65 protein-coding genes and 1 riboswitch (2 of these 66 only partly in view) are annotated in these 57,671 nt (G+C 36.2%); of the genes, 59 read left to right on the forward strand and 6 right to left on the reverse strand.

All coding sequences use genetic code 11. From position 1 onward, the window contains the following. From FCI53_RS06090 to FCI53_RS06150, 13 genes are all read left to right on the forward strand, one after another. Positions 1–971, forward strand: the 3' portion of a protein-coding gene (locus FCI53_RS06090; protein ID WP_342774174.1) for a D-alanyl-D-alanine carboxypeptidase family protein. It extends 133 nt beyond the left edge of the window; only the last 971 of its 1,104 coding nucleotides appear in the window; its start codon lies beyond the left edge, outside the window; it ends in the stop codon at positions 969–971. 1 nt (position 972) lies between these two features. Next, a complete protein-coding gene (locus tag FCI53_RS06095; protein WP_138416870.1) occupies positions 973–1,563 on the forward strand; it encodes a nucleoside recognition domain-containing protein in 591 nt (196 codons plus the stop codon). Next, entirely contained in the window at positions 1,560–2,090 is a 531-nt protein-coding gene (locus FCI53_RS06100) for a spore maturation protein (RefSeq protein ID WP_138416872.1), read from the forward strand. Before FCI53_RS06095 ends, FCI53_RS06100 begins: the two co-directional genes overlap by 4 nt. A gap of 100 nt (positions 2,091–2,190) precedes the next feature. Next, complete coding sequence (locus tag FCI53_RS06105) at positions 2,191–2,919, forward strand: pseudouridine synthase (protein WP_138416874.1); 729 nt, start codon at positions 2,191–2,193, stop codon at positions 2,917–2,919. Between the two features lie 53 nt (positions 2,920–2,972). After that, positions 2,973–3,554, forward strand: coding sequence for a thiol-disulfide oxidoreductase ResA (resA, locus tag FCI53_RS06110; protein WP_138416876.1), 582 nt, complete (start codon positions 2,973–2,975; stop codon positions 3,552–3,554). A gap of 24 nt (positions 3,555–3,578) precedes the next feature. Continuing rightward, complete coding sequence (resB, locus tag FCI53_RS06115; RefSeq protein ID WP_138416878.1) at positions 3,579–5,210, forward strand: cytochrome c biogenesis protein ResB; 1,632 nt, start codon at positions 3,579–3,581, stop codon at positions 5,208–5,210. A 34-nt stretch (positions 5,211–5,244) separates the two neighbouring features. Further along, positions 5,245–6,435, forward strand: coding sequence for a c-type cytochrome biogenesis protein CcsB (gene ccsB / locus FCI53_RS06120; RefSeq protein WP_138416880.1), 1,191 nt, complete (start codon positions 5,245–5,247; stop codon positions 6,433–6,435). 172 nt (positions 6,436–6,607) lie between these two features. Continuing rightward, complete coding sequence (locus FCI53_RS06125; RefSeq protein ID WP_138416882.1) at positions 6,608–7,324, forward strand: response regulator transcription factor; 717 nt, start codon at positions 6,608–6,610, stop codon at positions 7,322–7,324. Continuing rightward, positions 7,324–9,087: an ATP-binding protein gene (locus FCI53_RS06130; RefSeq protein ID WP_138416884.1), complete on the forward strand. Its 1,764-nt coding sequence runs from the start codon at positions 7,324–7,326 to the stop codon at positions 9,085–9,087. Before FCI53_RS06125 ends, FCI53_RS06130 begins: the two co-directional genes overlap by 1 nt. 198 nt (positions 9,088–9,285) lie before the next feature. Beyond that, positions 9,286–9,461: riboswitch (cobalamin riboswitch) on the forward strand. A gap of 178 nt (positions 9,462–9,639) precedes the next feature. Further along, the gene (locus tag FCI53_RS06135; RefSeq protein ID WP_138416886.1) at positions 9,640–10,056 is read left to right on the forward strand and encodes a DUF4430 domain-containing protein; all 417 of its coding nucleotides are present in this window, start codon (positions 9,640–9,642) and stop codon (positions 10,054–10,056) included. Positions 10,057–10,063: 7 nt separating this feature from the next. Beyond that, positions 10,064–10,561, forward strand: coding sequence for an ECF transporter S component (locus FCI53_RS06140; protein WP_138416888.1), 498 nt, complete (start codon positions 10,064–10,066; stop codon positions 10,559–10,561). Positions 10,562–10,656: 95 nt separating this feature from the next. Continuing rightward, positions 10,657–11,199, forward strand: coding sequence for an RNA polymerase sigma factor SigX (locus FCI53_RS06145; protein WP_138416890.1), 543 nt, complete (start codon positions 10,657–10,659; stop codon positions 11,197–11,199). Further along, a complete protein-coding gene (locus FCI53_RS06150; protein ID WP_138416892.1) occupies positions 11,189–12,409 on the forward strand; it encodes a hypothetical protein in 1,221 nt (406 codons plus the stop codon). The genes FCI53_RS06145 and FCI53_RS06150 overlap by 11 nt, the downstream gene beginning before the upstream one ends. Positions 12,410–12,486: 77 nt before the next feature. Here FCI53_RS06150 and FCI53_RS06155 read toward each other — a convergent pair whose 3' ends face one another. Both FCI53_RS06155 and FCI53_RS06160 read right to left on the reverse strand, forming a co-directional pair. Continuing rightward, complete coding sequence (locus FCI53_RS06155; protein WP_425457155.1) at positions 12,487–12,975, reverse strand: inorganic diphosphatase; 489 nt, start codon at positions 12,973–12,975, stop codon at positions 12,487–12,489. 784 nt (positions 12,976–13,759) lie between these two features. Next, positions 13,760–14,002, reverse strand: coding sequence for a ferredoxin (locus FCI53_RS06160; RefSeq protein ID WP_138416895.1), 243 nt, complete (start codon positions 14,000–14,002; stop codon positions 13,760–13,762). Between the two features lie 142 nt (positions 14,003–14,144). Between FCI53_RS06160 and FCI53_RS06165 the strand changes: the two genes are divergently transcribed. The 4 genes from FCI53_RS06165 to FCI53_RS06180 are packed head-to-tail and all read left to right on the forward strand — an operon-like array spanning position 14,145 to position 17,685. Continuing rightward, the gene (locus tag FCI53_RS06165) at positions 14,145–15,215 is read left to right on the forward strand and encodes a YpbB family protein (RefSeq protein ID WP_138416897.1); all 1,071 of its coding nucleotides are present in this window, start codon (positions 14,145–14,147) and stop codon (positions 15,213–15,215) included. After that, on the forward strand, positions 15,212–16,729 hold the full coding sequence (locus FCI53_RS06170) for a RecQ family ATP-dependent DNA helicase (protein ID WP_246050031.1): 1,518 nt from the start codon (positions 15,212–15,214) through the stop codon (positions 16,727–16,729). The genes FCI53_RS06165 and FCI53_RS06170 overlap by 4 nt, the downstream gene beginning before the upstream one ends. A gap of 1 nt (position 16,730) precedes the next feature. Then, the gene (locus FCI53_RS06175) at positions 16,731–17,330 is read left to right on the forward strand and encodes a CPBP family intramembrane glutamic endopeptidase (protein ID WP_138416901.1); all 600 of its coding nucleotides are present in this window, start codon (positions 16,731–16,733) and stop codon (positions 17,328–17,330) included. Further along, positions 17,317–17,685 carry a hypothetical protein gene (locus FCI53_RS06180; protein ID WP_138416903.1) on the forward strand — a complete coding sequence of 123 codons (369 nt, stop codon included), beginning with the start codon at positions 17,317–17,319 and terminating at the stop codon, positions 17,683–17,685. Before FCI53_RS06175 ends, FCI53_RS06180 begins: the two co-directional genes overlap by 14 nt. Before the next feature lie 107 nt (positions 17,686–17,792). Here the strand turns inward: FCI53_RS06180 and FCI53_RS06185 are convergent, their stop codons facing one another. Genes FCI53_RS06185 through FCI53_RS06195 form a run of 3 tightly spaced genes read right to left on the reverse strand, consistent with a single transcriptional unit; the run spans position 17,793 to position 18,863 of the window. Then, positions 17,793–18,362: a manganese catalase family protein gene (locus FCI53_RS06185; RefSeq protein ID WP_138416905.1), complete on the reverse strand. Its 570-nt coding sequence runs from the start codon at positions 18,360–18,362 to the stop codon at positions 17,793–17,795. 16 nt (positions 18,363–18,378) lie between these two features. Further along, positions 18,379–18,648 carry a spore coat protein CotJB gene (locus FCI53_RS06190; RefSeq protein WP_246050032.1) on the reverse strand — a complete coding sequence of 90 codons (270 nt, stop codon included), beginning with the start codon at positions 18,646–18,648 and terminating at the stop codon, positions 18,379–18,381. Next, on the reverse strand, positions 18,645–18,863 hold the full coding sequence (locus tag FCI53_RS06195) for a spore coat associated protein CotJA (RefSeq protein ID WP_138416907.1): 219 nt from the start codon (positions 18,861–18,863) through the stop codon (positions 18,645–18,647). Before FCI53_RS06195 ends, FCI53_RS06190 begins: the two co-directional genes overlap by 4 nt. Positions 18,864–19,030: 167 nt before the next feature. On the opposite strand from FCI53_RS06195, the gene FCI53_RS06200 reads away from it, so the two are divergent. The 5 genes from FCI53_RS06200 to FCI53_RS06220 all read left to right on the forward strand — a co-directional run bounded on the left by FCI53_RS06200 (position 19,031) and on the right by FCI53_RS06220 (position 24,423). After that, positions 19,031–19,669: a CBS domain-containing protein gene (locus FCI53_RS06200; protein ID WP_138416909.1), complete on the forward strand. Its 639-nt coding sequence runs from the start codon at positions 19,031–19,033 to the stop codon at positions 19,667–19,669. 306 nt (positions 19,670–19,975) lie between these two features. Next, complete coding sequence (locus FCI53_RS06205; protein ID WP_138416911.1) at positions 19,976–20,731, forward strand: metallophosphoesterase; 756 nt, start codon at positions 19,976–19,978, stop codon at positions 20,729–20,731. 86 nt (positions 20,732–20,817) lie between these two features. Next, entirely contained in the window at positions 20,818–21,396 is a 579-nt protein-coding gene (locus tag FCI53_RS06210) for a genetic competence negative regulator (protein ID WP_138416913.1), read from the forward strand. A gap of 532 nt (positions 21,397–21,928) precedes the next feature. After that, complete coding sequence (locus FCI53_RS06215) at positions 21,929–23,209, forward strand: Glu/Leu/Phe/Val family dehydrogenase (RefSeq protein WP_138416915.1); 1,281 nt, start codon at positions 21,929–21,931, stop codon at positions 23,207–23,209. A gap of 239 nt (positions 23,210–23,448) precedes the next feature. Then, a complete protein-coding gene (locus FCI53_RS06220) occupies positions 23,449–24,423 on the forward strand; it encodes a YpdA family putative bacillithiol disulfide reductase (protein ID WP_138416917.1) in 975 nt (324 codons plus the stop codon). A 253-nt stretch (positions 24,424–24,676) separates the two neighbouring features. On the opposite strand, the gene FCI53_RS06225 is transcribed toward FCI53_RS06220, so the two are convergent. Then, positions 24,677–25,648: an asparaginase gene (locus FCI53_RS06225; RefSeq protein WP_138417230.1), complete on the reverse strand. Its 972-nt coding sequence runs from the start codon at positions 25,646–25,648 to the stop codon at positions 24,677–24,679. An 86-nt stretch (positions 25,649–25,734) separates the two neighbouring features. Between FCI53_RS06225 and prsW the strand changes: the two genes are divergently transcribed. The 37 genes from prsW to FCI53_RS06410 form a co-directional block, all read left to right on the forward strand. Then, positions 25,735–26,424: a glutamic-type intramembrane protease PrsW gene (gene prsW, locus FCI53_RS06230; protein WP_138417232.1), complete on the forward strand. Its 690-nt coding sequence runs from the start codon at positions 25,735–25,737 to the stop codon at positions 26,422–26,424. A 365-nt stretch (positions 26,425–26,789) separates the two neighbouring features. Continuing rightward, a complete protein-coding gene (gene sleB / locus FCI53_RS06235; protein WP_138416919.1) occupies positions 26,790–27,731 on the forward strand; it encodes a spore cortex-lytic enzyme in 942 nt (313 codons plus the stop codon). Between the two features lie 16 nt (positions 27,732–27,747). Then, positions 27,748–29,079 (forward strand): germination protein YpeB, encoded by a 1,332-nt coding sequence (gene ypeB, locus FCI53_RS06240; RefSeq protein WP_138416921.1) that lies wholly within the window; start codon positions 27,748–27,750, stop codon positions 29,077–29,079. A gap of 312 nt (positions 29,080–29,391) precedes the next feature. Beyond that, a complete protein-coding gene (locus tag FCI53_RS06245) occupies positions 29,392–30,054 on the forward strand; it encodes a flagellar brake protein (RefSeq protein WP_138416922.1) in 663 nt (220 codons plus the stop codon). A 51-nt stretch (positions 30,055–30,105) separates the two neighbouring features. Beyond that, complete coding sequence (locus FCI53_RS06250) at positions 30,106–30,309, forward strand: DUF5359 family protein (protein WP_138416924.1); 204 nt, start codon at positions 30,106–30,108, stop codon at positions 30,307–30,309. A 42-nt stretch (positions 30,310–30,351) separates the two neighbouring features. Then, positions 30,352–31,029, forward strand: a complete 678-nt coding sequence (cmk, locus tag FCI53_RS06255) for a (d)CMP kinase (RefSeq protein ID WP_138416926.1) — start codon at positions 30,352–30,354, stop codon at positions 31,027–31,029. Positions 31,030–31,042: 13 nt separating this feature from the next. Continuing rightward, positions 31,043–31,624, forward strand: a complete 582-nt coding sequence (locus FCI53_RS06260; protein ID WP_138416928.1) for a lysophospholipid acyltransferase family protein — start codon at positions 31,043–31,045, stop codon at positions 31,622–31,624. 95 nt (positions 31,625–31,719) lie between these two features. Further along, positions 31,720–32,859 carry a 30S ribosomal protein S1 gene (gene rpsA, locus FCI53_RS06265; RefSeq protein ID WP_138416930.1) on the forward strand — a complete coding sequence of 380 codons (1,140 nt, stop codon included), beginning with the start codon at positions 31,720–31,722 and terminating at the stop codon, positions 32,857–32,859. A 183-nt stretch (positions 32,860–33,042) separates the two neighbouring features. Then, positions 33,043–33,630: a YphA family membrane protein gene (locus FCI53_RS06270; RefSeq protein WP_138416932.1), complete on the forward strand. Its 588-nt coding sequence runs from the start codon at positions 33,043–33,045 to the stop codon at positions 33,628–33,630. Between the two features lie 9 nt (positions 33,631–33,639). Further along, a complete protein-coding gene (locus FCI53_RS06275; RefSeq protein WP_138416934.1) occupies positions 33,640–34,530 on the forward strand; it encodes a YIEGIA family protein in 891 nt (296 codons plus the stop codon). Between the two features lie 2 nt (positions 34,531–34,532). Next, the gene (locus tag FCI53_RS06280) at positions 34,533–34,718 is read left to right on the forward strand and encodes a capping complex subunit for YIEGIA (RefSeq protein WP_138416936.1); all 186 of its coding nucleotides are present in this window, start codon (positions 34,533–34,535) and stop codon (positions 34,716–34,718) included. Positions 34,719–34,857: 139 nt separating this feature from the next. Then, the gene (der, locus tag FCI53_RS06285) at positions 34,858–36,168 is read left to right on the forward strand and encodes a ribosome biogenesis GTPase Der (protein WP_138416938.1); all 1,311 of its coding nucleotides are present in this window, start codon (positions 34,858–34,860) and stop codon (positions 36,166–36,168) included. Between the two features lie 14 nt (positions 36,169–36,182). After that, a complete protein-coding gene (locus tag FCI53_RS06290; RefSeq protein ID WP_138416940.1) occupies positions 36,183–37,223 on the forward strand; it encodes an NAD(P)H-dependent glycerol-3-phosphate dehydrogenase in 1,041 nt (346 codons plus the stop codon). 33 nt (positions 37,224–37,256) lie between these two features. Next, positions 37,257–37,538: a stage VI sporulation protein F gene (locus tag FCI53_RS06295; RefSeq protein ID WP_138416942.1), complete on the forward strand. Its 282-nt coding sequence runs from the start codon at positions 37,257–37,259 to the stop codon at positions 37,536–37,538. Positions 37,539–37,925: 387 nt separating this feature from the next. Next, positions 37,926–38,102 (forward strand): DUF2768 domain-containing protein, encoded by a 177-nt coding sequence (locus FCI53_RS06300; RefSeq protein ID WP_342774179.1) that lies wholly within the window; start codon positions 37,926–37,928, stop codon positions 38,100–38,102. Between the two features lie 15 nt (positions 38,103–38,117). Then, positions 38,118–38,834, forward strand: a complete 717-nt coding sequence (locus tag FCI53_RS06305) for a hypothetical protein (RefSeq protein ID WP_342774175.1) — start codon at positions 38,118–38,120, stop codon at positions 38,832–38,834. A gap of 243 nt (positions 38,835–39,077) precedes the next feature. Further along, a complete protein-coding gene (gene spoIVA, locus FCI53_RS06310; protein WP_138416957.1) occupies positions 39,078–40,556 on the forward strand; it encodes a stage IV sporulation protein A in 1,479 nt (492 codons plus the stop codon). Between the two features lie 459 nt (positions 40,557–41,015). Then, positions 41,016–41,288: an HU family DNA-binding protein gene (locus tag FCI53_RS06315; RefSeq protein ID WP_138416959.1), complete on the forward strand. Its 273-nt coding sequence runs from the start codon at positions 41,016–41,018 to the stop codon at positions 41,286–41,288. 289 nt (positions 41,289–41,577) lie between these two features. After that, positions 41,578–41,808: a trp RNA-binding attenuation protein MtrB gene (gene mtrB, locus FCI53_RS06320; protein WP_138416961.1), complete on the forward strand. Its 231-nt coding sequence runs from the start codon at positions 41,578–41,580 to the stop codon at positions 41,806–41,808. A 51-nt stretch (positions 41,809–41,859) separates the two neighbouring features. Beyond that, the gene (locus FCI53_RS06325) at positions 41,860–42,702 is read left to right on the forward strand and encodes a heptaprenyl diphosphate synthase component 1 (protein ID WP_138416962.1); all 843 of its coding nucleotides are present in this window, start codon (positions 41,860–41,862) and stop codon (positions 42,700–42,702) included. A 5-nt stretch (positions 42,703–42,707) separates the two neighbouring features. Continuing rightward, on the forward strand, positions 42,708–43,418 hold the full coding sequence (menG, locus tag FCI53_RS06330; RefSeq protein ID WP_138416964.1) for a demethylmenaquinone methyltransferase: 711 nt from the start codon (positions 42,708–42,710) through the stop codon (positions 43,416–43,418). A 24-nt stretch (positions 43,419–43,442) separates the two neighbouring features. After that, positions 43,443–44,414, forward strand: a complete 972-nt coding sequence (gene hepT / locus FCI53_RS06335; RefSeq protein WP_138416966.1) for a heptaprenyl diphosphate synthase component II — start codon at positions 43,443–43,445, stop codon at positions 44,412–44,414. A 154-nt stretch (positions 44,415–44,568) separates the two neighbouring features. Next, positions 44,569–45,021: a nucleoside-diphosphate kinase gene (gene ndk / locus FCI53_RS06340; protein WP_171038084.1), complete on the forward strand. Its 453-nt coding sequence runs from the start codon at positions 44,569–44,571 to the stop codon at positions 45,019–45,021. Between the two features lie 342 nt (positions 45,022–45,363). Continuing rightward, on the forward strand, positions 45,364–46,134 hold the full coding sequence (locus FCI53_RS06345; RefSeq protein ID WP_138416970.1) for a CheR family methyltransferase: 771 nt from the start codon (positions 45,364–45,366) through the stop codon (positions 46,132–46,134). A 186-nt stretch (positions 46,135–46,320) separates the two neighbouring features. Further along, positions 46,321–47,487: a chorismate synthase gene (gene aroC, locus FCI53_RS06350; protein ID WP_138416972.1), complete on the forward strand. Its 1,167-nt coding sequence runs from the start codon at positions 46,321–46,323 to the stop codon at positions 47,485–47,487. After that, positions 47,487–48,566, forward strand: a complete 1,080-nt coding sequence (aroB, locus tag FCI53_RS06355; protein WP_138416974.1) for a 3-dehydroquinate synthase — start codon at positions 47,487–47,489, stop codon at positions 48,564–48,566. Before aroC ends, aroB begins: the two co-directional genes overlap by 1 nt. Next, a complete protein-coding gene (aroH, locus tag FCI53_RS06360; protein ID WP_138416976.1) occupies positions 48,563–48,937 on the forward strand; it encodes a chorismate mutase in 375 nt (124 codons plus the stop codon). Before aroB ends, aroH begins: the two co-directional genes overlap by 4 nt. Before the next feature lie 33 nt (positions 48,938–48,970). Further along, the gene (gene hisC, locus FCI53_RS06365; protein WP_138416977.1) at positions 48,971–50,074 is read left to right on the forward strand and encodes a histidinol-phosphate transaminase; all 1,104 of its coding nucleotides are present in this window, start codon (positions 48,971–48,973) and stop codon (positions 50,072–50,074) included. Then, the gene (locus FCI53_RS06370) at positions 50,074–51,174 is read left to right on the forward strand and encodes a prephenate dehydrogenase (RefSeq protein WP_171038085.1); all 1,101 of its coding nucleotides are present in this window, start codon (positions 50,074–50,076) and stop codon (positions 51,172–51,174) included. The genes hisC and FCI53_RS06370 overlap by 1 nt, the downstream gene beginning before the upstream one ends. 11 nt (positions 51,175–51,185) lie before the next feature. Further along, entirely contained in the window at positions 51,186–52,475 is a 1,290-nt protein-coding gene (gene aroA / locus FCI53_RS06375; protein ID WP_138416981.1) for a 3-phosphoshikimate 1-carboxyvinyltransferase, read from the forward strand. 58 nt (positions 52,476–52,533) lie between these two features. Further along, the gene (locus tag FCI53_RS06380; RefSeq protein WP_138416983.1) at positions 52,534–53,403 is read left to right on the forward strand and encodes a hypothetical protein; all 870 of its coding nucleotides are present in this window, start codon (positions 52,534–52,536) and stop codon (positions 53,401–53,403) included. 19 nt (positions 53,404–53,422) lie between these two features. Further along, the gene (locus tag FCI53_RS06385) at positions 53,423–54,688 is read left to right on the forward strand and encodes a tetratricopeptide repeat protein (protein WP_138416985.1); all 1,266 of its coding nucleotides are present in this window, start codon (positions 53,423–53,425) and stop codon (positions 54,686–54,688) included. A gap of 245 nt (positions 54,689–54,933) precedes the next feature. Then, positions 54,934–55,515, forward strand: coding sequence for a ReoY family proteolytic degradation factor (locus FCI53_RS06390; protein ID WP_138416987.1), 582 nt, complete (start codon positions 54,934–54,936; stop codon positions 55,513–55,515). Between the two features lie 103 nt (positions 55,516–55,618). Beyond that, positions 55,619–56,083, forward strand: a complete 465-nt coding sequence (locus FCI53_RS06395; RefSeq protein WP_138416989.1) for a DUF2487 family protein — start codon at positions 55,619–55,621, stop codon at positions 56,081–56,083. Between the two features lie 126 nt (positions 56,084–56,209). Next, positions 56,210–56,719, forward strand: coding sequence for a QcrA and Rieske domain-containing protein (locus FCI53_RS06400; protein WP_138416991.1), 510 nt, complete (start codon positions 56,210–56,212; stop codon positions 56,717–56,719). Between the two features lie 3 nt (positions 56,720–56,722). Further along, positions 56,723–57,397 carry a menaquinol-cytochrome c reductase cytochrome b subunit gene (gene qcrB / locus FCI53_RS06405; protein ID WP_138416993.1) on the forward strand — a complete coding sequence of 225 codons (675 nt, stop codon included), beginning with the start codon at positions 56,723–56,725 and terminating at the stop codon, positions 57,395–57,397. A 30-nt stretch (positions 57,398–57,427) separates the two neighbouring features. Beyond that, on the forward strand, positions 57,428–57,671 hold the start of the coding sequence (locus tag FCI53_RS06410) for a menaquinol-cytochrome c reductase cytochrome b/c subunit (RefSeq protein ID WP_138416995.1). It continues 524 nt past the right edge of the window; 244 of the gene's 768 nt are visible here — the first part of the coding sequence; it begins with the start codon at positions 57,428–57,430; its stop codon lies off the right edge, out of view.

Here is a 57,671-nt window from a genome sequence, read left to right on the forward strand (position 1 = left end):
ATGAGAAAAATGCAGATGAACAGCATTTAATTGCTAGTATAACAAAAATTATGACAGCCATCCTTGCAATAGAATCCGGTAAGTTAGACGAAGAGGTTACTGTGAGTGAACGAGCTGTCTATACGGAAGGATCATCGCTTTACCTTAAACAAGGTGAAAAAATAAAACTAGAAGATTTGGTTTATGGTCTCATGCTTCGTTCAGGGAATGACGCTGCCGTTGCAATCGCTGAGCATGTTGGAGGTAGTGTAGAAGGTTTCGCCCATTTGATGAACCAAACTGCAGCATGGATCGGAATGACAAATTCTCATTTTGATAACCCTCATGGCCTTGATTCAGAAACACATTATTCGACAGCATATGACATGGGAATGTTAATGCGATACGCCATGGAAAATGAAGTGTTTAAAGAGATTGCTAGCACTAAGTCCTATCAACAGAAAACGAAAAATGTAACATGGTTAAATAAAAATAAGTTGTTAACTCGCTATTATGAGTACTGTACAGGAGGAAAAACAGGGTTTACTCGTGCCGCAGGTAGAACATTAGTTTCAACTGCTGAGAAAGATGGAATGGAGCTTATAGCTGTAACCTTGAATGCCCCAGATGACTGGAATGATCATATAAGTTTATTTGAGTGGGCTTTTGATAACTATGATTTAAAAACAATACAAGAAAAAGGGAAACAAACCTTTCAGATTACCGGTGATGACCCATCAATACAAACTGGATATATTCAAGAAGATATAAAATATCCATTAACAAAAGAGGAACAAGCACAAGTTGAATCGAGTACCTATTTTGAATATCCAGAAATACGGGAACCTGACGAAATGATCGGTAAAAAGTTTTATAAATTAAATGATCGTGCAATTGCAGAAGCTCCTATTTATTCGGATACAAACAACGAAGAAGTTAGTTTTATAAATCAAATTACACATTGGTTTAATCGTTTATTAGGGGTTTTGTAACATGGTTAACTTAATTTGGGCAGGGATGGCTATCATTGGAATCGTTTATGCCATGATCAATGGAACGATGGATGAAGTGAATGAGGCATTGTTTGAAGGAGCGGATGAAGCGGTCACGTTATCAATAGGTTTAATAAGTGTGCTTGTATTTTGGCTCGGACTTATGCGTGTAGCTGAAAAAGCAGGATTGTTAAGTATGTTGTCTAATCTTTTCAGGCCAATTGTCACACGCCTTTTTCCTGAAATCCCGAAGGACCATCCAGCAATGGGGTATATACTCTCCAATTTCACTGCCAATCTATTTGGATTAGGTAATGCAGCGACACCAATGGGGATAAAAGCGATGGAGCAAATGAAACAACTTAGTGGTAGTGATAAAGCAAGTAGATCGATGATTACTTTTCTCGTTATAAATACATCAAGTTTAACCCTTATTCCAACAACCGTTATCGCTATTCGTATGCAATACGATTCCATCGCACCGACTGAAATAGTAGGGACAACCATTCTTGCAACAGGTTTTACATCTTTAGCTGCTATTCTAGTGGATCGACTATTTTATTATAGAAGGGTGCGTAAACAAAAGAAATGAGTATCCTTACAACGATAAGTACGTGGATCATTCCATGCATTATTTTACTTGTACTGCTTGTAGCAACATGGAAAAAGTTGCCAACATATGAAATCTTTGTGGAAGGAGGAAAAGAGGGGGTCAAAATGGCTGTCTCACTGCTTCCATTTTTATTAGGGATGATGGTATCCATCGCAATATTAAGAGGATCAGGTGCATTGGAAGCATTTATTGATTTGATATCACCTGTATTATCGGTACTTGGTATTCCTTCTGATATTGTTCCATTAGCCATTATACGACCGATCTCGGGGACAGCTGCACTAGGGATGACGACAGAGTTAATCAGTACTTTTGGTCCTGATTCTTTTATCGGACGATTAGCTTCCACTATGCAAGGGAGTACGGATACAACACTATATATTTTAACGGTTTATTTTGGCGCAGTAGGTATTAGAAGAATGGGAGATGCTTTAAAAGTTGGACTGATTGCAGATTTTATTGGTATAATAGCTTCAATCGTGATTGTTACGATTGTTTTTGGGTAGCGTTAACGAAAGGTTAACGCTTTTATTATGTTTTATTAAAAAGAGGAAAACTGTTAACGTGAACAGAGTATGAATAATAAGAAAGGAAAGTGGTAGCAGCATGGAACGTTTACAAAAAGTTATTGCACAAAGTGGAGTTACATCAAGAAGAAAGGCTGAGAAATTGATAGAAGCTGGAAAAGTTAAAGTAAATGGAAAAGTAGTAACAGAATTAGGTACGAAAGTTTCCAACGATGACGATGTGGAAGTAGAGGGCGTCCCTCTTGAAAAAGAACAACCTGTTTATTATATGTTATATAAACCTAGAGGTGTAATTTCAAGTGTAAAAGATGATAAAAAAAGAAAAGTAGTGACTGATTACTTCGAGGGGGTGGAGGAAAGAATTTTCCCTGTAGGACGATTGGATTATGATACTTCTGGGATTATCTTGTTGACGAATGACGGAGAGTTTGCCAATTTATTGATGCATCCAAAACATGAAGTCGATAAAGTTTATGTTGCAAAAATAAAAGGAATCCCAACAAGGGAAGAACTCGCAACCTTCAAGAAGGGGATCAATGTTGATGGAGAAAGGTTAAAAGCAACTTACTCAAAGATAATGTCAACAGATAAACGTAAAAATACGGCTATTGTTAAACTTGTTTTACATCAAGGAAAGAATCGACAAGTACGAAGGATGTTCGAGGCAATCAATTATCCAGTTGATAAATTAAAACGTGAACAATTCGGATTTTTAACGTTAAAAGGTCTTAATCCTGGCGAGTACCGCGAGTTGACACCAAAAGAAGTAAAACAATTATGGGCGGATGCATCCAAAATTGTTGAATAATTGTCAAAAATAAATGTGAAATTTTTGGTACAATAGTTGGGGGTGTGTCAATAATGGGAAAAATTGAAGAAGCAAACAATAAAAAACAAAAAAAGAAAAGGAAAAGGTTGCTATTCCGTTCAATACTCTTAGCTATCATGTTTGGAGCATTACTATTTGCTGTCATTTCTAGTCTTTCCGGTGATAGTAAACAAGTGGAAGTGGGAGATCAAGCACCAAATTTCCAGTTAAAGCAAGTGAATGGTGAAAATGGTGGACAAGCCGTAACTTTTGAACAGTTTAAAGGGAAGGGCATTATGCTGAACTTCTGGGCTACTTGGTGTCCACCATGTGAGGCTGAAATGCCTTATATGCAGTCATTATATCCTGAATATAAAGAAAAAGGGGTCGAGATTTTAGCGGTTAGTAGTGATGATACAGAAAAAGTCATCCATGATTTTATTGACAAGCATGATTTAACTTTTCCTGTATTACATGATAAAAAAGAGGAAGTTTTTAACCAATACGGTGTTCTTTCCTACCCGACTTCATTGTTTATTAATCCCGAAGGAGAAGTCGTTGAAATTGTGGAAGGTCCACTAACATTAGAAAGGTTGGAAGAATATTTCCAACAAATCGTACCTGAAAACGGGTAGACCATATAGTTACGGGGGATAGGGATGAAAAGAATTGTATGTGAAGCATGTGGTCATTCCAATGCAGAAGGAACAGTGCTCTGTCAATCTTGCGGAAAACCGATTGAGAAAAACCAACATATTGATGGTAATGAAAAAACAAAACTATTAAATATGCGATATGATGGAAGTGCACGTAGGTCACAAACGTACAATAAGTCGTTTGTAGATAAGATTTGGAATTTCTTCTCTTCGGTTAAAGTTGGCGTATGGTTAATTGTACTGACGTTATTAGCGTCAGCATTAGGTACTATTTTTCCGCAAGAGATGTATATTCCGCAAGATGTCCAACCGCTCGATCATTATCGTGAACAATATGGAATTGCTGGTCAGATCTATTATCAATTAGGACTTCACAACTTGTATAGTTCATGGTGGTATATGATCTTAATAGCATTAATTGGTATCTCAATTGTTGTAGCTAGTATCGATCGAGTTGTACCATTATATAAGGCGTTGAAAATGCAAAAACCTAAACGACACGAAACATTTTTAAAACGTCAACGTTTATTTAGTCAAACGAATCAACCATCACTGAATGACAAAGAAAAATTCCTTGAGCGTTTAAAAAGTAAACGGTACAAATTGACAGAAGAAGATGGTCACATATTAGCTGAAAAAGGTCGTTTCACAAGATGGGGTCCTTATGTCAATCATTTAGGTTTAATTATTTTTCTCATCGGCGCTTTGTTACGGTTTGTTCCTTTTATGTACATAGATGAATTTGTTTGGGTTCGTGAAGGAGAAACGTTACCTATCAAAGGTACAGAGCGAGAATATTACATTGAAAACAACGATTTTATTTTTGAAACTTATGACGAAGAAGAGGACAGGAAGTTTGCGGAAGCGTTACAAAATCAGTCTGCTCCTGTTGCAAGTAACTATCAAACAGATGCTGTCATCTATCGTAATCATGAAGCAGAACTTGTAGGAGCTGAGCCAGACTTAGAAAAAGTGAAAGAAGGTAGCATACGTGTAAATCACCCACTAAAAATAGATGGTTTTAGTTTATATCAATCTAGCTATCAAAGTGAATTTAGCACGATGTCATTTTATATTCACGAAACAGATGACAAAGACGAACAAGAACTAGCTAATTTCACTGTAGATCTATCAAATCCTGTTAATCATTATGAATTGGATAATGGCTTTGAAGTAGAATTGGTACGATATATGCCTGACTATTATTTGGATGATGGGGAACCAAAGTCGAAAACGGATTATCCTAATAATCCAGCGTTTGTATTTGCTGTTTATCCACCAGATGCCTCCGAACCTGAGTATAGTTTTGCAGGGATTGGTCGAAATATTGATGCAACAGGTGAAAATGACTATAAAATAGCGCTTAATGGTTTCGATGTGCAATATGTGACAGGACTAGCTGTAAAAAGAGATTATACACTTCCGATTCTAATGATCGGTGGGTTAATATTTATGATTGGTGTTGTGCAGGGGTTATATTGGCAACATCGTCGGATATGGATACACCCTAAGGGTAATGAACTCTGGGTTGCGGCACATACGAACAAAAATTGGTATGGCTTAAAACGCGAAATAGATACACTGATGGAAGATACTTCATTAATTAGAGTTGTAGATCAACAGGAACAAAAATAGAGCTGTTTCGATACTATACAGGGGGAGTGACAACATGGATGGGTTAGTTTCAATAAGTAGCAATTTTCTATACCTTGCATTTGTTTTATATTTAGCAGCTACTTTTTTCTTTGGTGGGACGATTCGATCTAAAAATTCTACTTCTTCACAAACATGGGTTAGTAGGGTAGCTATAGGATTAACCATTCTTGGATTTTTAGCATCGGTTGTTTATTTTATATTACGTTGGATTGCAAGTGGACATGCTCCAGTCAGCAATTTATTTGAATTCACAACATTTTTTGGCATGATGTTAGTACTTGCTTTCATTGTCATGTATTTTATTTATCGTTTGAATATACTTGGTTTGTTTGTATTACCTGTAGCACTTTTAATCATTGCTTACGCAAGTATGTTTCCAACGGAACTATCTCCATTGGTTCCTTCACTTAAAAGTCACTGGTTATACATACATGTAACAACCGTATCATTAGGAGAAGCAGTATTAGCTGTTAGTTTTGCTGCTGGATTGATTTATTTAATAAAGGAAGTTGATCAATCTTATCGAAGTAAGCGAACAACTTGGTTAGAAATTATTATTTACTCGCTTTATGCAACATTGGGATTTGTGGTTATATCATCTATATTCAGTGCAACAGATTATAATGCAACATTTGAAGTGACAAATGAAAGTGGTGTTTCTACTTTAGAATATCACCTTCCAGCAATAACAGGCCCTGCGGATGGCACGCTCGTTACAACAGATCGTATGGAGCCTTGGTTCGATACACCAGGTTGGATGAACGGCGCAGAAGCCCCACGTAAATTCAATACGTTATTGTGGTCATTTGCAGTAGGATTGGTATTCTACTTGATTACAAGGTTAATCTTAAGAAAGCGAATTGCTGCAGCGATTCAACCTTACTTAAGAAAAGTAAATAGTGATTTAGTGGACGAAATTTCCTACCGAGCTGTGGCAATTGGTTTTCCAATCTTTACACTTGGTGGCCTAATCTTTGCAATGATCTGGGCTCAAGAAGCTTGGAATCGATATTGGGGTTGGGACCCTAAAGAGGTTTGGGCTTTAATTACATGGTTCTTCTATGCAGCATTTCTACATTTAAGGCTATCTCAAGGTTGGCATGGAGAAAAAAGTGCATGGTTAGCTGTTGTAGGATTTGCGATCATTATGTTTAACCTTATTGCGGTGAATTTAGTTCTTGCGGGACTTCATTCATACGCATAACTGTTTATTCCGGTGCAACCGACCGTAAAGCTCCCAATTTAAAACATAAGATATTTAATTGGGAGTAAGCGGACGCTCACACACGATTGGTTTAGACTAATACAAAGTGGGGGAAGATCCTCCTCTAATTTAAAGTTTCATTTTATTTGATATGAGTTGGGAGGCACGTAAGATGGATAATAATGCAAAGATTTTAGTAGTCGATGATGAAGATAGAATTAGACGTCTGATTCGTATGTACTTAGAAAGAGAAGGTTATGAGGTGCACGAGGCCGAAGATGGAGAAAAAGGTTTGGAACTAGCACTTGAGAATTATTATGAATTAATACTATTAGATCTTATGTTACCCGGTATCGATGGTGTTGAGGTCTGTAAACAATTAAGAGAATCAAAAGAAACACCAGTGATCATGTTAACTGCAAAAGGAGAAGAGTCAAATCGTGTTGAGGGATTTGAAGTAGGGACGGATGACTATATTGTCAAACCGTTTAGCCCTAGAGAAGTGGTATTACGCGTGAAAGCACTTTTGAGAAGATCGACAACAAATAAAATGGCTAATACCGATAATTCTTCTAAAGATGTTATTGAATTCCCTCATTTGTATATTGATAATGATGCCCATAAAGTGTCAGCTGACGGAAAAGATGTTGGTCTTACACCAAAAGAGTATGAGCTTTTACACTTTTTAGCAAAGGCACCAAACAAAGTATTTGATCGTGAGCAATTGTTAAAAGAAGTTTGGAACTATGAGTTTTTTGGAGACTTAAGAACAGTTGATACACATGTGAAACGATTAAGAGAGAAATTAAGTAAGGTTTCAGAGGATGCAGCAAAAATGATTGTAACAGTTTGGGGTGTAGGCTACAAATTTGAAGTAGCGAATGACTAATGTTTTTACGTAGTGTTGTCGGAAAGTTATGGTTTACCATTTTACTTTTGGTATCTTTTGTCCTTACTATTTTAACCTTTTTATTACTAGGTTTTTTTGAAAATTTTCATGTTTCGGAAGCTGAAAAAGACTTAATGCAAACAGCTACAAAAGTCTCCGTAATGGTAGAACAATACGAAAACGATGAGCTTATGTTTGATACAGCAAAACGAGTCAAGGATCCGTCCAGTAAAGTCGTGATTTTATTTGACGATCAAGACTATTGGATTTCAGATAGTGATAATAATGATCTACCAGATGTAACGATTGATTGGCTCTTACAACAAAATGATTTACTTAGTGTGTTGGAAAGTAATAAAGAAGTAAAGAAACAAAAAAATATTCCTAATGGTTCTGATAATGTCATGATTGTTGGTACCCCTGTGGTAGATGGTGGTGCGGTGTTTGTCTATCAATCGTTAGATGTAGTGGAAGAGACAACAAGTCAGACTACTCGAATTATTTTATTAGCAGCAGGGATTGCCATTGTACTAACAACGGTATTTGCTTTCTTTTTATCTACTAGAATTACGTCGCCATTAATTAAAATGAGAGAAGCTGCATTTGAACTGGCTAGGGGCGAATTTAATACAAAGGTACCAATGTTAACTCATGACGAAATTGGCGAACTTGCCATGGCTTTTAACCGTATGGGACGTCAATTAAAATATCATATTAATGCATTAAGTCAAGAAAAGGAACAATTATATAGTATTTTAAGTTCGATGGTTGATGGTGTGATTACTTTAAATCGACAAGCTGAAGTTATTGTTTCGAATCCACCAGCTAAGAATTTCTTGGAAAATTGGTATTATGAACACAATCATCCAAGAAAAACAGATGATTCCATTCCAAATGTCCTTGAAACAATGCTTGAAGAGGTAATAGAGTTAGAACAAGAAACGTCAAAAGAAGTATTTATACAAGGTAGGACATGGGTTATTATTATGAGTCCACTTTACGATAAAACACATGTACGTGGTGCAGTTGCTGTCATAAGGGATATGACAGAAGAACGTCGCCTAGATCAACTACGTGAGGATTTTATTGCAAATGTATCGCATGAATTACGGACACCAATCTCCATGTTGCAAGGATATAGTGAAGCAATTGTTGATGATATTGCAGCAAGCAAAGAAGAAAAAAATGAATTGGCTTCCATCATCTACGAAGAATCGTTGCGAATGGGGCGGTTAGTTAACGAATTATTAGATTTAGCACGTATGAAATCTGGTCATATCCAATTGAATCAAGACCATGTGCAACTTGGTTTATATTTAGAACGGATTGTTCGTAAGTTTAAAGGTCTAGCCAAGGAAAAAAATATTGAATTAAAATTAGATGTAGATCAAAATTTAAAAATGGTTACCTTTGATCCTGATCGGATTGAACAGGTTTTAACGAATTTAATTGATAATGCAATTAACCATACAAATGAAAATGGTAATGTAACGATTAAAGTAGAGGCGGAACAAGATATCATTCAATTTTCTATTATGGATACTGGTACAGGTATTCCGCAAGAAGATTTGCCATTTGTGTTTGAAAGGTTCTATAAAGCAGATAAATCAAGAAAACGACAAAAGAAAAAAGGAACAGGCTTGGGGCTTGAGATTGCAAAAAATATAGTAGAGGCCCATCATGGGTCCATTTCTGTTCAAAGTAAGCATGGTGAAGGTACTACATTTACCTTTAAACTGCCAAAAAATGGCGAAGATGAATAGAATATGGGGAATGATCTTGTTTCTTATGAAACAAATCCTTTTATTTTGTTCATTTTTATGATTTAATTGTCAAATAACAGAAAGTTAAGGGTGATCGAGAAGTTCAAGGTTATGTAGTAAAGACCGCATAACCAAGCCAACGAAGAACTTCGCTGCATACATGTTTATTTGGTGTTTTTTAACATACTCTAATAATTAAACAAATTGTAGATTTTTGGTGTGAAATACTTAAAAGGGAATCTGGTGAAAATCCAGAACTGTCCTCGCAACTGTTAGTGTGACAAAACTAAGTGTACCACTGTATATAATACGGGAAGGGCTTAGGAGTAGGATGATACACAAGTCAGTAGACCTGCCAAGATCTGAAATTTCAAAGCTTCGGGGATTGAGTGTTTGAGATAGGCAGTTTTTAATAGGGGCAATCCTATCTAATAAATCTGCTCTGTCTTAAGCTCATTCTTTAAGAATGAGTTTATTTTATTTAATCGAAAAATTAAATAAAACCTCCAAATGCACAATACTCGAAGACATAACAAGTAGGAGGTTAGGAAAATGAAAAAAGTATATTTCATGTTACTGTCGTTAGTGATAATGATGGGGATTTTAGTAGGGTGTTCTCAAAATGAAGTAAATCCAAATTCGGATGAGATGGATCAACAACAAGAACAGGCAGATGAAACAGAAGAAGAAGTTCAATTTACCATTTCTGAAGCTAACGGAGAAACAGTTATTGAGCAAAAAGACATTACAATAGATGATGGTGCGATTTTAATGGATGTTCTTAAGCAACATTTTGAAGTTGAAGAGACAGATGGTTTTATTACCTCAATTGAAGGTCACTCTATTGATGAACAAGAAGGAATATACTGGATGTATGATGTGAATGGAGAGATGGCTTCAGTTGGCGCGACTGAATTAGAGTTAACGGATGGCGATCATATTCACTTTGATTTACAGTCTACGGATTAATTAGTAAATGAATACATATAAATTAACATTAATTGCTGTATTGGCATCATTGGCTGTTGTCGGTAGGCTTTTCTTCCAATTTGTACCCAATGTTCAACCAGTTACAAGTATTATTATTATATGTGGCTTTTATTTAGGTCCTGTTTCAGGAATCATGTTAGCTTTTTTATCCACTTATTTGTCTAATTTAATTCTGGGAATGGGAATATGGGTGGTTTGGCAGCTAGTAGGTTGGACTTTAATAGGGTGTATCAGTGGTTGGATTGGCCGATTTTCCTTTACATATCCACTTCATTTGTTGATTTTATTCGGAATATGCAGTGGATATATGTATGGATTTATTGTATCACTGGCCAATTACAGCATTGCTGGAAAATTTTGGCCCTACTATTTGGCCGGTTTACCTTATGACACTTACCATGCAATTGGGAATGGAGTGTTTATCGCGATCCTGTTTCCTGTCATAACAAAAATATTCCATCGTTATCGACAAAATACCAACTAAATTTAGTTGGTATTTTGTTATTTTTCTTATATAGTAAAGATAATGTAACCTTATCGTACATAGAAACGACAAATATATAGAACGGGGGGCAAGGAATGCGGGCCGCTTTCGAAGAGATATATGATAATTACCATCATGACTTATATCAGTTTTTAATTTATTTGGTAAAAGATCAATATTTGGCGGAGGATTTAATACAGGAAGTATATATTAAAGTCCTCAATTCCTATCAAACATTTAAAGGGGAAAGCAGCCAAAAAACGTGGATTTTTTCAATTGCAAGACATGTGGCAATAGATCATTTTCGTAAACAAAAAAGAAAAAGAAATAAAATTATGGAATTTTTTGATTGGAATGAAAAGGGTGATTTAATCAAAGATGACCATGCAATACCAGAAGAAATTGCCGTTTTAAATGATGAAATGAGAATCGTATATGATTGTTTGGACAGATGTAGTTTTGACCAAAAAAGTGTTATTATTCTTAGGTACATTCAATCTTTTTCTATCCAGGAAACAGCGGATGCATTAGGGTGGAGTGTTAGTAAAGTAAAAACAACACAACATCGAGCCATGAAAGTGTTAAAACAAAAGTTGAATGAAAGCAACCGAGAGGAGGAATCAAACATTGAGTCATAACAAATATAACGAGGATCAGATTGGACAAATATTACGGAAAATGCCCCAAGTTGAAGATCAGCAACATAAGGATCAATTGTTTGAACTAGTTTCCTCTAATTTGAATAAAAATAAACATGAATTTGTTAGAAAGAAAAGACGGGCATGGTTATTACCTTCTTTTGCTTCAATTGTCGTTGTTCTAGTTATGGCAGTTATGATTCAAAGTTTTATGTCCAATTCTAATTATGAACATACTGAATCAAATGATAGAGCCGATATAGATATGAATACATTTGAAGCGCCACAAGAGGATAGTGCTCAAATTCCACCTTCAGCTAAGGATGAAGCTGAAATTAGTTCAATGGATGAAGCGGAAACTCGAGCACAAGATAACAATTCCACTATGCTGGATTCATTAAAAAGCCATGTTGTTCAATCAGAACACCCATACAACAGGTTGATCCATGTAGCAGCATTAGATGAAAATGTGAACCATATCATTCCGATTACCTTACAAACGGACGAACAAGTTGAGTTAGAATCTTATTACAATCATTTGGATAAATATTTGGATGTTGAGCAATTAGGTTTAGTAGCATATCCGTTTGAAGGCGTGACATTTAACGTATCGTTAGAGCAAGAGAAAGTAATGCTCGAGGTTGCTGAAAGTTATAACTTCGGTGGTGGAGGCGGCGCCATTCAAGGTGCCTTTGAAGGAATGCTCTCAACCATGTTTCGCCCTTATGGAGTAAAAGAAGCCGTTGTTCAGTATGCTGGAGAAAGACGTGAATTAGGGATGTTAGGCGAGATTGACCATATTGATTTAAGCGACACACACACACAATTATATAAGATTTATCAGAATGAGGAGGATTCTTCACGTCAATATCTTACTCCTTTAAATACGGAAAGAAATATTAGATCGGCCATACAAGAGATGAGGAATAATGAGCATGAACGTAATATTCAGGCATCAATCCCGAATGATATTTATTTAACCGTAGAATCGAATGACAAGCAACTTATAATAGGATTGTCAGCGGAAGCATCGTTGGAAAATAATCAAGAAACTTTAGATATGGTGGAAGCTATTTTAATGACAGCAAAAAGTTATGGCTACCAAACAGTGACATTTGATATCGGTATTGATCGTGTTGGACCATATAATTTAAGGGAGGAGATCCCAGTTCCAACCGCCGTTAACCCTATTGAGATGGAGACAAATTAATAAAAAATAGTTCGAGTTATAAAAAAGAAGCTGTTTCACTCGATGATCTATTCATCTTGGAACAGCTTCTTTTATTTTTACTTTTTATAACGATCTAAACATTCATCAATTAGTTTGTTAGCAGCTTCTACGCCTTCCCACTCACCAATTTCTGTTTTCTTTCCTTGTAAATCCTTATATGTTTGGAAGAAGTGTGCAATTTCTTTAAGTTTATGTTGAGGAATATCCTCTAAACTATTTACTCCTTCAAACCTTGGGTCTTCAACAGGAACAGCAATCAGCTTTTGATCTTCTTCACCATCATCGATCATGTTCAAGAAACCAATCACACGGGATTCAATCACACACCCAGGAAATGTAGGGTTTGTTACTAATACAAGAATATCTAGAGGGTCTCCATCTAGGGCAAGTGTCTCATCGATATATCCGTATTCAGCTGGATAGAACTGTGAAGAGAAAAGAACACGGTCTAATTTGAATACCCCGTTTTCTTTGTCATATTCATACTTGTTTTGGCTTCCAGTTGGAATTTCGATAAATGCATCAACTACTCTGTTTTCTGCCATTATATATTTCCTCCTTGTACAAAATATGTAAATAACTCGAATATTTATTATAGCAATATTTAATTAGTAATGAAAGCTAGGAGCATGTTAAAATGTTAATAGCTTTTATTTTTTTGATAACTGCTGGTGTCACAATAACTTTAAACTCTGACATAACTTTTTTGATAGTTATCCTTTGCCTGATTTGAATTAGGTATTATACCACCGCTTCGGTAGAATACTCCGCTTTCCATGGGCACGGCCTCAGCTAACTTGGTAAATAAAAGCCCTTTACCAAGTGGATCTTCGGCTCGCGCTGTTCCCATAGGAGTCTCCGTATTCTACCTACGCTGTTAGTGATGTACTGATTAAAGTTAGATAAAACACCTTAGCTAATAGCTGAATAAGAGGATAATCTAATTCAGAAAAAGGGATTTTTTCGTATGTAAATCGAGCAAACAACTATAAAATTCCGATGCTCATAAGAGCGAAGGAAATACACCGGAGACTCCTATGGGAGGAATGGCCTAGGTGAGACCCCGCAGTGAGGAACGAACGAGGAGGCTCATCAGCCACCCATGGAAAGCGTAGGTGTATTTCCGCAGCGCTAGATTAGCACTTACTTTATAAAGGACGAGCGAGAAAATCAATTACGTCAGATTTTCTATCAACTATGACGTTTAAACAAAAAACATATTGACATGATAAGCTGGAATATGTATGTGAACGCATATGATTTCTTACATTTATCGTATATTATACGGAGAAAACCCCAAAAACAATGGGGTTTGAAATTAGTCTACCTTTAACGGATCGGGTCTCCGTTAAAAGCTTGATTGGAAATTTTTATGGAATCGGTTGGACAGCCTTCATAGGCATCTAACATATCATCCTCAAGGATATCTGGAATGGCGATGGATCCATTGTTATTATCTAATAATACATAGGCAATTCCTTCGTCATCGTAATCATATATGTCAGGTGCAGAGGCACCGCAAGCTCCACAAGCAATACATGTTTCTTTATCAACAATAGTATACTTTGCCATGCTCATACTCCCTTTCTCATCATGTTCGATCCTAAATGGAGCAGAAGAATCATTCTATCATTTTAATCTTGTTTTAAAAACATTTCAATACCAGTGAATCGAAAATAGTTATAGTACATTGGTTGTAAAAGGAGCGCCTATCATGTTTATAACGGTTTTACTAGATTGTATACGAAAAATAAATAGTGAAAGAAGTATCTCGTCTATTTATCATCTATTAACCGGAAAAAGATCTGCACAAACTCTACAGGATGCACATCTTTATCAATTAGAAAACTATTTCGGTATATATAAAACAATAACACGAGATGAGTTAGCGAGTGTTATAAAACAATTAGAAAGACAAAAGTGTATTGAATCGAATCAAAACGCAGAAACAGCTCAAATATCAGTGGTGGGAAAGGGACTGCTTGATGATGCTTCAATCTTTTTGGAGTTAACTGGTTTTAATGGAATGAAGTACGAGAATATTAGTAGCCACCTCGAACAACGATTATTATTGCTGATCCAAACAATTACGAATATAGAGGCAAGAAATAATCGGTTTGTTGCAATTGTTGAAGATGTTGGCACTCAGCAATTCGTAAAAGAAATATATAATACAATGAAAAATCGGCGTCGAGAATGGCTGCGTGGTTTGTTTAAAGAAATCCATTCCTTTTTACGTACCATCCCACAAAATCAAGCATCGATATTTGTTGATCGCTTAACAGGCTACGATCAGTTTGGATTGAGTAAAGAACAATTAGCACAAAAATATCAAGTGAGTAAACATGATATAGCTGTAACGCTTCAATTAATAATCCATAAGTTGTTAACTTTTCTATTAAATGAAACGAAAAACAGTTTGTATCTTTCTACACTTATAAAGGATTATGTAGAGCAAACATTTATTACAAACTCTGCAGCAGAAACATTGAATTTATTTCAAAGAGGATATAATCTAGAACAAATTATGTCAATTCGTAAATTAAAGGAAAGTACGATTCATGATCATCTAGTGGAGATTGCATATGCAGATGCTGATTTTAATATTGAACCATTTGTAACGAAAGACTCGTTTGTGGAAATCGCACGGGTGATTGATGAATTAGATTCTCGAAAACTAAAAGTCATTAAACAGCATTTAAACGAAAACTACAGTTATTTTCAAATAAGATTAGTGATGGCAGCTATGCAATCTCATCATAAAAGGGGATCTGAATTAAGTTGAATCAATTAGAGACTCTACTAGAAAAACATTTTAGCCTTTCGACTTTTCGAAAAGGTCAAAAAGAAATTATACAAGATTTGTTAGCAGGCAACGATGTTTTGGGTGTACTACCAACAGGCTCTGGAAAATCTTTGTGTTATCAACTCCCTGCCAAACTACTGGATGGTGTTGTGATTGTTGTTTCTCCCTTGATCTCATTAATGATTGACCAAGTGAAACAATTACGGGCAAATGGTTTTAAAGAGGTCGTAGCATTAAATAGTTTTTTAGACCGTTCGATGAAAAAGAAAGTTTTGAATAATCTACAACAATACAAATTGATCTACCTGTCACCAGAGATGCTACAAAATAAATTTTTAATAGAAAGATTGAGTAGATTACACGTCTCTCTTTTTGTTGTCGATGAAGCACACTGTATTTCTCAATGGGGACACGAGTTTAGACCAGATTATCTAAAGTTGGCGAGCACGATTGAATTATTAGGTCATCCTACTATTCTTGCTCTGAGTGCAACAGCAACACCAGATGTACAGCAAGATATTGTAAAACATTTACATGCTAAAAAAATGATCAAACATATTTATCCTATGGATCGTGATAATATTGCATTCGCTGTCGAACAGTTTGATCATATTGATGATAAACTAAATTATTTGGTTGATCTTTTAAAAAATTATCCAGTACCAACGATGATTTATTTCTCAAGTCGAGTTTGGACAGAGAAAGCTGCTGAGGTATTAACGAGTAAATTACCACATCAAAGAACAGCATTTTATCATGGCGGCATGGAGCAACAAGACCGTATTTTAATACAGCAACAATTTATGGCAGATCAATTGGACATCGTCTGTTGTACGAGTGCTTTTGGAATGGGAATTGATAAAGCAAACATAAGATTGGTTGTCCACTTTCATCTCCCAACACAACTCGAATCGTTTATTCAAGAGTTAGGAAGAGCAGGAAGAGACGGGAAATCTAGCGTGAGTCTTGTTTTGTTAGCACCTAATGATGATGTATTACCAAAGATGTTAATTGATTCAGAATTACCTGATCCATCGGTTATAAAGCCGATCATTCATCACTTACAGAATCAGGGTCAAACCGTTGATAACCAAGTAGAAGTAATCATGGAACATTTTAATGTGAATGAAACACAGTGGAGGTTTTTGCGCTATCAATTGGAAAAGCAAGGAATGATTGTAGATAACCAAGTGATTACAAATGTAGAGAAGATCGAAGAAGTAATGAAAATGATTATTGATTTAATAAGAAGAAGAAAAAACTATAAACAAGAAAAATTGGATGAATTATTAGAGTGGTCGGTTAATAAGCAATGTAGAAGAAAAGGGTTGTTTTCGAGTTTTCAAACAACGGTAGGACAGCCAAAGTATGCTTGTTGTGATGTTTGTGATTTTCGTTTTACAGATTGGGAGCCACCGATCGAAAGGAAATCGGAATTCAGTTCATTAAATTGGGAGGAACAGCTTAAACAAGTTATGATGCAAGGAGATTAACATGAGAAACAGACAAGCTGAATTAATCAAAAGTATGACCATAACACAATTAAAACAACAGTTAGTAGTATCACAACTAATTCTGTTTACTTTAAGTGTCGTATTAAGTTTCTTTCTATTTGAATCATTTTATCAGTGGGTTGACTTGATGAAATGGGAGCCATGGGTATTGCTAAAATTTGGCATCATTCCAGGTGTTATAGTAGTGTTAATCGATGTAATACTTATGCACTTCTTACCAAAACATACCTATGATGATGGTGGTATAAACGAAAAGATATTTCAGAACCTTTCTATAATAGAAATTATAATCATCTGTTTGTTTATCGCGATTGCAGAGGAAATGCTGTTTCGCGGAGTCATTCAGACGACATTTGGTTACGTTATAGCTAGTTTTTTATTTGCTATTGTGCATATTCGGTATTTGTATAAACCAATTTTATTTATCTCCGTAGTTGCCTTAAGTTTTTATTTAGGTTATATCTATATGATTACAAGTAATTTACTAGTACCAATAATCGCTCATTTCACAATTGATGTACTCCTCGGATGGATTATCCGGTATCAGAAATGGAGGGGGGAAGGAAATGGATCGTGCTAAATTCAAAGACCAAGCATATGAATTACGTAATATGATGAACGAAATCAATGACAACACAGAAGATGAAAATATCGAGGTAGAAACAAAACAGGATCATCGTGGTGACTCCCAGCAAGATGTCAATATATTGAATTTACCTCCAAGGAGTCAAGTTCACGAAGATAAAAAGACAAAAGTAAAGTGGAAAATTAGTTATCCGCTCGTTCGTTTATTACTTATCTTATTTATTTTAATCGTCATGTTACTACTTACTTATCAATTATGGGGGAAGGAGACAATTGAAGCACCGATAACGGAACAACCATTTCAGCACCATCCAGCAGGTGAAAAGGTAAAGATTAAGCCAAATTCATAATGGATTTTATTATTTGTAACTACTAGTTTGAAGTATTCATCTTTGTTAATTTCTCATCTTTGCGCAATGTAAAAAAAGGAAAGGTGAATACACCTTTCCACAACGGATTAAAAGATCGTTTTTTTGTCTCTTTCTTCCTTTAAGATTTCTACCGCTTCTCTAAACCTTTGGGAATGTACAATCTCTCTTTCTCTTAAAAATCGCAAAGAGTCATTTAATTCTGGATCATCCGATACATTGATTATCCATTGATAGGTAGCCCGTGCTTTCTCTTCTGCTGCGATATCTTCATAAATATCAGCGATTGGATCACCTTTTGCTTGGATGTATTCTGCTGTCCATGGATTACCTGCTGAGTTATGATAAAATAACGCACCATCATGGTTAACGTAATGTGGGGCAAGACCTGCTTCCTTCAATTGTTCTGGTGACGCATCTTTAGTTAATTTATAAACCATCGTAGCAATCATTTCCAAGTGAGCGAACTCTTCTGTTCCAATATCATTTAGCAGACCAATTACTTTACCAGGAATAGTATATCTTTGATTTAGATACCGTAGAGCTGCAGATAATTCCCCGTCGGCCCCACCATACTGTTCAATTAAATATTTTGCAAGACGAGGATTACACTCTCGTACTTTTACTGGATATTGTAATTTCTTCTCATAATACCACAAAATGGATGTCTCCTTTCTACACTTGCCAAGGCCATGGAGTATCGTCCCAATTCCATGGGTAATTGGAATAACTTCTTCCAAAATGCATGAGTGGGCCAAACTGTTTCTCAAATTGTTTTTTTAGTCGCTTACTTTCATAGGTACACTGATTATATTGTTGGATGGCTTGATAATCATGCGGATGGGTATCTAAGTACAAATTAAGTTCAACAATGACGAAATCGATTGCCTGAATTTGTTCGAGTTGTGCATAATATTCGGGTGGCATTGTTTTAGTGTGACTCATGTCTCGTCCCCCCGTTTATCGTATTTACTATATAATGCAGGCCATAGAGTTCCATGAAATAACGCTTGTTTCGGTGTCTCAAATTGAGCTAAATTAGGTGGTTGAAATCCCATGTAAAGTTGTGGGGGAGTTGGATAGCTTTTTACTGTTATCGGTTTACATGGATCGTAGGGACTTACATATGGATACCAGTATTTTTTATTTGTATGGCTCATCTTTTGTTCCTCCTTCCTGTCAATAACAGATTTCAATAATTCATATGATTGACACAGATTGTCCTATTCTTTACATTTCTGAGAAGGAAAGTTTATGTGGGTATCGAAATAGGTATATATAATGGATTGCAATGCAATACGATGTCGTAATTGAAGGAGAGGTAGAAATGTTTGTTAGAAGTATTATGAAACCTAGTTATAAGTGTATTGTGTCCAGTTCTAATCAACAAATCGGTGATGTCCTTAGTAAACTAGATAAATATGAAATACAAGCAACTCCCATTGTCGATGATCAAACTTTTATGGGGATGATATCACGACAAATAATTTATCGAGCATTTTTTCATAGTGAGCTAGATAAAGGAGCATTTTTGGAGCAAAAATTGTCTGATACTTTACTAACCAATCAAGACCTTTATATTGACGAAGATGAGGTTTTTGAAAAGACGTTACCAATATTTAAAGATTTTCCAATTCTTGCTGTGGCGAATAAAGATAAGAATTTTTTAGGTATTATTTCTAGATTTGATGTGTTGGAACAGTTTGAAAGTGCATTCGGAGCTAAAAAGAAGGGACTCAGAATTGCATTCACATCCGAGGAGTCAGAGGGGCGGGTGGCGCGTTTAGCAGATATTATTGATCAACTACACGCTAATATTATTTCCATTACAAGTTTTGATGAAACAGACAAATTAGCCCGTAGAATCGTTATTAAAATCAATCATGTCGATCACCCAAATATGCAAAAGATAAAAAGAAAATTTGAAAAATCCGGTTTTAGGATTCTAGATATTAAAGAGATTTAGCGCTATCGGACATCCACAACAAAAGATGTTGTAGGATGTCTTTTTATATTGATCGCTTAGGTGCTTTCGTTGCATGTGAATTTCTTTGAAGAATTCTTTTCTCAGTTACGAGGGGAACCGGTACAATAGTCTTTCTAACACAAGAATAAGTAATTGTTACGCAACAAGGCGATTCCTATTCATAAATTGGACATTCTTCCTGGACCTTGAAACGTTAAAATTCTTTCTGTTTTCGTTTTGCTATGTTATGATATGAATTCCGTTACATCAGTCGAAAAACAGCAGAAAGGAATGGAATAAATTCTAATGATCCTATTCATTATTCTTCTTTTAATTTGTATTGCATTATTAGGATTTATGTGGTATAAGGCGTTTGATGATCATATAGATTATAGAACAGTACATGTAAAATCGAAACTAATGAAACCAGTAACTTTGTTTTTTATATCTGACATTCATAAAAGAAAAATTAAGAAAAAAACGATGAGGCAAATAAAAGAGAGGATAGATCTTGTCGTCATAGGTGGGGATCTTTTAGAAAAAGGGGTAGATTTCCGGAAAGTAAAAAAGAATTTATTACTGTTACATTCGTGTCATGCACCCATTTATTTTGTATGGGGCAATAATGACTATGAAGTGAATTCCTTAGAACTTGAGCAGTTATTACAAAATCATGGTGTACATGTCTTACGAGATAAGACAGTTACTATAAATCATGGGACCACAACTATCAACTTAATTGGTCTAGATTATCGTAAAGAACATCAAGCAAACTTAGATCCATTACTTATGCAAGCTACAGGTGATATTCAATTTTTAATTGCACACGATCCTAATGCTTTTTATTCTTTCACAAACCAGCAAGCAAAGCAAATTGACTTCGTAATGAGTGGACATACACATGGTGGCCAAATTAGGGTGTTTGGTCATGGATTCTACGCAAGAGGAGGATTAGAAACGTACTTGAATACACCAATACTTGTCAGCGAAGGATATGGATATACGAAAGTACCACTACGTCTAGGAACCAATGCCCAGTGCCATATCATAACAGTAAACTAAATATGGTTGTATCGCCGCAAATGGTACCATTTTTTTGGTTTATACATATATAAATAGTAAGGGAACCAATCCAAGGGGGTAAGTTAATGCGATTAGAACGCCTTTCAACCAATCAATTTAAAATATTTTTGACGTTTGATGATTTAATTGAACGAGGTTTAACGAAGGATGATCTTTGGCATGACTTGCCAAGGGTACACAGTTTATTTCATGATATGATGTATGAGGCGAGTGATGAATTAGGCTTAGAATTAGAAGGATTATTGTTGGTAAACGTTCATTTAATGCAAGCACAAGGAATGTTAATTATCGTTACTCAAAATACAGACAGTCCGGATGTAGAAGATGATTATGTTGAGATGAAAGTAACACTTGACGAAAGTCGTGAATTAATTTTTTCATTCGACGAGTTCGAGAGTATTATACAAGTCAGCTCACACTTAAGAGACTTAGGTATTGATGGTGGCTCTCTATATTACATGAATGATAAGTATTATATGTTAATAGGTGACGACGAAGTGGAAGGCTATAACCGTGAACACATTATTGCGATCATGTCAGAGTTCTCTTCGGCAAGTATCATTACTTCTTACCGTTTAATTGAATACGGTAAACGGATTTGTTATAAAAATGCAATCAAAGAGATAGCAACTTATTTTCTATAATACAGATTAAAAAAAGGTTGGCATTAAATGGCCAGCCTTTTTACAGATAATAATGTAAAAAATGTTTTCTTTAATAGGTAAAATTTTCTCAAATAATTAAATGACTCTTACCGAGAAGATACTTATTTAATGAAAATGAACCTAAGTCACAAAAAAAATAAAAAGATGTGACATTTTAATGAATAAATATGTTCTGGATGGAGTTGAAACTTGTAAAATCAAGTGAATTCCCCTTAACACCAAAGTTTAAAAGTTGCCATGCGTAGTTTTTGCATAATAAAATAGAAAGTGTATACTAATCTGTGAAATGGTGGATTTTAACAATTTATCCCACATGCAACTGGTAGTGAAACCCACACTTCAAGACTACGAGTAAAACGATGAAGGGTACGTAGTGGGAGTAGCTGCCAGTATATGTCTGATTCTGTTCAAAGATTTTTAATTGATACCTTTGTGGTGCCAAAAAGTCAGTCGGGGATAAAAGTAAACCCACTGATTGAAGTTTCACTTATTTTTAATGGGAGGTAGGATCATGGCAAACGATAAAGCATCAGATACCCCAAACGAAAAACAAGATAAGCTCGATGTTCTGAAATCAACTCAAACTGTGGTGAAAAAAGCATTAGACAAACTAGGTTATCCAGATGAAGTTTTTGATCTATTAAAAGAACCTGTTCGTATGATGACGGTTCGCATACCGGTTCGTATGGATGATGATTCCATTAAAATATTTACAGGTTATCGTGCTCAGCATAATGACGCGGTGGGACCTACAAAAGGTGGGGTCAGATTCCATCCGCATGTATCAGAGAAAGAAGTAAAAGCACTCTCTATTTGGATGAGTTTGAAAGCAGGAATTGTTGACTTACCATATGGTGGTGGTAAGGGGGGGATTATCTGTGATCCAAGAGAAATGTCTTTTAGGGAACTTGAAGGCTTAAGTAGAGGGTATGTTCGTGCAATTAGTCAAATAGTTGGGCCGACTAAAGATATTCCTGCTCCTGATGTATTTACAAACCCACAAATTATGGCGTGGATGATGGATGAATATAGCCGTATTGATGAGTTCAATAATCCTGGTTTTATCACTGGTAAACCAATTGTGTTAGGTGGTTCACACGGTAGAGAATCGGCGACAGCAAAAGGTGTAACCATATGTATCGATGAAGCAATTAAGAAAAAAGGAATTACTTTAAAAGATGCTTCAGTCGTTATTCAAGGGTTTGGTAATGCGGGAAGTTTCTTAGCGAAGTTTTTACATGATTCTGGAGCGAAAGTGGTTGGGATATCGGATGCATATGGTGGATTATACGATCCCGATGGATTAGACATAGATTATTTATTAGACCGAAGAGATAGCTTTGGTACAGTCACAAAATTATTTAATAACACTATTACAAATGAAGAACTACTTGAACTTGATTGTGATATTCTCGTGCCAGCAGCAGTTGCAAATCAAATCACTGAAGAAAACGCGCATAGCATTAATGCATCGATTGTAGTGGAAGCCGCTAATGGTCCAACGACTTTAGAAGCAACCAAAATATTATCCGAACGAGGGATCCTGCTTGTTCCTGATGTACTTGCTTCAGCGGGTGGGGTAACAGTATCCTATTTTGAATGGGTCCAAAATAATCAAGGTTATTATTGGTCCGAAGAAGAAATTGAAGAGAAGTTGCACAAGGTAATGGTTAAAGGGTTTAATCAAGTGTATCAAACTGCGGAAACACGTCGCGTTGACATGAGGCTTGCTTCATATATGGTTGGTGTACGAAAAATGGCTGAGGCGGCTAGATTTCGTGGTTGGATATAATTAATTCTTTAATGACCTGGACTGGGCTACATGATTCACTCTGTAGGTTTCGTGATCAACAATGGATAAAAATCAAAATAATACTGTGAAAAGCACTTATTTAAGTGCTTTTTTTATGTAAGGTGTATCATGCCAACCACTGGTTTTGATATATTTTATTGGAATGTCAGAAATAAATTCGATATCATGAAAAGGGTACTTATAGCATGATTGTTAATAACTAAAGGAGCGCATGTAACATGGCAAAAGAACATACGATCATTATTGGTGCTGGTCCATGTGGGCTATCAGCAGCACTTGAATTACAAAAACGTGGTATAAATCCATTATTGATTGAAAAAGGTAATGTGGTTAATTCTATTTATAATTATCCTACCCATCAGACATTTTTTAGTTCCAGTGATAAACTTGAAATTGGAAATATTCCATTTATTACAGAAAAGAAGAAACCGGTACGAAATCAAGCCCTTTCTTACTATCGAACGGTTGCAGATCGTTCAAATTTACGAATTAATAGTTTTGAACGAGTTACCCGTGTACAAAAAGAAACAGATGGTTTTATAGTTCAAACGAACAATCAAGAAGGAACAAAAATGGAATATGTAGCTAAACATATTATTGTTGCAACAGGCTATTATGACCAACCAAATTTAATGGGGGTTAAAGGAGAACAATTAGCAAAGGTGAGTCACTATTTTAAAGAAGCCCATCCGTATTTCAATAAAGATGTGGTGGTCGTAGGGGGGAAAAACTCTGCTGTTGATGCAACGTTAGAACTGCATAAAGCAGGAGCTCGAATAACGGTTCTCTATCGAGGTGCAGAATATTCCAAAAGTATAAAACCATGGATATTACCTGAATTTGATTCCTTAGTACGTAAAGGGATCGTAAGGATGGAATTTAATGCACACCTATTAGAAATTTACGAAAATAGTGTCATTTATCATGTTAATGACCAAGAAAAAGAAATTAAAAATGATTTTGTTTTTGCAATGACTGGTTATCAACCAGATCAAGGTTTTTTAACAGATATGGGAATTACCATTGACCAAAATACTGGAAGACCTACGTTTGATGAGCAAACGATGGAAACAAATATTCCTGGAATCTATATCGCGGGCGTAATTGCTGCTGGGTATAATAACAATGAAATATTTATTGAAAATGGTCGCTTCCATGGCGAGTTAATAGCGAATTCCATTGCTAAAAATTAATGGAAACCGATCGATTTAGATAATCTTGTTAGATGATCGGAAATACATGATTAAGGTCTGATTCCATTAGACGCAAATGTGTCTTATATGAGATCAGACCTTTTATGTTTATCCGCATGTAACTTGCAGTAAGCCTCATCCCATTCAACGAGGTAAAACTAAAGCAGATACTTGCGAGGAGCGAGTGCAAGTCTCTTCTTGTAGTACGAATCATTGTGAAAGAGTCCCGTACTATTTGAAGTCTCACCATATATTAAATTTCAAACATCGCAACTAAGTCATCTTTTTTAAATGCTAATTCTAGGGCGAAGAGCAATTTAATCCGTGCTTTAGACCCTGTTAATCCATGAGCAAATATAACTCCCATTTCTTTCAACTGTTTACCACCACCAGGGTAAGAATAGGTTGGCTGTACAATTCCTTGATAACTTCTTGAAACGAGAACGACTGGAATATGATCTGATAAAACTTGATCGATTGCTTCTACCGCTTCTTGTGGCACATTCCCTTGACCAAATCCTTCGATAATTAAACCATCCATTCCAGCATGGTGAATAGCCTCGATGTATTCGCCGTTCATCCCAGCAAATGCTTTAATTAACGCGACTTTTTTAGTTAAAGATTTTATCGAGTAATGTTCATTTGTTACTAGCTTCTGTTGGAAAAATACCGCTTGTTTTGTAATAATTCCTACAGGGCCAAATTGAGGGCTTTGAAATGTCGCCACATTACTCGTTGAGGTTTTCGTCACATATTTAGCTGTGTGGATTTCGTCATTCATAACAACAAGTACACCTTGATTTTGTGCATCAGTTGAATTTGCGACACGTACAGAACTTATAAGGTTATAGAGTCCATCAGAACCTATTTCGTTGCTAGAACGCATGGCACCGGTAATCACGACAGGTTTTTCAGTCTGTAGATAAAGATCAAGAAAATAAGCAGTCTCCTCTAATGTATCTGTTCCATGAGTTACAACTACACCATCATACTGTTCGGTATCTAGTTTATGTTTGATTACTTCGCCTAAATGCAGCATATGTGATGGTGTGATATGTGGAGAAGGCAAATTAAATAACACCATTTCATGTGTTTCGGCGATTTCTGTCATAACTGAAGTCATATTGACAAATGGATGTGTTCTACTCGTTGTTACTGCTCCAGTTGTACTATCCTCACGCATGGAGATCGTCCCACCTGTATGAATAATAAGAATTTTGTTCATTTTAACACCAACTTTTATTTTTAGTATTTTCATTATGCTAGCTTCATGATACGATGAATTTAATGTTATGGAAAGAGGGTGTCGTTATGTTGGCTCTCCTTTCAGCAGGGATTGCTCCGACACTTGCACTAATGACCTTTTTTTATTTGAAGGATAGATTAGATTCAGAACCGGTCACATCAGTGTTGAAAACTTTCATTTATGGAGCGTTACTTGTATTTCCAATAATGTTTGTTCAGTATGCATTTTTGGAAGAGGGAATTGGGCAAAATCCTTGGATTCGTTCTTATATTTTAACAGCATTATTAGAAGAGTTTTTTAAATGGTTTATTTTTGTTTACACCGTTTATAAGTATACAGAATTTGATTCCTTTTATGATGGTATTATCTATGGAGTATCGATTAGTCTAGGCTTTGCTACAGTAGAAAATCTGCTTTACTTATTTGCACATGGGATTGAATATGCTTTTAGTAGAGCTTTGTTCCCAGTATCTTCACATGCCTTGTTTGGGGTGATCATGGGGTATTATTTAGGAAAAGCAAGATATTCATCGAACCACCCACGTTTGGTTATGTTTCTTGCTTTATTTTTCCCTGTTTTATTGCATGGTTCGTATGACTTTATTTTAGAGACCATTAAAAGCAACTGGATGTATGTATTAATTCCGTTTATGATTTTATTATGGGTAACAGGGCTAAGGAAAGTGAAACTCGCGAATTTGCATAAGGCACCACAATTAGACTATTTGCATAAAGACCAACATCTTCAACAATAAAGGAATGATAAAAAACATTGCCACTATTTGGTAATGTTTTTTTATTGTACCGAATTTTCATTACGATGTCTTCTTTTGGAATAGTGAGCCCGTTTATTCTTGTAAAAGGTTACTATCTTCTTGTCAACAATGTATGGACCACTGCTATACATGATATAACACATTACTGTAGATGCTATAGGAAACGCTTGGATGGTTTTAATCTAGACGTCTCAAGCAGTTTATTAACATAACTTGCAACTTAAAAAATTATGACTATAAATCCACAAAATAGGTTTCTATGAATAAAAAACAAAAGGATTCAAAAAATATGTTACACGAATGACTGATGACTAAGATTCCAATTATATAGGAGGAACTAGCTAATGCGTATTAACAAATGGATCATGTTGTTGATTTTAGTAATAGGACTGACTGCAGGAATAACCGCAACCTATTCCAATCAACCTGTTCAAGCTTTTAGTAATCAAATTGTTCAGAAAGGTGCTACCGGTGAAGATGTTATCGAATTACAGGCAAGATTACAATACTTAGGTTTTTATAAAGGAAAAATCGACGGTGTATTTGGATGGGGCACTTACTGGGCACTTCGAAATTTTCAGCAGGAATTTGGTCTTGATGTCGATGGGTTGGCAGGTGAACAGACAAAACAAAAGCTAAATAAAGCGAGTGAATATGATCAAGCTTTTATAAAAAAGCAGATTAATGCAGGGAATGAATTTACGTATTATGGTGGTATGCCAAAGGAACAACAAATAAAGAAAAAGAAAAATCAAGATTCGGAAGCAAAAAAACAACAGCAACCGCAACAACAACAGAATCAGCAACAACAAGAACAACCGCAACAGCAGAATCAGCAAGAACAACAGCCGCAACAACAAAATCAAGCAGAGCAACAAACTGAACAAGATACACCTCCAGAACCATCGGCAGTAAACGTACCGAATGGTTTTTCACAAAACGATATACAACTTATGGCAAATGCTGTGTACGGAGAGGCACGTGGAGAACCGTATGAAGGACAGGTAGCGGTTGCGGCAGTAATCTTAAATCGTGTAGAAAGCCCTACTTTTCCTAATACTGTTTCAGGAGTTATTTTTGAACCTCGAGCATTTACAGCTGTAGCTGACGGACAAATATGGTTAACACCAAATGATAGAGCAAAAGAAGCTGTCCTTGATGCAATAAATGGGATGGATCCAACAGGTGATGCAATTTATTACTTTAATCCGGATACAGCTACTTCTAGCTGGATTTGGTCAAGACCACAAATCAAGCGAATTGGCAAGCACATATTCTGTATGTAAGAAAGGTGGATAAACTATGTTTAGATGGATCATCATCGCAGTCCTTGCGATTGGTGTGATAGCTTCGGGTGTATGGGGCTATCAAGAACACCAAGAGAAAAATGCAATTTTAGTACAAGCTGAAAATAATTATCAACGTTCGTTTCACGATTTATCTTACCATATCGATTTACTTCATGATAAGCTGGGAACAACACTTGCGATGAACACAAAAGAACAATTATCACCACAACTGGTAGAAATTTGGCGGTTAACATCTGAAGCCCATACAGATGTTGGGCAGTTACCTTTAACGCTTCTTCCATTTAATAAAACAGAAGAGTTTCTATCAGAAATTGGTGAATTCAGTTACCGTACAGCTGTTCGTGATCTTGAAAACGAACCACTAACAGATGATGAGGTGGAAACACTACAGTCATTATATGAGACTGCTGGTGACATTGAACAAGAGCTTCGAAATGTACAAAACATGGTACTAGAAGATAATTTACGCTGGATGGATGTACAATTAGCGCTTGCAACGGAAGAGGCCCAAGCAGATAATACGATTATCAACGGCTTTAAGACAGTAGAAAAAACAGTAAAAGGATACTCAGAAGGGAATATGGGGGCGACCCTAACAGGTACATCTAGAGAAAATCATGAGTATCGCTTCATAAATGGAGAAGAGATAAGTGAAGAGGAAGCATTAGAGCAGGCTAAAAAGATCTTTCAACTCGAAAACAGTCAGGACATAACAATCGCAGAGTCGGGCGATGGTGCTGAATTAGCCATGTATAGTGCTTCCTACCGGAAAGATGACAAGCATGGTTACATTGATTTATCAAAAAAAGGTGGCAATCTTCTTTCATTGATTGTGAATCGTGATATAAAAGATGCTACCATCGGATTACATGAAGGAATGGGAGCTGCAGAAGAGTATCTAAAAGAACAAGGTTTTGAAAATATGGAAGCATTTCAAAGTAGTCAATATGAAAATGTAGGGGTCTATAATTTTATCTCTAAACAAGGGGATGTAAGGATTTATCCTGATTCCATTCAAGTTAAAGTAGCATTAGATGACGGTGAAATTATTGGCCTATCAGCTAGAGATTATTTCCGTAATCATAAAGAACGAGATATACCAGAACCAGAAATAACTGAGGAAGAAGCCCGAGAAAAGGTGAATCCAAATGTTGAAATTCACGAGCAATATCCGGCAGTAATTGAAAATGAATTAGGCGAAGAAGTGCTTGCTTATCAGTTCTTAGGTACATTAGATAACGATACCTACCGTATTTACATCAATGCAAATACAGGGGTTGAGGAACAAGTGGATAAGCTTAAACAAGCAGAGAATAAGTTTTAATGAAAAATAGGATAAACTTGAAGTAGCATACCAGATCCACATTGGATTTGGTATGCTATTTTTTGAATCATCAAAATTGAGGGGGGGCTTTTGTCCATACCAATATGGAGATATTTTAAGTGCAATTATGAAATCGCAGTGCCCCCTTTCAAAAAATGTCAGAGATGTCACTATCTCTCCTAATCCGTCCACCTAATGGGCACTTATTTTTTATGAAAGATAGGAAATTAGTAAGTTTTTCTTATGAATTTATGATAAGATAACAAATAAAGGTTTACTTGAAAATTATGGTTAAGAAAGAGGCGGAAAACATTGATTAAGGTCGGTACAACCCTCAACCTAGAAAGTATAAACAACAATGAGGATGTTGAGCGCTATCATTGTAAGGTTGTTGAAACAGAACAGGATGTAATATTTGTTGACTATCCAATCAATGATCAGACGGGTAGAACAAGTATTTTTCCTAAAGAAACAGTTTTTAGTGCGAGTTTTGTAGGAGAAGATTCATCTGTTTATCGTTTTGATACATCTATTTATGAAAAGCGCACAATTAATAACATACCTGTATTGATGTTAGCTTTTCCCAGTGAGAAATTAGAGCGAATACAACGACGGGAATATGTTCGTATACAAGCCTCGGTTGATATTGCTATTCATTCAGTACATCATGAATTTGAGCCGTTCACAACGGTTACTCAAGATATCAGTGGTGGAGGTGCATCTATTTTTACACCTAAACATTTGCAACTGCAACCAGGTACTATTGTAGATGTATGGTTAGTGATACCAAACGAAAACGGTAAAAATAACTATATCCACACTGTTTCGGAAGTTATCCGTGTGAAAGATAACGAAAACCATTCGTCAGGGTCGCTATCACTTGCTTTTTCAGAGATTAATGAGAAAGAACGTCAGCATATTATCCGGTTTTGTTTTGAAAAACAGCGAAAATCTAGAGGAGCATATCTTCGTTAAGTATAATTTGAAACCTACGTAGTCATAATAAAAAGAAAAGGCTGATTGCGTATGAAACGTCTAGAAAGATGGATCCTTACTTTACTTTGTATTCAAGGGGTATTTTTGTTGATCGCACAACTGCTCATTAATAGTTCAACAATCCATTGGGCAATTGATCCTGTATATAAATACATAGGTGTGTTCGATGAAACTGAAGATCACAATTACTTGGAAACAATAGACCAATATATGAAAAATATGTTACCATTTTAGATATTTCACCATGCAACAGAGATGAGAGAGGAAGGAAGTAATATGGCATCAAAATCTATAGCTATTGCGATCGACGGCCCTGCTGCTGCTGGCAAGAGTACCGTAGCGAAAAAAATAGCCAATCATTTATCCTATTTATACATAGATACAGGGGCGATGTATCGAGCATTAACATATAAAGCTATCAACGAAAATGTAGATTTTGAAGATGAACAAGCACTTTATTCATTATTACAATCAATTTCAATTGATTTACGTCAGACAGATGATGGCCAGGAAGTATTTGTCAACGATGCGAAGGTGACGAATGAGATTCGAACGCAAACTGTAACAAATAATGTTTCTGCTGTAGCAAAACACCCATCTGTTAGGAAAGAGATGGTTAATAGACAGCAAGACCTTGCGAATAAGCGAGGGGTAGTGATGGATGGAAGGGATATCGGAACACATGTAATCCCTGATGCAGAAGTGAAAATTTTCTTAATTGCTTCTGTAAAGGAAAGGGCGCAAAGAAGACATGAAGAAAATGTAGATAAAGGAATCCCATCAGATCTTCAGCAATTAACAGCTGAGATTGAGAAGAGGGATCAGTTAGATTCGCAACGAGCTACAGCACCATTAATCAAAGCAGAAGATGCAATCGAAATTGATACAACCTCACTATCCATCGACGACGTGGTCGATAAAATATTACAAATTGTTCATAAAAAAGTTAGTTAAGGGAATGACGTGATTGAGTCTTTATAAATTTGCTAAATTTGTAGTTGGCACTATTCTAAAACCACTTTACAGGATTAAGGTAATCGGTAAGGAAAATATTCCTAGTCAAGGACCGGTTATCATTTGTTCTAATCATATTTCTAATTTAGATCCACCCGTAGTTGGTATCACATGTCCTAGAGATATTTATTTCATGGCAAAGGAAGAATTATTTGATAATAAATATCTAGGTGGACTTCTGAAACGAATTCAAGCGTTTCCGATTAAAAGAGGGATGAAGGATCGTAATGCATTAAGACAGGGGTTGAATGTTTTAAATGAAGGTAACACACTTGGACTTTTTCCAGAAGGTACACGAAGTAAAACCGGCGAATTAAGAGAAGGACTCGCTGGAGCTGGTTTCTTTGCGGTTAGATCAAATGCAACCATTATACCGTGTGCAATTATAGGTCCTTATAAAAAATTTCAACCTATAAAAGTTGTGTATGGCAAACCCATCGAGATGCAACCCTACCGGGATAAAAAAGCAAATGCTAAAGAAGTCACAGATGTGATTATGAATGAGATTAAGAATTTGATGGAAAATCAAAAATAGAACTATAAATGCTTGACAAATAAGTGTAAATGTTAGAAGTTAGACAAAAGGACATTTTACGTTTGTTGTGTCGGAATTTCAAGGAGGTTTTCTTAATGGAAGAAATGAATCATGAAATCTCGGATTTTAAAGCCCTAAACATAGGCGATCAAGTAACTGGAAAAGTAATGAAGGTTGAAGAAAAACAGGTGTTAGTTGATATTGGTTATAAGGTGGATGCGATTGTACCAATTAGCGAATTATCGAGCCTTCATATAGAAAACGCATCAGATGTTGTTAGTGAAGGTGATGAACTGACTTTAAAAGTGAAGAAGGTTGATGACGAGGAAGTAGTACTTTCTAAACGTGCCGTAGATGCTGATAAAGCATGGGAAGAATTAGAAGCAAAATTCCAATCAGGTGAGAATTTCGAAGCTGTAGTAAAAGATGTTGTCAAAGGTGGATTAGTGGTGGATGTTGGCCTACGTGGTTTTATCCCTGCATCATTAGTAGAAACTCACTATGTGGAAGATTTTGCTGAATATAAAGATAAATCATTGAGTCTGAAAGTAGTAGAGTTAGATCGTGAACAAAATCGCGTCATCCTATCACATCGAGCAGTCATTGAAGAACAAGATGAGGCGAAAAAACAACAATTATTCGAATCCATTGAAGCTGGCGATGTAATCGAAGGTACTGTACAAAGAATTACAGACTTTGGTGCATTTGTTGATGTTGGTGGTATTGATGGATTAGTCCATATTTCGCAACTATCCCATCAACATGTAGACAAAGCAAGCGATGTCGTTGAAGAAGGACAAACTGTTAAAGTAAAAGTATTATCTGTTGACCGCGATAATGAACGCGTTTCCCTCTCATTAAAAGAAACACAACCAGGGCCATGGGAAAATATTGAAAGTAAAATACAACCTGGACAAGTTGTGGAAGGTACTGTAAAACGATTAGTTAACTTTGGTGCATTTGTTGAGGTGTTACCAGGTGTTGAGGGTCTTGTTCACATTTCACAGATTGCCACAGAACACATCGGTACTCCACAAGAAGTACTTGAAGTAGGTCAAGAAGTAAATGTAAAAGTTCTAGACGTGAATGAAGCAGAGAAGAGAATGTCTTTAAGTATTAAAGAAATAGAAGCTGAACAAGATCAACAAGATATTAAGCAGTATGAAAAAGAAGAGGAGTCTTCTGGATTTCAATTGGGAGATATTCTTGGAGACAAATTAAATAAATATAAATAAACCGAAACAACAATCAGTGGGCGACTATTATCTTCTTTGGTTTTACCTAGTAGATTGAAGTAGGAGTCCTACTGCCAGTTGCATGCTCAAGAAAAAGCGAACCGAGAATGGTTCGCTTTTTTTATGCAAAATGATGTTTAACTATCATGTGATTTAGCCATAATGCTAATGGTAGGTGGGTATATGGATGGACTATTATTTTACTGGATTTGTTGGATGATATGGATTTATGTAACTTTTATTATGAAAAAACATAGGTTACGGGACTTATTAGCTTTATGGCTTTTATTCATACTTATCTTTTCGAGTAATGAGATTATGTTAGGGAATATTAGTATTAACATGGCTGTTTTTGTGCTGTTCTTTGGAGCGTTGTTAGCTTTTTCTTTCCTTTCTAATTGGTTAAAGAGTCTCCTTTATTGCTTATGTTTAGTTTTTGGTTATATTGGCATTTTGTTTTGGGAACAAATAAGTCCGGTATGGATGGTTGCTCCAAGAACAATCATAATCACAATTATTGGGTTCTTTTTTTTATTGATTTTGACAAAACAATACGTTAAGCGCTGTATTATATGGTGTTTAGGTCTTACAACTGGTGAGGTTATTCATGGGTTAATCATGAATAGTTATTCCATGCAAGAGACGATCGGCGATATGGCATTTATGGATATAATATTTTTAGAACTTGCTACTTTAAGTTTATATCAAGGATTCGTTGAACTTCAATCACGATTAGATAGTACAGTACAAACAATTGAACAACAAAAATGAGGTGGGCACATGAACGAATATACGTATCCTATTTTATTTGGTGTCGTAATAGGCACAATTGCTAGATCGATGATGTTAAAAACTGACTATCGACAATATCCTACCTATTTACACGGAAGGGTCATACACCTTGCCTTGGGATTTATTGCCGCTGCATTAGGGGCTGTTGCTGTACCGGCAATTATGGAAAAGGAATTTACCGCGGTCACATTCTTAACAATTGCTGCTTCACAGTTTCGTGAAGTAAGAAATATGGAAAGAAATACGTTAACCGAAATGGATGGATATGAATTGGTTCCAAGAGGAAACACGTATATCGAGGGCATTGCGGTCGCATTTGAAAGCAGAAATTACTTAGTCATATTTACTTCATTAGTCACAACATTAAGTTATTTAGTTTGGAATGTCTATGCTGCAATTGCTGTAACAATTGTATGTTATCTTGTTATTAAAAAATTCATGAGTGGTTCAACCTTAAAAGAACTTGTTGATATTGAATATCAAGAATTGCACTTTGAAGGTGCTGGTCTTTATGTTGACAACATTTACATTATGAATATTGGTTTGCCTGAACGGCAAGAGGAAATTAAAAAATATGGAATGGGATTTATACTGAAACCGAAAAATTTTGATGTAAGGTCTACTATCGCCAATTTAGGTCAAAGACAAGCGATTTTACATGATGTATCGATCGCAATGGGGGTTTTCAGGGATTCTGGAACACCTGCATTAGTGCCATTAATTAAACGTGATCTAGATGACGGAAGAATTGGTGTGTTTATTTTACCACAGAACCCTGATGTAGATAAGGCGAAACGAGTGATTGGAGCTGTACCAGTTCTTGAAAATGCAATTCGTATGCCTTCTGAATCTAAAGCAAGTCAGAAGGGAAGTGAATAATAATGGATATTGAGAAGGCTATATTAAGCGTGATTACAACAAATCAAACAAAAGTAGGAGGTGGCGCACCCATTTTTTATTGTGAGCAAACAGAAGAAATGGAGAAAGTTGCTGCCAATTTAGAAGCGATACTTGATGGAATTGCTCATCGATTAAGTAATGAATTGTATATTATCGTAAAACATTAAAGATGCTATGGTGTTGGAGGCAGAAAAGAATTGTTAAATAGTTCCTCATTTGCTAAAATGTATAAGTTAGATAACTAACACGTAACAAAATTGGTACAATGTTTTAAAAAAAGTAGATGAAGGAAAGGATGTACCTTTCATGAGAAAATCAGTCGTAGCAATTGTAGGTAGACCAAATGTTGGAAAATCAACCATTTTTAATAGACTTGTTGGAGAACGAATTTCCATTGTGGAAGACACACCAGGTGTCACAAGAGATCGTATTTATTCTGAAGCAGAATGGTTAACGACTACCTTTAACTTAATTGATACTGGAGGAATTGAACTAGGGGATGAACCATTACTCGTGCAGATGCGCGAGCAAGCTGAGGTTGCGATTCGAGAAGCGGATGTTATTATCTTTATGGTCAATGGCCGTGAAGGAATAACTGCAGCAGATGAAGAAGTCGCAAAACTATTATATAAATCCAATAAACCGGTAGTATTAGGTGTAAATAAAGTGGATAATCCAGACATGAGGGATCAAATTTATGAATTTTATGCATTAGGTTTTGGTGAACCATATCCTATATCTGGAACCCATGGTTTAGGACTTGGAGATTTATTAGATGAGGTAGTCAACCATTTTCCTGAATTAAATCAAGAAGAGGTTGATGATGATACGATATACTTCAGTCTTATCGGACGACCGAATGTGGGTAAATCATCGTTAGTGAATGCAATGTTGAATCAAGAGCGTGTCATTGTCAGTGACATTGCGGGAACAACACGAGATGCTGTCGATACACCATTTACGAAAGATGGACGAGATTTTGTTATCATTGATACTGCGGGAATGCGTAAACGAGGAAAGATTTATGAAACAACGGAGAAGTATAGTATTCTTCGTGCACTCAAGGCAATTGAACGTTCAGAAGTAGTGTTAGTCTTAATTGATGCAGAAACAGGTATCATTGAACAAGATAAGAAAATTGCTGGTTATGCGCACGAGGCAGGTAAAGCAGTTGTCATTGTTGTGAATAAGTGGGACACGGTTGAATCGGATGAAAAAGCAATGAAAGAATTTGAGGATAAAATTAGAGCGCACTTCTTATTTCTTGATTATGCACCTATTGTCTTTTTATCTGCCAAAACGAAAAAAAGGATTCATACATTGTTACCTAAAGTTTTACAAGCTAGTGAGAATCATACAAAACGAGTTGAGACGAATGTGCTGAATGATGTCATCATGGATGCTTTAGCAATGAACCCAACGCCAACCATGAAGGGACAGCGTCTGAAAATCTTGTATGCTACACAGGTAGCTGTACAACCTCCAAGTTTTGTGGTGTTTGTTAATGATCCAGAGTTATTACATTTCTCATATGAACGATTCTTAGAAAATCGAATTAGAGAAGCGTTTGGGTTCGAGGGTACACCAATAAAAATATTTGCAAGACGTAGGAAATGAGAGGAGTCGGAGGTATGGAAAAAATCGCAGTATTAGGAGCTGGTAGTTGGGGAACTGCACTAGCCTTAGTATTAGCTGATAATGGTCATGAGGTTCGCTTGTGGACACATAACCAAACACATGCGGATGAAATCAATCATGAGCGAGAAAATACCCGTTATTTGCCAGGTGTTTCAATACCAGATCAGATTCAAGTAAACAACGACCTAAAGCGTGTAGTAAGAGGTGTTTCGACAGTAGTATTAGTCGTACCAACCAAAGCAATTCGTGACGTTTGTAATCAATTGGCTGAGGCGTTGGACCATAAAGTAACGCTTATTCACGGAACGAAAGGCATTGAACCCAAAACCTTTAAGAGAGTATCAGAAATTATTGATGAAGAACTTTCCAATAAGTTTTATGAAGAGGTGGTCGTACTTTCTGGACCTAGTCATGCTGAAGAGGTCAGTAAAAGACAACCGACAACGATTACTGCGTCTTCTTTAAATATGAATGAAGCTGAAAAAGCACAGGACATCTTTATTAATGAGCATTTTAGAGTTTATACTAGTCCTGATATGGTGGGCGTGGAACTTGGTGGCGCATTAAAAAACATCATTGCACTCGGTGCAGGAATATCAGATGGATTAGCATATGGAGATAATGCAAAAGCTGCACTGATAACTCGAGGATTAGCAGAAATTGCTCGGTTAGGTGCCTCTATGGGCGCCAATCCTTTAACATTTATTGGTCTAGCAGGGGTTGGCGATTTAATTGTAACCTGTACAAGTATACATAGTCGCAATTGGAAAGCAGGTAATCTATTAGGAAAAGGGAATAATCTTGATGAGGTTCTGGAACAGATGGGCATGGTTGTGGAAGGTGTGCGCACGACAAAAGCAGCCTATGAATTTTCACAAAAACAGGGGATTGAAATGCCTATAACTAGCGGGATTTATCAAATATTATTTGAGGAAGAAAAACCAAAAGATGTTGTGGACCAATTAATGTCTAGGCTTAGACGCCATGAAATGGAAGATCTTTCAAATATTTTAAATGAACGTTATATGAGTTAACAGGCACCTGCTTGCTTGCATACACTATCGTGAATGAAAAAGCAAGGAGGAGTGTTTGTGAGCAAGCAAAACAATATTTTTGATCAGATTGCAAGCAATTCTAATATTACCCCGGAAGAAATCATGAAGATAGCAAATTCGGTGCAAAATGCTGACTTCTCTGACGAAAAAACCGTTAGAAAGTTAGTAAAACAATTAGCTAAAATGGCTGATAAACCAATTTCAAAAGAAAAAGAGGAAAAAATTGTTCAGTCAATCCTTAATAACAAAATCCCAAAAGATATGAATAGTTTAGGTAATCTTTTTAAAAAGTAGTCAAAACTGGGCATATGAGGATACAAAGAACAGAGGATTAGCATAGTATAAATCGCACAAGCATTCATTTTAGGGTTGCTTTGGGTATTATTTAGTCGTACCGAGGTAGAATCGCCCCTTCTACCTCGGTTTTTTTATGTTTTTGAGTGTTGCGAAAGGCTGTATTACTAAAGAATTGTTGTTTTCTCTCAATGTTAAGACAAAAGCAAATAGCGGAAGGGAGAGCCCACTTCCTCCTACCCAAGCAAAAGTTACTCGGATTTTCTTTCAATTGTATCGGTCCCATGATTGCTTCTATTAAGGGTATATTCCGTTTCTATGATATAATACGAAATAAAGTAAAAGTTGACATAAAGGAGTGGTATTGTGTCTGAATCTATGTTAAATATGTATATCTCTTTTGCAGGTATCATTTTTATGTTTGTTTCCATTGGACTCATATTGTTGAGTAGACACAAATTAAAAGGTTTATTAGCTATGATTACAGCTATTATGGCATATCTTTTTTTATTTGTAGGCGGTATTATAATCTTTTATATCGTATTTAGTGGTCCTACTGGCTAGTTTGGAGGAATGAAGATGACATTTTATCGTTTTTTTGTATTCATGCTCTTAATTGTTATATTAACTGGGTGTATGTATCCTGAAGAAAATCTAACAAAAAATCAAATCCCTAACGAGGTCCAACTTCAGCAAGTTCAAGATGCGATTGATCGCTATGTTGAAAATAATAATGGTCGAGTACCAATAAGGACGAAGCCGAGCGATACACCAATTTTCCAGAAATATATCATTGATTTTGAACCCTTGAAGCAACAAAGTTATATTTCTGATATTCCTGGTATTGCTTTTGAGAACGGAGGGTTCTATCAATATGTACTTGTAACACCAGAAAATGATCCAACTGTTAAACTCATTGATCTGAGAACAACTGAAGTAGTAAGGTCTGTAAGAAATAGAATTAATATCTATCGCAGCGAAAATACGTATCCCCCGTTTGGAGAAGAAGTAGGGGATGGTGTATATGAAATTAATTATGAAAAAATCGGATTAGATGAGCCACCTTATGTCGTTAGTCCGTATTCACAGAAGTCCTTACCAGTTGTGATGGATGTGAATGGAGAGGCCTACATAGATTATCGGATTGATTTATACCAAGTATTAGAAGAGCATGATCATACGTATGAGTCTGGTGATGATATTAGATGGATATTGGCAAACAATCATCCTTTTGTCCCAGCTTATTCACTCCCTTACACATTGGAAGATAATGAACCAGTATTTAAAAACAATTAATAAGAATATTACAACCCTTGATGCATATAATGTGTCAAGGGTTTTTGATAGCAATTATTTTTTTATTTTCTAGTGGGATAATACGTATTTTACTAACAGTAAATTTTAATTTCTTATGGAAAGTTAGGAGATGGTTTTATTTTTTCCTAATAAATAGGTCATAATTTGATAGGACAATGTCATAGACTTAAAATGTCTAAGATTCGTAATAGCTTATGGTCAAGCAGATCGGGAGGGGATCATTTGGAAAAAGTCGATATTTTTAAAGATATCTCGAAGCGAACGAATGGAGATATTTATCTAGGTGTTGTAGGAGCAGTTCGTACAGGTAAATCAACATTTATTAAAAAATTTATGGAACAAGTCGTTTTGCCAAACATTGCGGACGAAGGAGAAAGAGCAAGAGCACAAGATGAACTTCCGCAAAGTGCAGCAGGCAAAACAATTATGACGACAGAACCAAAATTTGTCCCAAATCAAGCTGTTTCTGTCGAAGTAGATGAAGGTTTAGATGTGAATGTCCGACTAGTTGATTGTGTAGGATACACTGTCAACAGCGCGCAAGGTTTCGAAGATGAAAACGGTCCAAGGATGATTAATACACCTTGGTATGAAGAGCCAATTCCGTTCCATGATGCTGCAGAGATTGGAACACGAAAAGTGATTCAAGAACATTCCACAATGGGAGTTGTTGTCACAACAGATGGCTCGATTGGTGACATTCCGCGAGAAGATTATGAAGAATCGGAAGAAAGAGTTGTTGACGAATTAAAAGAAGTTGGAAAACCATTCATTATGGTTGTCAACTCTGTTCAACCATACCATCAAGAAACAGAACAATTAAGACAGGATCTGAGTGAAAAATACGATATTCCTGTTTTAGCAATGAGTGTAGAAAGCATGAGTGATCATGATGTGTATAATGTTCTGCGTGAAGCATTATATGAATTCCCAGTGCTTGAAGTAAATGTTAATCTACCAAGCTGGGTGATGGTCCTTAATGAAGATCATTGGTTAAGAGAAAATTATCAAATCGCGATTCAAGAAACTGTGAAAGACATTAAACGCCTTCGTGATGTCGATCGAGTAGTTGGTCATTTTGATGAGTATGATTATATTCAAAATGCGCAACTAGCTGGCATGGAAATGGGTGAAGGTGTTGCCGAAATTGATCTTCAAGCACCAGATTATTTGTATGATCAAGTACTTAAAGAAATTGTAGGGGAAGAAATTAGAGGTAAAGATCATCTGCTAGAATTAATGCAAGATTTCGCAAATGCAAAAAGAGAGTATGACCAAGTTGCAGATGCGCTGCAAATGGTTAAACAAACAGGGTATGGAATTGCTGCGCCTTCATTAGAAGATATGACTCTAGACGAGCCTGAAATTATTCGTCAAGGATCACGGTTTGGTGTTCGCTTAAAGGCAGTAGCTCCGTCAATTCATATGATTAAAGTCGATGTTGAGTCAGAATTCGCTCCGATAATAGGGACAGAGAAACAAAGTGAAGAGCTTGTAAGATACTTGATGCAAGACTTTGAAGAAGATCCATTATCTATTTGGAAGTCTGACATTTTCGGAAGATCATTAAGCTCGATTGTTCGAGAAGGCATTCAAGGTAAATTGTCACTAATGCCAGAGAATGCGAGGTATAAACTAAAAGAAACACTTGAACGAATTATTAACGAAGGTTCTGGTGGACTAATAGCAATTATTCTTTAGCGGCTTGATTTTCAGGCCGCTTTTTCTATTGAGAAATTTGCTATCGCTGCTAAAATGCCATTCTTAAACCTAAACCCAATGAATGAACTAAGGGAAGCACCGTTTTCATCGTCGACATAAGCCTCGTTGTTAAAAAAATTCACATACTTATCTTTCAGAAATATGAATTTAGAGAAAAGTAAGCAAATCCCTTTTATATCAAGCAATGTAACCACTTGCATTGGAATACTAACTATGATACTATTCAACTAAATTAGAGATGGAAAAAAGTGAGAAATAGCAACAAATTTTGAGAGAAATTGTTAATTTTTGTTGAATTTCCGCGAAATCTCGGTTAATATAAGCTTTGTCATCTTTTAAAGATGGTAATGCGTATAATTTGGGTGAAAATGGTGAACAAATGATAATATATCACATTTGTTCGCGATAGTTTATAGAATTTGGGAGGAGGTGAATGTCATGAACAAAACTGATCTAATTAATACAGTTGCAGAAAAAAGTGACCTTTCTAAGAAAGACGCTACAAAAGCTGTTGATGCAGTTTTTGAATCTATCATGGATTCACTTAAAGATGGAGAAAAAGTACAATTAATTGGTTTCGGGAATTTTGAGGTGCGAGAACGTGCAGCAAGAAAAGGACGTAATCCTCAAACAGGAGATGAAATCGAAATCCCTGCAAGTAAGGTTCCTGCATTTAAACCAGGGAAAGCCCTAAAAGATACTGTAAAATAATTTTACATAAGGGCATAAAAAGGGTGCATATGCACCCTTTTTATTTTGTATTTAATTCTTACTATTTCCTAATTGAATAAATCTATAAAGGTAGACTTCAATCATAGGGGTTTGCTCTTCTCCGACTTAGTGTTAGTAGCACAAGGGTATAACCTAAAGGCCCTTGAACCGATTCGGGGTGAAAGCGAAAGTGTACTCCCACATAATCATCTACGCTTCCTATAATGTTTAAAGTGGGAGTCTTACGGACGGTTCCACCGAGATAAAATAAAAATTATGGAGGGTACATATGAATGTAACAAGTAATACTAAAGATTATATAGTGATAAAAGCTCTTGAAGATGGGGTGCAAGTAATCGGATTAACAAGAGGAACGGATACAAGGTTTCACCATGCTGAAAAATTAGACAAAGGTGAAATTATGGTTGCGCAATTTACAGAACATACATCTGCAGTTAAGATTAGAGGGAAAGCAGTGATCCAATCTAGTCATGGTGAAATTCGTAATGATGAATTATAATTGTATCGTTTGTCATAAATAGAGAGAATTTTTATAGAGTATGCTATACTAATGTTACGATTAGTATGGAAAAATGTATGGAAAGGCTTGGGTAATATGAATGCTTATGATGAGAAGCTAGTAGAGCTAAGAAATGAAATAGAGAATCAAATCCATCATTCTTATTTAGAGAAATTCATCCAGCAACCTGTTATTGATACTGATAAGTTATTCATCTTATCCACTATTATCCAAAACACAACGCTTTCAGATGTTAAAAAAAAGACGTATATTATAACAACCATGCTTGTTCAAATTGCATTGGACACACATGATTTGGTAACAGAGAATAAACGGCATGAATCAGACCAAAGACAAAAATATCGTCAATTAACTGTTCTGGCAGGTGATTACTTCAGTGGACTATATTATAGTATGTTAGCGAAGATTGATGATGTCTCCATGATTCATACATTAGCCACTGCTATTAAAGAAGTTAATGAACAGAAAATGAAAATATATTATAAAGAATTTGTTACTGTTGATGCGTTTATTGATGAACTCAAACAACTGGAGTCATTACTAATTAAACGTGTCGCTAGATCGCTACTTCAATCATCCGCAGATGTTTTTATTGAAAATTGGTTATTAACTCTCAGGTTAGTTAAGGAAAAAACGATGTATGAACAAAGCGGGGATTCTACAATCGTGTATTTATTAACAAAAGGACCGGCACATAATGTTAGCCAGGATCAAATTCTCTTTGAAATGGACAAACACATACAAAAACATCTTGCTGCTACAGAAGATTCATTGGATTCTTTACCTACACAGTTTCAAATAATAAGGCAATATGTTGATAATATAAAGGCGAACAATTTTGATAAAAACACTTTTGTAATGGGAGAAGGGTAAGTAATATGCATCAACAATCCAAAGAAGAACGTGTCCATCACGTATTCGAAAAAATTTATGATCGTTATGATTTTATGAATTCTGTTATATCTTTTCAAAGGCACAGAGCATGGCGCAAAGATGTGATGAAACATATGAATGTTCAAAAGGGCGACGCTGCTCTAGATGTATGTTGTGGAACTGGTGACTGGTCCTTTTCCTTAGCAGACGTGGTTGGACAAGATGGTAAGGTGATTGGGCTTGATTTCAGCGAAAATATGTTGTCTATTGGGTTAAGAAAGAAAAAGCAATACGATGTGAATCAATTGGATTTGATTCAAGGAAATGCCATGGATTTGCCATTTGAAGATAACACGTTCGATTTTGTAACAATCGGATTTGGTTTAAGAAATGTACCAGATTATAAAAAAGTTCTCATGGAGATGAAAAGGGTTGTCAAGCCTGGTGGAAAAGTAGTCTGTTTAGAAACCTCTCAACCAACGATGCCAGTATTTCGTCAGTTGTACTATTTTTATTTTCGTTTTATCATGCCATTGTTTGGAAGGATTCTCGCAAAAAGTTATAAAGAATATGCTTGGTTACACGAGTCTGCTAAAGACTTTCCAGGAAAAAGCGAATTGAAAGCATTGTTTGAAAGTGTAGGGCTAACCGATGTGAACGTGAAAAGCTATACTGGTGGTGTAGCTGCGATGCATATGGGAACAAAGCCTTCTTAAAATTTTAATTCAAAGGTGACCCACATGAAATTAGCAAGGACTTATACTTATTTAAAAAACGACCTTGATAAAATTGAAGACGCATTAAATGAAACAATACAAGCAGAACATCCAGTTTTACGTGAGGCATCTGTTCAATTATTGCAGGCCGGGGGGAAACGTCTTCGTCCTGTTTTTGTTTTGCTATCTAGTATGTTTGGGAACTATGACCTTGAACGTATCAAAACGGTAGCAGTATCCCTTGAATTAATACATATGGCCTCGTTGGTTCATGATGATGTCATTGATGAATCGGATATACGCAGAGGAAAACCAACTGTAAAAGCCCAATGGGATAATCGGATTGCTATGTATACGGGCGACTATATTTTTGCAAGGTCAATCGAGTATTTAACAACGATCAATAACGCTAGAGCACATAAAATTTTATCGGAAATCATTGTTGAGTTATCAATTGGTGAGATCGAACAAATCAAAGACAAGTACAATGTAAATCAAAATATACGAAATTACCTAAGACGTATTAAACGTAAGACAGCTTTATTAATCTCATCAAGTTGTCGAATCGGTGCCATTGCTTCAGATGCTTCGCCAGCGATTGAAAAAGCCTTATATCAGTATGGGTATTATATTGGGATGTCCTATCAAATTATTGATGATATTTTAGATTTTACATCAACAGAAAAACAACTAGGTAAGCCTGCAGGTAGTGATTTGCTGCAAGGAAATTTGACATTACCTGTTTTATACGCAATGGAAAATGAAGATTTTTATGCTCAATTAACCGATTTATTTAGAAATCCTAAAGCTGTAGATCAAGAATCTATTGTTCCATTGGTTCAACAGGTAAAAAAATCTGACGCGATTGATCGCTCCTATGAGTTGAGTGAACGCTATTTACATAAAGCTTTTAATGCCCTTGAGGAACTACCTAACATTAAAGCAAAACAGACTCTTCGGGATATTGCCATATACATAGGAAAAAGGAAAGCTTGATCCATGTTCTTGCAAGTAGAAAAGTTATTTAAAATCAGCCATAAGCGACTTATCGCTATTCACACCTTACTGTTTGCTAAAGCGTTTGAATTTTGTTAAGATTTAAACGATCGCTAGATTCAAACGCTTTCATAAAATACATAAAAGAGGTGTCATGATGGAAAAAACATTTTTAATGGTAAAACCAGATGGTGTACAAAGAGGTTTAACTGGTGAAATTGCTTCACGATTTGAGAGAAAAGGTTTTAAATTAGTTGCCGCTAAACTAATGTCAATTTCAGAAGAACTTGCGACCACACACTATCAAGAGCATCAAGACAAACCCTTCTTTAAAAATCTCGTTGACTTTATTACTTCGGGACCGGTATTTGCAATGGTATGGGAAGGTGAAGGTGTTATTGCGACAGCCAGACAAATGATGGGTGAGACAAACCCACAAGAAGCTCTACCAGGAACGATACGTGGAGATTATGGTTTGGTTGTAGGAAAAAATGTGATTCACGGTTCCGATTCACCAGAAAGTGCCGAGCGTGAAATCAATCTATTTTTTAAACAAGAGGAATTAGTAGATTACAATAAAGATAACGATAAATGGTTATATGAATAAAAAATAAATACGAATCATGACTGTCCCTTTTAGGATACTTCTGGCATCCCCCTTTGTTACGTAAGGTGTGGAGTTGGAATAGAAACTCCTTCATGGGGCAGTCTTTTTTTAAGATATAATAGAAGTGAGCTTTTCACACCTCTAATAAAGGAAACTAAATAGGACAAAGCACCCTTCAAATTGGAACAACGGAAACAGGATCGGGTCTAAACAATCGAGAAGTTTTTGCTTTTTTGCGCCTCATACATTTCTGTACCAAATCATATTCTATCGATTCTATTTACTAATTTTTAATTTATTAGTAGGATAAAGGAATACTAGTATAAGAAGGAGAAGGCACCTATGGAGGACTATCAGAAATTTATCTCATCGATTAAGAAAAAAACAGGGATAGATTTGAATCAATATAAAGAAGCACAAATGAAAAGAAGACTTACTTCCTTACGTGAAAAAAAAGGGTATCATGATTTTACATCCTATTATCAAGCGCTAGCCTCTGATAAAGTGTTAATGCATGAATTTTTGGACCGAATGACGATTAACGTATCTGAGTTTTATCGAAACTATAAGCGGTGGGAAGTTTTGGAGAAAAGAATATTACCAATGTTGTTAAGAAAAAAAAATCGTTTAAAAATTTGGAGTGCTGCTTGTTCCACTGGTGAAGAACCATATACAATTGCAATGATGCTTGACCAATATGTCGATTTGAATCACGTATCGATTGTTGCGACAGACATAGATGAAAATATTTTAACAAAGGCTAAAACCGCCATCTACACTGAACGTGCATTGCAAGAAGTCCCAGATGATAAGAAAAACAAATATTTTAATAAAGAGGGACAACTTTATAAATTAGATGAAAGAATCAAGAAATCTGTTTCATTTAGAAAACATAATTTATTGGCTGATAGCTATGAAACGAATTTTGATTTAATCGTTTGTCGAAATGTGTTGATTTACTTCACAGAACAAGCTAAACAGGATGTTTACAGCAAATTCAGCGATGCGTTATCAGATGACGGTGTATTATTTGTTGGCAGTACGGAACAAATATTTAACCCAGCACAATATAACTTTCATGTCGTCGATACTTTCTTTTATCAAAAACAATAGAAATAAAGTGGGGAATGTTTTGTAAACGACCGTGTATGATAGTGTCGTATCGATCAATTCCCCTAAAAAATGATTGTTATTTTCAAAAAAATCGAAAAATGTTGTTTTTTTCAATATTTCCTTGCACACAGGAAACCAAAGGTATGATATAGTAGTACAAAATTAAAAAAATTCGGGGGGACAAACATGAGATACTTAACTGCAGGTGAATCACATGGTAAACAACTAACAACAATTGTGGAAGGAATACCGTCAAACATGCCACTAAACAAGGACAATATTAACGAATCCTTGTTAAGAAGACAAAAAGGCCATGGACGAGGGAAAAGAATGCAAATTGAAAAGGATTTAGTGACTGTAGCTGGAGGCGTTCGACACGGTTATACACTTGGTTCACCAATTGCATTAGTGATACATAATGATGATTTTAAACATTGGGAAGATATTATGGGCGATGATCCAATCGAGACAGATCAAAAAATTCGCCGAACCGTAACAAGACCTAGACCAGGTCATGCAGACCTAAACGGTGCATTAAAATACGGACATCGAGATATGAGAAATATTTTAGAACGATCTTCCGCACGCGAAACAGCAGCCCGTGTAGCAGCAGGAGCTGTTGCTAAAACTTTATTACGACAGTTAGATATTGAGATCGTAGGTTATGTCCGTGAGATTGCTGGGATAAATGCGGAAGAATATCCTGATATGAATATGCAAGATAGACAATCAATTTCAGAAGAATCACCTGTCCGTACATTAGACCCTGAAGCAGGTCAAAAAATGATGGATGCGATTGATCAAGCGAAAAAGGAAGGAGACTCAATCGGTGGTGTGTGTGAAGTTTATGTGGAAGGGATGCCAGCAGGTGTTGGCTCCTATGTTCATTACGATCGTAAATTGGATGCTAGAATTGCTGGAGCAGTCTCAAGCATTAATGCATTTAAAGGGGTCGAATTTGGGATTGGTTTTGAAGCAGCTCGGAAAAACGGAAGTGAAGTACATGATGAGATTGCTTGGAACCAGGAAGAAGGTTATTACCGTAAAACAAATCGCCTAGGTGGATTTGAAGGTGGTATGACAACTGGGATGCCTATCGTGGTCAAAGGGGTTATGAAACCTATTCCAACCTTGTACAAACCACTACAAAGCGTTGATATTGAAACAAAAGAACCCTTCAATGCTAGTATTGAACGTTCTGATTCATGTGCAGTACCGGCAGCTGCTGTGGTCATGGAACATGTCGTTGCCTTTGAAGTAGCGAAAGCACTATTAGAACAATTCCCGCATGATCAATTTCCAAAACTAAAGCAGGCGATCGATCAATACCGGGAAGAAATTAGGTGTTTTTAATGGACAATTTGACCATTCAAACAAGCACCAACAAATACAATGTATTTGTTGGTGCGAGTATTCGACATCAAATTAGTCACTTGCTCGACAAAACTTATCATAATATTTTGATTATCACAGATAGTCAAGTTGCAAGTTATTATTTAGAAGATGTAAAGCAGGTATGGGCAGATCAAGCAAATGTTTCAACCGTTATTGTTCCTGCAGGAGAAGCCTCTAAAAGCAATGAACAGTATTTCTCACTGATTACCAAAGCAATTGAAGCAGGATTGGATCGAAATGCTTTAATTGTTGCTTTAGGTGGAGGAATGGTTGGGGACTTGGCAGGGTTTGTAGCAGCGACCTATATGAGGGGAATTGATTACATTCAAGTGCCAACAACGATTCTAGCACATGATAGTAGTGTTGGGGGTAAAGTTGCAATTAATCATCCTGCTGGTAAAAATTTAGTAGGAAGTTTTTATCCACCACAGGCGGTTATCTATGATGTGGAAACCTTACATACGTTACCTGAAAAAGAAGTACGCTCTGGTTATGCGGAAGTGATCAAGCATGGCTTGATTAGTGACAAAACCTTTTTCCAAGACGTGTTACATGTAGACGTAACTAAAGCGATTCCTGAAAAGGTGCTAATAGATCACCTGCTGCGAGGTATACAAGTAAAAGCGGCGATCGTAGAAAACGATGAAAAAGAAAGTAACATTAGAAAATATTTAAATTTTGGTCATACGTTAGGACATGCGATTGAAGCTGAACTTGGTTATGGAGAAATAACTCATGGAGAAGCGGTTGCGATTGGGATGTTGTTTGCTATGAAATTGAGCAATCAAACGTATCAATGTAATCTACCTTATGATTCATTTCAAAATTGGTTGCAAACCAATGGCTATCCAATACAACTACCAACTTTGTCTGTTGATTCCCTTATTGCTCGGATGAAACAGGATAAGAAAACAGTCAACAGTCAAATTCAAATGGTCTTATTAACAGCAATTGGACAACCGACGATTGCGCATATTGAGGATGAGGAAATAAACAAAGCATTAACAAACTTTTTTAGGGAGTTGGGGACAAATTGATAAGAGGAATACGAGGAGCTACAACCGTTGCTCAAAACAATGAAGCTGAGATGCTTGACCACACACAACAGTTAATTGAAGAAATGGTTCATGCAAATCAAGTAGAGCCATCTGATATTGCTTCCGTATTCATTTCATTAACGGCAGATTTGAATGCGACATTTCCAGCGAAAGCACTGCGAAATATCGGAAGGGAATGGACATATGTCCCAGTTATGTGCATGAAAGAAATTGAAGTACCAAATAGTTTAGAGAAATGCATTAGAGTGATGATGACTGTAAACACGGAGCATAGCCAACAAGCTATTCACCACGTCTATCATTACGAGGCAAAAAAATTACGACCTGATCTAATAGATACTGAAAAATAATAGAATGGTAACGTAAAGATTGGAGAGAGAGACATGCAGGCAAAACAAGTTTTTAATGGGATGTCACCATATAAACCTGGTAAACAAATTGAGGATGTTAAAAAAGAATATGGGTTAGAAAACATCGTAAAATTAGCATCTAATGAAAATCCTTTTGGTTATTCTCCTAAAGTAAGACAGGCTATACCAGATTTAATTCATCATTTGGAAATTTACCCGGATGGTTATGCAACAGCATTAAGAGAAAGTTTATCTGAAAAATTGGGAGTTGATGGGGAACAACTTGTATTTGGTTGTGGATCAGATGAAGTGGTGGACCTTATTTGCCGCACCTACTTGGAGCCAGGAACGAAGATTATTACAGCAACCCCTACCTTCCCGCAATATAAACATAACGCTTTAATACAAGGAGCAAGTGTCGTAGAGGCACCATTGACAGAGGGTTATCACGACCTTGATGGAATGCTTGCAAAAATAGACGAAGAGACAAAGGTTGTTTGGTTGTGTACCCCAAATAACCCGACAGGCTGTGTCATTAATCAAACACAATTCGATGATTTTATGGACCGTTGTCCGTCAGATGTTTTAGTAGTGGTGGACGAAGCATATTATGAATACGTGCAAACAGAAGACTATCCTGATTCGATAAAAGCCTTAGAAGAATATGAAAATTTAATAGTTTTGCGAACTTTTTCTAAGGCTTATGGGCTAGCTGGACTAAGGGTTGGTTATGGTGTCGCAACTAAGGAGGTTGCCAATGTATTAAATATTACAAGAGGTCCTTTTAACACGACCACTATTGCGCAGGGAGCTGCAATGATTGCACTTGAAGATCAACAGTTTTTACAAGATTCGATTCAAAAAAATGGAGCAAATAAAGCAAACTTCTTAGCGTTCTGCAAAGAAGCAGGATTAGAATATTATGATTCACAAACCAATTTTGTGTTTGTTACATTGCCAACATCTGGTGATGCATTATGCGATTATCTGTTATCCAAAGGTTTTATTGTACGTTCAGGTGAGGCATTAGGTCATCCCAAAGGTGTTCGAATTACAATTGGTAAACAAAACCACATGGAAGAACTCCAACAGTTGATTTCTGATTTCTTAGAAACACATAAAGAGGAGACGAAATAGTGAAACAAACCGTAGTAATAGCAGGCTTAGGCCTAATCGGTGGCTCTTTAGCAACGAATATTAAACAAACAACTGATCACCGTGTGATAGGCTATGATGTAAGAAGTAGAACAATTGAATATTGTTTAATGAATGGCATCATTGATGAGGCTGCTGCTAATTTTGAAGCAGCAGTTCTAGAAGCGGATTATTTAATCTTAGCTGCACCAGTATCCAAAACAGTAGAACTAATTAAGCGGTTAAATACAATTGATTTCCGCAAATCAATTATTGTTTCCGATGTTTCTTCGGTTAAAGCGCCGATCATGGAGGCTGCTGAAAAAATAGATTCGAATTTGGTGACATTTATTGGTGGGCACCCAATGGCTGGCTCCCATAAAAAAGGTATCCAAGCAGCGAAAGGACATTTGTTTGAAAATGCGATCTATGTATTAACACCAATCCAAAACTGTCCACAGAAAAAAATGGATGCACTACAAACATTATTAAGCGGTACAAACAGTAAATTTTTGCAGTTAGGTCCTAAAGAACATGATGAGATGACAAGCGTCATCTCTCATTTTCCACACTTGATTGCATCATCACTTGTTCACCAAGCGAAAAATTGGCAACAGACACATGATTATATTCCAAAATTAGCGGCCGGTGGTTTTAGGGATATTACAAGGATTGCATCTAGTAACCCGGCCATGTGGCAAGATATATTCTTCCATAATCGCCAGGGAATGATGACCTTGCTAAATGATTGGATATCGGAGATGACGTCACTACGAAATTTGTTAGAAACTGGTGACAAAGTATCGATGTATCATTATTTGGAACAAGCTAAAGAATATCGTGATGGTTTAGATGGAAAAGAAAAAGGGGCGATCCCTTCCTTTTATGATTTATATGTGGATATTCGAGATCAACCTGGTGCGTTATTACGTGTTGTGGAAATTCTAGCTAAACAGGAGATCAGTATTAAGAATATAGAAATACTCGAAATTAGAGAAGGGATAACAGGTGTGCTTCGTTTAAGTTTGCAAAATAAACAAGCACAATCAACTAGTAATACGATACTAATGAATCATGGTTATGAAACAATGTTAGAAATATAGGGGGGACCTGAATGACTGCAAGAACATTACACCCGTTACATACACGACTTCAAGGGGAGTTACAAGTCCCAGGAGATAAATCGATTTCTCATAGATCGATTATTTTTAGTGCCTTAGCAGAAGGAACATCAACGGTAACAAATTTCTTAGATGGTGAAGATTGTATGAGTACTATTGCTGCCTTTCAAGCAATGGGGGTAACCATAGAAAAAAGTGGAAATACCGTGACAATCGAAGGCAAAGGGATTGATGGGTTACAGGAACCAACAGAGCCTATTAATCTAGGGAACTCTGGAACGACGGCAAGGTTGTTACTAGGAGTATTAGCAGGATTACCATTTCATTTTAGTTTATTTGGCGATGCATCACTAACGAAAAGACCTATGGATCGTGTTGCCATTCCTTTAAGAGAAATGGGAGCAACAATTGATGGCAGAGAGAATGGAAGTAAGTTACCAATGTCCGTTAGAGGTGGACAACTAAGTAGTATCACATTCCACCCCCCAGTCAAAAGTGCGCAAGTAAAGTCCGGTGTGTTGTTAGCTGGATTATTAGCCGATGGCGTCACAGAGGTTGTGGAAAAAGTAGCAACAAGGGACCATACGGAGAATATGTTACAAGCATTTGGTGGTAAAATTTCTAAACAAGAAGAAACGATTCGAATTGAGGGCGGTCAACGCTTGCAAGCCATCGATATGCAAGTACCAGGTGATATCTCTTCTGCCGCCTTCTTTTTAGTAGCGGCATCGCTCGTGAAAGATAGTCAAGTAACGATTGAAAACGTTGGACTAAACCCAACTAGAACAGGAATCATTGATGTATTAAAACAAATGGGTGCGGATATTGTTGTGATAGAAGAAAAAGCAATTGGTGGCGAACCAGTTGGTACTATTACAGTAAAACAAACACCATTGCGCGGAATCACAATCGATGGGGAGATTATTCCTCGTATTATTGACGAACTCCCTATTATTGCATTATTGGCGACACAAGCTAGTGGAAAAACGATTATACGTGATGCTGAAGAATTGCGGTACAAAGAATCTGATCGAATTGCTTCGGTTGTCGACACATTACATGCACTAGGCGCAAAAGTAGAAGCTACGGAAGACGGAATGATTATAGAAGGAAATAGTTCGTTAACAGGTGCTGAATTAGACTCGCATGGTGATCATCGAATAGGGATGATGATTGCTGTCGCATCGCTCATTGCATCAGATGATATCGTTCTTCATAATCCAGACTGTATTGCAATATCATATCCAAGTTTTTTTGAAGATCTACAAAAAATAATAGGATAACTATCATAGGAATAGAAAAACCTTCATACCTTGTACAAATCCAGAAGGAGGACTTGGTATGGGGGTTTATTATTTTTCTAGTGATTATATCTACGATCATGGCAAGTGGAAATCAGATAGTATTTTTATAAAAGATAACAAGTTTACGATTACATTTACGAATAAAAAAACTGCACAAGAAATGGATGTTTCCCCGTTTTGGGTAGGACCTGGAAAAGTGTATGTAGATCTTGATGATCCTGTTTACAGGCAGCAAGACTACCAAAGTAGTATAAAAAAGTATATTTACAGAGGATGTACACTTTTACTCTGTCAATTACCTATTTCGTCAAGATATGGATTGAAACAAAAGTTTTCACAATTTAAACAACAGTTGTCCCTCGTTTCACCAATCGATTTTATGATTGTTCCACGAATACCTGCATCAAAATTAGCAGTTGAACATATCAAGTTTTTCGGAAAAGAAAAAGTACCTTTCATCTTGGTTGAAGCAGATGATGTCGACGAATTAAAACAAGTGAAGTGGGAATGGATTCAACAATATCAAAGCTTTTCTGGGACACCTATCAGTTATATTTCAGACACAGAAAATACGTTTGAAAAAGATTGGCAGAAATTAGCAAAAAAGTATCGTATTATTTCGATAGATGATACAATTAATCACTTACCACTGTCTAAACAACTCTTACGTCAGACAGGAATTTCCCCTCACAAAGGCGAATTTATACATCAAGGATGTGCTGATTATACTTTATTTGATCGCTCAACACTCCCTACCATTGATGAAGACACCAATTTTCGTTATCATAAAGCTATTCCAGTTATTACCGTTTCTAATGGGACAGTGGTCAAATCGAATCATATTGTACAATTAGATGCGACACAAGGAAAATACACACCAGTGTCCATACCAAGACACTTTGTTTGATACAGAAAGGATGCCAATAATGGAACAAATACATGAAGCTATTAAACTAATGGAAGCAAACAAATCAGAACAGGCGATGCATTTACTTGAGAGTTTCTTGCCTCAGGCAAACGAGGAAGAAAAGTTTACAATTGCAGAGTTATATATGCAATGGGGAATGTTGGAGGAAGCTAAATTTATTTTAATGGAACTATCTCAAGCATATCCAAATGAATCAGAATTAAAAATCATGTTGGCGGATATTCATATTGATTTAGAAGAAGATGAAGAAGCGATCAATATGCTTAATCGCTTCACCCCCGAGGATGAGGAATACCTATCTGCATTAGTGCAACTTGCTGACCTTTATCAAGCGCAAGGATTATTTGAAGTTGCCGAACAAAAACTACTCGAAGCTAAAAACCATGATCCAATGGAGACATTAATCGATTTCGCTCTTGGTGAATTGGCTTTTTCGAATGGAGAGTACCAAAAATCTATTCCCTATTATGAAAAAGTATATGAAGTACAACAAGTTATGGCAAATGTAGAAATTGGTAGTAGACTAGCAGAAGCTTATGCGTCTGTTGGGGAATTTGAACAAGCGTTAGAGTTTTACCAGGAAACAGACAGTGAAGATCCAGATAACTTATTTAGATATGGATTTATTGCTTATCGAGCTGACCGATTGGATATCTCCATCAAAGTTTGGGATCAATTACTAGAAAAAGATCCTTATTATCAATCTGTTTATTTATTCTTGGCTCAAGCTAAAGAAACAGAAGGAATGGTTGAGGAAGCGTATGAAGTTGCGAAAAGAGGTCTGACAGTTGATGAATTTAACAAAGAATTATACCATCTGGCAGGTATGCTTGCACATCGCTTAGGCAAGGAACAAGAAAGTCATCAACATATTAGAGAAGCAATTGCGATTGATCCTGGTTTTAAAGAAGCAGTTTTATTCTTAATTGAAAGTTATAAACAAGCAGAAGATCACCAGGCAATTATTGATGTGCTAACGAATGTTTTAGAGCAAGGCGAAGAAGATCCAAATTATAAATGGGAGTTAGCAAAAGCGTATCGAGAGATAGAATCTTTCAATGATGCATTAAACCAGTATAAGGATGCATATAATAATTTCAAAGAAGATCCTGATTTTCTACAAGAGTATGGATATTTTCTTGTTGAAGAGGGGAGGTTTAATGAAGCAATCGAGATTTTCTCTAATTATTTAGCGATTGATCCTACCGATAATGAGATTGGGGAGTACCTAGAACGTTTACGACAGAATCAGAGTGGATTTTAATTGATTATCTTTAAAGGATGGTCAAAAAGACTGGTGAAAATCGCTTCGAATTTACCTGTCCATGCCCATAATACACAGCAAAGTGCGACGTTATTATTGTCCTGCAGTAGGTTGTTAATGCGTTACTAGTTAACTACTTAACAATTATTAGAGTGATCGTAACTTCACTTTGGCTAATACAGGAATTTCTTAGCGCTTTTTGTCCTCCTTTTGATCAGATAATTTTTTAGGAGGGGACCTAAACGTTGAGCACATCTGTTTCGATGAAAGATAAAAAAGAATTTATACGCTGGTTTTTAAGTAACTATCAATTGAAACGAAGAGAGAGTGTATGGATTTTAAATTATTTAATCAATCATGATTCGATATTAAAAAATGTACATTTCATCAGAGAGGCGCGTTATTGTCCTAGAGGAATTGTCATTTCTACCCATTGTTCTAAAGATGTACCATTTCGATTTTATAAAAATCATATTGTAACAACAGATGCGGAAAAATCTTTTCATGATATTCGACTTAACCGGAATGATCCAATTTATATCCAGTTAAGTTTCAAAAATGCGAATCAATGCGCGTCGTATGTAGCGGTATTAGAGGACAATCCTTTTCTACCCGAAGATTATTTTATAACAAAAAAAGACCAGAGGATAGCGAAACAATTGCTCGATATGTCATTATTTAATTATCAAAAACAACAGTTGCAAGAGAAAATTGATAATGCTTTAGACAACCGAAATCAAGATGATTTTCTTATGTTTACTAGCGAATTAGAACAACTAAAGCAACGATATCAAAAGTTTACATTTGTACATCAATCATCAAAATGAAAAAGATAAGAAGAAGAATTTCTCCTTACTAAGGTGAAATTCTTTTTTTTCGTTTTCATCTTTTAGTAAAATAGACAAATAATAGGGAAAGGCTGTGATTGATATGCAATGGAATAATAAAGATCTTGAGCAATACATAGACGAAAAGGTGATTGAGTATGTTGATACGTTACTCATTCCTTTAATGCCCATTTCATTAAAAAATGATAAAAATTTAATAAAAAGAGCTTTTCAAGCTGAGTTATTATCGATCTTCGGTAATGAATTGGAACGTCAATTTAAGGGACGAATGTTCTTAATGCCGATCTATCATTATCTGTCAACAGCGGATAAACAATTAGAGGTTACTCGACTGAATGAATGGGTTGAGGATGCGTTGACCAACCCTTTTAAACATGTTTTATTTTTAACATTAGATTCAGATTGGAAAAAGGTTGAAGCGCAATTACAAGGTGAAGTGCTTTGGTTTCCTTCCATGCAAAGTGGTGATTTGCAATCAGATGAAACAAAAGGCATGGTGAAAGACCAAATTTCACAACTTACAGACTTAATCAAAACCTACTGGTAAACAAAAAGGTATGTTAAGTGAGGATAATTGATTGACCGAATTATCAGTTTACGCTATTATGGTAGTGTCTTAGTATTCTGTGAAAAAATACCATGTTTAGTATTAATTGACAGAGGGGGGTAAAAGATGAGTGAAAAGAGAAACCAAGTATCCCGTCGCCAATTTCTAAATTACACACTTACGGGGGTAGGGGGATTTATGGCTGCCGGTATGCTTGCACCAATGGTTCGTTTTGCAATTGATCCTGTTTTAAAAACTTCTGCACAAAGCGATATGGTTGCAGTAGCAGATTTGAGCGAAATATCAGATGAACCGACGCGAATTGACTGGACGATTGACCAGGTTGATGGTTGGTATGAATCAGAAGTACCTAAAAGTGCTTGGGTTTATAAAGATGAAAATGACGACATTATTGCACTTTCTCCAGTTTGTAAACACCTTGGTTGTTTTGTTAACTGGCAAGGTGATGAGTCCCATCCTGATCAGTTTTATTGTCCATGTCATGACGGTCGCTATTACAAGAGTGGAGTGAATGTGCCAAACACACCTCCAGAAGAGCCTTTGGATGAATTCGAAGTAAGAATTGATGGACAAACTCTATATCTTGGACAAACAAAACCGCATAGGGAGGCGTAATGGATGCTACAGAAAATTTATGACTGGGTAGATGAACGAGTTGATATTACGCCTTTATGGCGCGATATTGCTGATCACGAAGTTCCAGAACACGTAAACCCTGCCCATCATTTTTCGGCGTTTGTTTACTGTTTTGGTGGATTAACCTTTTTTGTAACCGTCATACAAGTGTTGTCAGGCATGTTTTTAACCATGTATTATGTTCACGATATTGAAAATGCGTGGAGATCTGTTTATTATTTACAAACAGAAGTAGCACACGGTCAAATTGTACGCGGTATGCACCACTGGGGAGCAAGTGTAGTTATTGTCATGTTGTTCCTACATACATTACGTGTGTTTTTCCAGGGTGCATATAAAAAACCACGTGAACTGAATTGGATGGTTGGAGTGCTAATATTCTTTGTAATGCTTGGATTAGGTTTAACAGGCTACTTATTACCTTGGGATAACAAAGCCTATTTCGCTACACAAGTAACGCTAGAAATTGCAGAAGGCGTTCCATTTGTCGGTGAGGCGACAAAAGCTTTGTTAGCAGGTGACCCTAATATTGTTGGTGCGCAAACACTAACGAGATTCTTTGCTATTCATGTATTTTTCTTACCTGCAGCTTTATTTGCTTTAATGGCAATACACTTCATTATGATTCGTAAACAAGGTATATCCGGCCCACTATAAAAATTGACTTTTTAAAAAGGAGGGAAAGCTGTGAAAAAGGGGAAAGGGATGAAGTTTGTCGGTGATTCACGTATCAGTGCCGACAAAGAACGTTTTATACCAAAAGATTATTCAGAATACCCTGGTAAAACCGAAGCTTTTTGGCCAAACTTTCTTTTAAAAGAATGGTTAGTGGGAGCGGTGTTTTTAGTTGGTTTCCTATGTTTGGCGGTCGCACACCCAGCTCCACTCGAAGGTCCGGCTGATCCAACAGATGCAAGCTACTTACCTTTAC

Origin of the sequence: Aquibacillus sediminis, from assembly GCF_005870085.1 — a bacterium.
Classification (GTDB): Bacteria; Bacillota; Bacilli; order Bacillales; family Amphibacillaceae; genus Aquibacillus_E; species Aquibacillus_E sediminis.

Bases quoted from the DNA above. Each gene is read 5' to 3' on its own strand.
- FCI53_RS06300 (WP_342774179.1), top strand. From the start codon at position 37,926: ATGTATATCTCTTTTGCAGGTATCATTTTTATGTTTGTTTCCATTGGA.
- FCI53_RS06165 (WP_138416897.1), top strand. From the start codon at position 14,145: ATGTTTATAACGGTTTTACTAGATTGTATACGAAAAATAAATAGTGAA.
- FCI53_RS06345 (WP_138416970.1), top strand. From the start codon at position 45,364: ATGGAGGACTATCAGAAATTTATCTCATCGATTAAGAAAAAAACAGGG.
- FCI53_RS06200 (WP_138416909.1), top strand. From the start codon at position 19,031: ATGTTTGTTAGAAGTATTATGAAACCTAGTTATAAGTGTATTGTGTCC.
- FCI53_RS06275 (WP_138416934.1), top strand. From the start codon at position 33,640: ATGAACGAATATACGTATCCTATTTTATTTGGTGTCGTAATAGGCACA.
- FCI53_RS06395 (WP_138416989.1), top strand. From the start codon at position 55,619: ATGCAATGGAATAATAAAGATCTTGAGCAATACATAGACGAAAAGGTG.
- FCI53_RS06400 (WP_138416991.1), top strand. From the start codon at position 56,210: ATGAGTGAAAAGAGAAACCAAGTATCCCGTCGCCAATTTCTAAATTAC.
- ccsB (WP_138416880.1), top strand. From the start codon at position 5,245: ATGGATGGGTTAGTTTCAATAAGTAGCAATTTTCTATACCTTGCATTT.
- FCI53_RS06175 (WP_138416901.1), top strand. From the start codon at position 16,731: ATGAGAAACAGACAAGCTGAATTAATCAAAAGTATGACCATAACACAA.
- FCI53_RS06215 (WP_138416915.1), top strand. From the start codon at position 21,929: ATGGCAAACGATAAAGCATCAGATACCCCAAACGAAAAACAAGATAAG.
- aroC (WP_138416972.1), top strand. From the start codon at position 46,321: ATGAGATACTTAACTGCAGGTGAATCACATGGTAAACAACTAACAACA.
- FCI53_RS06105 (WP_138416874.1), top strand. From the start codon at position 2,191: ATGGAACGTTTACAAAAAGTTATTGCACAAAGTGGAGTTACATCAAGA.
- FCI53_RS06210 (WP_138416913.1), top strand. From the start codon at position 20,818: ATGCGATTAGAACGCCTTTCAACCAATCAATTTAAAATATTTTTGACG.
- FCI53_RS06195 (WP_138416907.1), bottom strand. From the start codon at position 18,863: ATGAGCCATACAAATAAAAAATACTGGTATCCATATGTAAGTCCCTAC.
- FCI53_RS06380 (WP_138416983.1), top strand. From the start codon at position 52,534: ATGGGGGTTTATTATTTTTCTAGTGATTATATCTACGATCATGGCAAG.
- FCI53_RS06155 (WP_425457155.1), bottom strand. From the start codon at position 12,975: ATGGCAGAAAACAGAGTAGTTGATGCATTTATCGAAATTCCAACTGGA.
- FCI53_RS06135 (WP_138416886.1), top strand. From the start codon at position 9,640: ATGAAAAAAGTATATTTCATGTTACTGTCGTTAGTGATAATGATGGGG.
- sleB (WP_138416919.1), top strand. From the start codon at position 26,790: ATGCGTATTAACAAATGGATCATGTTGTTGATTTTAGTAATAGGACTG.
- FCI53_RS06190 (WP_246050032.1), bottom strand. From the start codon at position 18,648: ATGAGTCACACTAAAACAATGCCACCCGAATATTATGCACAACTCGAA.
- aroB (WP_138416974.1), top strand. From the start codon at position 47,487: ATGGACAATTTGACCATTCAAACAAGCACCAACAAATACAATGTATTT.
- resB (WP_138416878.1), top strand. From the start codon at position 3,579: ATGAAAAGAATTGTATGTGAAGCATGTGGTCATTCCAATGCAGAAGGA.
- FCI53_RS06305 (WP_342774175.1), top strand. From the start codon at position 38,118: ATGACATTTTATCGTTTTTTTGTATTCATGCTCTTAATTGTTATATTA.
- hisC (WP_138416977.1), top strand. From the start codon at position 48,971: ATGCAGGCAAAACAAGTTTTTAATGGGATGTCACCATATAAACCTGGT.
- FCI53_RS06270 (WP_138416932.1), top strand. From the start codon at position 33,043: ATGGATGGACTATTATTTTACTGGATTTGTTGGATGATATGGATTTAT.
- FCI53_RS06295 (WP_138416942.1), top strand. From the start codon at position 37,257: ATGAAAAAGCAAGGAGGAGTGTTTGTGAGCAAGCAAAACAATATTTTT.
- FCI53_RS06290 (WP_138416940.1), top strand. From the start codon at position 36,183: ATGGAAAAAATCGCAGTATTAGGAGCTGGTAGTTGGGGAACTGCACTA.
- cmk (WP_138416926.1), top strand. From the start codon at position 30,352: ATGGCATCAAAATCTATAGCTATTGCGATCGACGGCCCTGCTGCTGCT.
- FCI53_RS06220 (WP_138416917.1), top strand. From the start codon at position 23,449: ATGGCAAAAGAACATACGATCATTATTGGTGCTGGTCCATGTGGGCTA.
- FCI53_RS06160 (WP_138416895.1), bottom strand. From the start codon at position 14,002: ATGGCAAAGTATACTATTGTTGATAAAGAAACATGTATTGCTTGTGGA.
- FCI53_RS06385 (WP_138416985.1), top strand. From the start codon at position 53,423: ATGGAACAAATACATGAAGCTATTAAACTAATGGAAGCAAACAAATCA.
- prsW (WP_138417232.1), top strand. From the start codon at position 25,735: ATGTTGGCTCTCCTTTCAGCAGGGATTGCTCCGACACTTGCACTAATG.
- hepT (WP_138416966.1), top strand. From the start codon at position 43,443: ATGAAATTAGCAAGGACTTATACTTATTTAAAAAACGACCTTGATAAA.
- FCI53_RS06125 (WP_138416882.1), top strand. From the start codon at position 6,608: ATGGATAATAATGCAAAGATTTTAGTAGTCGATGATGAAGATAGAATT.
- rpsA (WP_138416930.1), top strand. From the start codon at position 31,720: ATGGAAGAAATGAATCATGAAATCTCGGATTTTAAAGCCCTAAACATA.
- FCI53_RS06315 (WP_138416959.1), top strand. From the start codon at position 41,016: ATGAACAAAACTGATCTAATTAATACAGTTGCAGAAAAAAGTGACCTT.
- FCI53_RS06205 (WP_138416911.1), top strand. From the start codon at position 19,976: ATGATCCTATTCATTATTCTTCTTTTAATTTGTATTGCATTATTAGGA.
- FCI53_RS06130 (WP_138416884.1), top strand. From the start codon at position 7,324: ATGTTTTTACGTAGTGTTGTCGGAAAGTTATGGTTTACCATTTTACTT.
- FCI53_RS06095 (WP_138416870.1), top strand. From the start codon at position 973: ATGGTTAACTTAATTTGGGCAGGGATGGCTATCATTGGAATCGTTTAT.
- FCI53_RS06250 (WP_138416924.1), top strand. From the start codon at position 30,106: ATGAAACGTCTAGAAAGATGGATCCTTACTTTACTTTGTATTCAAGGG.
- mtrB (WP_138416961.1), top strand. From the start codon at position 41,578: ATGAATGTAACAAGTAATACTAAAGATTATATAGTGATAAAAGCTCTT.
- resA (WP_138416876.1), top strand. From the start codon at position 2,973: ATGGGAAAAATTGAAGAAGCAAACAATAAAAAACAAAAAAAGAAAAGG.
- der (WP_138416938.1), top strand. From the start codon at position 34,858: ATGAGAAAATCAGTCGTAGCAATTGTAGGTAGACCAAATGTTGGAAAA.
- menG (WP_138416964.1), top strand. From the start codon at position 42,708: ATGCATCAACAATCCAAAGAAGAACGTGTCCATCACGTATTCGAAAAA.
- FCI53_RS06225 (WP_138417230.1), bottom strand. From the start codon at position 25,648: ATGAACAAAATTCTTATTATTCATACAGGTGGGACGATCTCCATGCGT.
- FCI53_RS06280 (WP_138416936.1), top strand. From the start codon at position 34,533: ATGGATATTGAGAAGGCTATATTAAGCGTGATTACAACAAATCAAACA.
- qcrB (WP_138416993.1), top strand. From the start codon at position 56,723: ATGCTACAGAAAATTTATGACTGGGTAGATGAACGAGTTGATATTACG.
- FCI53_RS06145 (WP_138416890.1), top strand. From the start codon at position 10,657: ATGCGGGCCGCTTTCGAAGAGATATATGATAATTACCATCATGACTTA.
- FCI53_RS06325 (WP_138416962.1), top strand. From the start codon at position 41,860: ATGTTACGATTAGTATGGAAAAATGTATGGAAAGGCTTGGGTAATATG.
- aroA (WP_138416981.1), top strand. From the start codon at position 51,186: ATGACTGCAAGAACATTACACCCGTTACATACACGACTTCAAGGGGAG.
- ndk (WP_171038084.1), top strand. From the start codon at position 44,569: ATGATGGAAAAAACATTTTTAATGGTAAAACCAGATGGTGTACAAAGA.
- FCI53_RS06100 (WP_138416872.1), top strand. From the start codon at position 1,560: ATGAGTATCCTTACAACGATAAGTACGTGGATCATTCCATGCATTATT.
- ypeB (WP_138416921.1), top strand. From the start codon at position 27,748: ATGTTTAGATGGATCATCATCGCAGTCCTTGCGATTGGTGTGATAGCT.
- FCI53_RS06180 (WP_138416903.1), top strand. From the start codon at position 17,317: ATGGATCGTGCTAAATTCAAAGACCAAGCATATGAATTACGTAATATG.
- FCI53_RS06140 (WP_138416888.1), top strand. From the start codon at position 10,064: ATGAATACATATAAATTAACATTAATTGCTGTATTGGCATCATTGGCT.